39 protein-coding genes and 3 pseudogenes (1 of these 42 running past the window's edge) are annotated in these 57,671 nt (G+C 44.4%); 7 read left to right on the top strand and 35 right to left on the bottom strand.

The genetic code is table 11. From position 1 onward, the window contains the following. From PAENI_RS14670 to PAENI_RS14650, 5 genes are all read right to left on the bottom strand, one after another. A protein-coding gene (locus PAENI_RS14670) for an aminoglycoside phosphotransferase family protein (protein ID WP_149645812.1) crosses the window boundary here: on the bottom strand, window positions 1–974 show its 5' portion. It extends 25 nt beyond the left edge of the window; 974 of the gene's 999 nt are visible here — the first part of the coding sequence; it begins with the start codon at window positions 972–974; its stop codon lies off the left edge, out of view. Between the two features lie 32 nt (window positions 975–1,006). After that, window positions 1,007–2,011: an L-glyceraldehyde 3-phosphate reductase gene (mgrA, locus tag PAENI_RS14665; RefSeq protein WP_149645811.1), complete on the bottom strand. Its 1,005-nt coding sequence runs from the start codon at window positions 2,009–2,011 to the stop codon at window positions 1,007–1,009. Window positions 2,012–2,116: 105 nt separating this feature from the next. Further along, entirely contained in the window at window positions 2,117–2,857 is a 741-nt protein-coding gene (locus tag PAENI_RS14660) for an NAD-dependent protein deacylase (protein ID WP_149645810.1), read from the bottom strand. 34 nt (window positions 2,858–2,891) lie between these two features. Beyond that, window positions 2,892–3,656 (bottom strand): HAD family hydrolase, encoded by a 765-nt coding sequence (locus PAENI_RS14655; RefSeq protein WP_149645809.1) that lies wholly within the window; start codon window positions 3,654–3,656, stop codon window positions 2,892–2,894. Between the two features lie 32 nt (window positions 3,657–3,688). After that, window positions 3,689–4,432 (bottom strand): alpha/beta hydrolase, encoded by a 744-nt coding sequence (locus tag PAENI_RS14650; protein ID WP_076284247.1) that lies wholly within the window; start codon window positions 4,430–4,432, stop codon window positions 3,689–3,691. Window positions 4,433–4,618: 186 nt separating this feature from the next. Here PAENI_RS14650 and PAENI_RS14645 point away from each other — a divergent pair, with 186 nt between their 5' ends. Both PAENI_RS14645 and ilvD read left to right on the top strand, forming a co-directional pair. Then, entirely contained in the window at window positions 4,619–5,659 is a 1,041-nt protein-coding gene (locus PAENI_RS14645; RefSeq protein ID WP_149645808.1) for an acyltransferase family protein, read from the top strand. Between the two features lie 316 nt (window positions 5,660–5,975). Next, on the top strand, window positions 5,976–7,661 hold the full coding sequence (ilvD, locus tag PAENI_RS14640; protein WP_076284249.1) for a dihydroxy-acid dehydratase: 1,686 nt from the start codon (window positions 5,976–5,978) through the stop codon (window positions 7,659–7,661). A gap of 174 nt (window positions 7,662–7,835) precedes the next feature. Here the strand turns inward: ilvD and PAENI_RS14635 are convergent, their stop codons facing one another. Beyond that, the gene (locus PAENI_RS14635; RefSeq protein ID WP_149645807.1) at window positions 7,836–9,236 is read right to left on the bottom strand and encodes a polysaccharide deacetylase family protein; all 1,401 of its coding nucleotides are present in this window, start codon (window positions 9,234–9,236) and stop codon (window positions 7,836–7,838) included. Between the two features lie 209 nt (window positions 9,237–9,445). Here PAENI_RS14635 and PAENI_RS14630 point away from each other — a divergent pair, with 209 nt between their 5' ends. Continuing rightward, complete coding sequence (locus PAENI_RS14630; RefSeq protein ID WP_149645806.1) at window positions 9,446–10,636, top strand: AI-2E family transporter; 1,191 nt, start codon at window positions 9,446–9,448, stop codon at window positions 10,634–10,636. On the opposite strand, the gene PAENI_RS14625 is transcribed toward PAENI_RS14630, so the two are convergent. The 15 genes and pseudogenes from PAENI_RS14625 to PAENI_RS14565 all read right to left on the bottom strand — a co-directional run bounded on the left by PAENI_RS14625 (window position 10,597) and on the right by PAENI_RS14565 (window position 33,710). Then, on the bottom strand, window positions 10,597–12,405 hold the full coding sequence (locus PAENI_RS14625; protein ID WP_149645805.1) for a peptidoglycan D,D-transpeptidase FtsI family protein: 1,809 nt from the start codon (window positions 12,403–12,405) through the stop codon (window positions 10,597–10,599). The genes PAENI_RS14630 and PAENI_RS14625 overlap by 40 nt on opposite strands. A gap of 206 nt (window positions 12,406–12,611) precedes the next feature. Continuing rightward, window positions 12,612–13,904 carry an ABC transporter substrate-binding protein gene (locus tag PAENI_RS14620; protein WP_262495614.1) on the bottom strand — a complete coding sequence of 431 codons (1,293 nt, stop codon included), beginning with the start codon at window positions 13,902–13,904 and terminating at the stop codon, window positions 12,612–12,614. Between the two features lie 48 nt (window positions 13,905–13,952). After that, window positions 13,953–15,512, bottom strand: a complete 1,560-nt coding sequence (locus tag PAENI_RS14615) for a response regulator (protein ID WP_149645804.1) — start codon at window positions 15,510–15,512, stop codon at window positions 13,953–13,955. Continuing rightward, window positions 15,505–16,998 carry a sensor histidine kinase gene (locus PAENI_RS14610; RefSeq protein ID WP_149645803.1) on the bottom strand — a complete coding sequence of 498 codons (1,494 nt, stop codon included), beginning with the start codon at window positions 16,996–16,998 and terminating at the stop codon, window positions 15,505–15,507. Before PAENI_RS14610 ends, PAENI_RS14615 begins: the two co-directional genes overlap by 8 nt. Next, on the bottom strand, window positions 16,995–17,951 hold the full coding sequence (locus PAENI_RS14605; protein WP_149645802.1) for a sugar-binding protein: 957 nt from the start codon (window positions 17,949–17,951) through the stop codon (window positions 16,995–16,997). The genes PAENI_RS14610 and PAENI_RS14605 overlap by 4 nt, the downstream gene beginning before the upstream one ends. Window positions 17,952–18,151: 200 nt before the next feature. Continuing rightward, window positions 18,152–20,860 (bottom strand): annotated as a pseudogene (locus PAENI_RS32240) (glycoside hydrolase family 3 C-terminal domain-containing protein); the annotation flags it as partial. Between the two features lie 69 nt (window positions 20,861–20,929). Then, a pseudogene (locus PAENI_RS32230) lies at window positions 20,930–23,122 on the bottom strand (glycoside hydrolase family 3 protein); the annotation flags it as partial. A 639-nt stretch (window positions 23,123–23,761) separates the two neighbouring features. Further along, a pseudogene (locus PAENI_RS32630) lies at window positions 23,762–24,349 on the bottom strand (S-layer homology domain-containing protein); the annotation flags it as partial. 279 nt (window positions 24,350–24,628) lie between these two features. Beyond that, window positions 24,629–26,701, bottom strand: a complete 2,073-nt coding sequence (locus PAENI_RS14595) for a methyl-accepting chemotaxis protein (protein WP_149645800.1) — start codon at window positions 26,699–26,701, stop codon at window positions 24,629–24,631. A 48-nt stretch (window positions 26,702–26,749) separates the two neighbouring features. Beyond that, window positions 26,750–27,712: an acetylxylan esterase gene (locus tag PAENI_RS14590; protein ID WP_149645799.1), complete on the bottom strand. Its 963-nt coding sequence runs from the start codon at window positions 27,710–27,712 to the stop codon at window positions 26,750–26,752. 573 nt (window positions 27,713–28,285) lie between these two features. Next, entirely contained in the window at window positions 28,286–29,317 is a 1,032-nt protein-coding gene (locus PAENI_RS14585) for a glycoside hydrolase family 130 protein (protein WP_149645798.1), read from the bottom strand. A 76-nt stretch (window positions 29,318–29,393) separates the two neighbouring features. Then, entirely contained in the window at window positions 29,394–30,227 is an 834-nt protein-coding gene (locus PAENI_RS14580; RefSeq protein WP_042186110.1) for a carbohydrate ABC transporter permease, read from the bottom strand. A 3-nt stretch (window positions 30,228–30,230) separates the two neighbouring features. Beyond that, window positions 30,231–31,112, bottom strand: coding sequence for a carbohydrate ABC transporter permease (locus tag PAENI_RS14575; RefSeq protein WP_042186108.1), 882 nt, complete (start codon window positions 31,110–31,112; stop codon window positions 30,231–30,233). Between the two features lie 128 nt (window positions 31,113–31,240). Beyond that, window positions 31,241–32,611, bottom strand: a complete 1,371-nt coding sequence (locus PAENI_RS14570; RefSeq protein ID WP_042186107.1) for an ABC transporter substrate-binding protein — start codon at window positions 32,609–32,611, stop codon at window positions 31,241–31,243. 319 nt (window positions 32,612–32,930) lie between these two features. Continuing rightward, complete coding sequence (locus PAENI_RS14565; protein ID WP_042186104.1) at window positions 32,931–33,710, bottom strand: response regulator transcription factor; 780 nt, start codon at window positions 33,708–33,710, stop codon at window positions 32,931–32,933. Window positions 33,711–34,013: 303 nt separating this feature from the next. Between PAENI_RS14565 and PAENI_RS14560 the strand changes: the two genes are divergently transcribed. The 3 genes from PAENI_RS14560 to PAENI_RS14550 are packed head-to-tail and all read left to right on the top strand — an operon-like array spanning window position 34,014 to window position 37,373. Then, window positions 34,014–34,964, top strand: coding sequence for a glycoside hydrolase family 113 (locus PAENI_RS14560; RefSeq protein WP_149645797.1), 951 nt, complete (start codon window positions 34,014–34,016; stop codon window positions 34,962–34,964). Between the two features lie 22 nt (window positions 34,965–34,986). Next, complete coding sequence (locus tag PAENI_RS14555) at window positions 34,987–36,201, top strand: AGE family epimerase/isomerase (protein ID WP_149645796.1); 1,215 nt, start codon at window positions 34,987–34,989, stop codon at window positions 36,199–36,201. Beyond that, window positions 36,201–37,373, top strand: coding sequence for a glycoside hydrolase family 130 protein (locus PAENI_RS14550; RefSeq protein WP_149645795.1), 1,173 nt, complete (start codon window positions 36,201–36,203; stop codon window positions 37,371–37,373). The genes PAENI_RS14555 and PAENI_RS14550 overlap by 1 nt, the downstream gene beginning before the upstream one ends. Before the next feature lie 405 nt (window positions 37,374–37,778). Here PAENI_RS14550 and PAENI_RS14540 read toward each other — a convergent pair whose 3' ends face one another. The 13 genes from PAENI_RS14540 to alaS all read right to left on the bottom strand — a co-directional run bounded on the left by PAENI_RS14540 (window position 37,779) and on the right by alaS (window position 53,292). Further along, a complete protein-coding gene (locus PAENI_RS14540) occupies window positions 37,779–38,339 on the bottom strand; it encodes a GNAT family N-acetyltransferase (protein ID WP_149645794.1) in 561 nt (186 codons plus the stop codon). A 59-nt stretch (window positions 38,340–38,398) separates the two neighbouring features. Beyond that, the gene (locus tag PAENI_RS14535) at window positions 38,399–39,463 is read right to left on the bottom strand and encodes a LacI family DNA-binding transcriptional regulator (protein ID WP_149645793.1); all 1,065 of its coding nucleotides are present in this window, start codon (window positions 39,461–39,463) and stop codon (window positions 38,399–38,401) included. Window positions 39,464–39,508: 45 nt separating this feature from the next. Continuing rightward, window positions 39,509–40,810, bottom strand: coding sequence for an ABC transporter substrate-binding protein (locus PAENI_RS14530; protein ID WP_076300074.1), 1,302 nt, complete (start codon window positions 40,808–40,810; stop codon window positions 39,509–39,511). A gap of 28 nt (window positions 40,811–40,838) precedes the next feature. Next, window positions 40,839–42,719, bottom strand: a complete 1,881-nt coding sequence (locus PAENI_RS14525) for a cache domain-containing sensor histidine kinase (RefSeq protein ID WP_149645792.1) — start codon at window positions 42,717–42,719, stop codon at window positions 40,839–40,841. Between the two features lie 164 nt (window positions 42,720–42,883). Beyond that, window positions 42,884–45,061 carry a methyl-accepting chemotaxis protein gene (locus PAENI_RS14520; protein ID WP_149645791.1) on the bottom strand — a complete coding sequence of 726 codons (2,178 nt, stop codon included), beginning with the start codon at window positions 45,059–45,061 and terminating at the stop codon, window positions 42,884–42,886. A 316-nt stretch (window positions 45,062–45,377) separates the two neighbouring features. Further along, the gene (locus PAENI_RS14515; RefSeq protein ID WP_076284268.1) at window positions 45,378–46,715 is read right to left on the bottom strand and encodes a peptidase U32 family protein; all 1,338 of its coding nucleotides are present in this window, start codon (window positions 46,713–46,715) and stop codon (window positions 45,378–45,380) included. Between the two features lie 97 nt (window positions 46,716–46,812). Then, on the bottom strand, window positions 46,813–47,745 hold the full coding sequence (locus PAENI_RS14510) for a peptidase U32 family protein (protein ID WP_076300045.1): 933 nt from the start codon (window positions 47,743–47,745) through the stop codon (window positions 46,813–46,815). Window positions 47,746–47,801: 56 nt separating this feature from the next. Beyond that, window positions 47,802–48,851 (bottom strand): endolytic transglycosylase MltG, encoded by a 1,050-nt coding sequence (mltG, locus tag PAENI_RS14505; RefSeq protein ID WP_262495613.1) that lies wholly within the window; start codon window positions 48,849–48,851, stop codon window positions 47,802–47,804. 176 nt (window positions 48,852–49,027) lie between these two features. Further along, window positions 49,028–49,336 carry a DUF1292 domain-containing protein gene (locus PAENI_RS14500; RefSeq protein WP_076300046.1) on the bottom strand — a complete coding sequence of 103 codons (309 nt, stop codon included), beginning with the start codon at window positions 49,334–49,336 and terminating at the stop codon, window positions 49,028–49,030. Next, the gene (locus PAENI_RS14495) at window positions 49,329–49,637 is read right to left on the bottom strand and encodes a DUF1292 domain-containing protein (protein WP_038569507.1); all 309 of its coding nucleotides are present in this window, start codon (window positions 49,635–49,637) and stop codon (window positions 49,329–49,331) included. The genes PAENI_RS14500 and PAENI_RS14495 overlap by 8 nt, the downstream gene beginning before the upstream one ends. Before the next feature lie 13 nt (window positions 49,638–49,650). Further along, window positions 49,651–50,067, bottom strand: coding sequence for a Holliday junction resolvase RuvX (gene ruvX, locus PAENI_RS14490; protein ID WP_042193474.1), 417 nt, complete (start codon window positions 50,065–50,067; stop codon window positions 49,651–49,653). Then, window positions 50,067–50,342 (bottom strand): IreB family regulatory phosphoprotein, encoded by a 276-nt coding sequence (locus PAENI_RS14485; RefSeq protein ID WP_042125473.1) that lies wholly within the window; start codon window positions 50,340–50,342, stop codon window positions 50,067–50,069. Before PAENI_RS14485 ends, ruvX begins: the two co-directional genes overlap by 1 nt. Window positions 50,343–50,658: 316 nt before the next feature. After that, on the bottom strand, window positions 50,659–53,292 hold the full coding sequence (gene alaS, locus PAENI_RS14480; protein ID WP_149645790.1) for an alanine--tRNA ligase: 2,634 nt from the start codon (window positions 53,290–53,292) through the stop codon (window positions 50,659–50,661). Between the two features lie 567 nt (window positions 53,293–53,859). Here alaS and PAENI_RS14475 point away from each other — a divergent pair. After that, the gene (locus PAENI_RS14475) at window positions 53,860–54,723 is read left to right on the top strand and encodes a CPBP family intramembrane glutamic endopeptidase (RefSeq protein ID WP_149645789.1); all 864 of its coding nucleotides are present in this window, start codon (window positions 53,860–53,862) and stop codon (window positions 54,721–54,723) included. Between the two features lie 210 nt (window positions 54,724–54,933). On the opposite strand, the gene PAENI_RS14470 is transcribed toward PAENI_RS14475, so the two are convergent. Further along, window positions 54,934–56,319, bottom strand: a complete 1,386-nt coding sequence (locus tag PAENI_RS14470) for an MATE family efflux transporter (protein WP_149645788.1) — start codon at window positions 56,317–56,319, stop codon at window positions 54,934–54,936. Between the last annotated feature and the right edge of the window lie 1,352 nt (window positions 56,320–57,671).

Here is a 57,671-nt window from a genome sequence, read left to right as displayed (position 1 = left end):
TCAGGGTAAGCACGAAGATGTATCTCTTTTGCCCTTTTCTGAGCCATTTCCTTCAGTTCTGGCACTTGCTCCGCTTCAACATAGTCAGCAAGAACATCAATCACATCATCAAGTAGCTTCGCTCTAAAATAAAACTCAATCCGTTCCAATATTGCAAGGCCTGCTAAATCAATAACTAGATCCCTACAGTAAGTCCAATCTTTTGATTTATAGAGCGGCCAAAGTAGTACGGAATAATCCATTGCAGCGTCTCCAAAAACCGTAAGGTCATCCCAATCAATAATCCAAAATTCATTATTATCATTGACTAAGATATTCTGCCAATTCACATCATTGTGTACGATGTCGGACGCCTTTCTCTGAAAAGAAGGATGCTGACTAACCATAATTCTCAAAGCTTCCACTTCTGTATCGAACCAATCTAAAGTGTCCGCCGTTACGAAGTCCAGCAAATGCTTTTCCGCTCTAATAATTTGCAGATCTTCTTCAAATCGGTTGATGTATTCGTCAGTAAATGCGGCGGCATAATTGCAGTCCTCATCCTCACTTACAACTGCCATCCTAATTCCTTTATCCGCATGTAATTGATGCAGGGACCTCAGAACCTTTTCAACCACTGGCAGTGGATCGGAAATGGAGCTTAATGGTTTACCTTCGATAAAATCAAACACTAAACCATAAGAATAACCAGATGTTATTTCTTGTGTAATCTCCCTAATCAACCGTGGTGCCTTGTAATTATAAGTCAAATGTTCACTGATCTTAACCCACTGTTTAAGTCCTGCTGCTTTTTGTTCTTGCGAGAGTTTTAAATGACGAAAGGTTTGACCATCCGTTATGCGATAAGATTGGTTTACAAACCCTCCAGGATTCCAAATATACTTAGCCTCAATCTTCGACCTATTTAAGCCTATAGATTCCGAGTTGGCTTCGGCCCACTCTTTCACCTTGTTCTCATCTTGAAGCAACTCCATCGATGCAGCTCATCCCTTCACCTACGTCTTCATCAAGTTCCATTCTCCGTTTGAAGAATAGTCTCAATGCGATCCAATTCTGCCTGCGAGAACTCCAAATGCTGAAGTGCAGCTATATTCTCTTCAATCTGACTAATTCTGCTAGCCCCTATCAATGCAGAAGTAATCTTCCCATCACGTAGTGTCCAAGCTAGTGCAAGCTGCGCCAAACTCTGGCCTCTTGAAACAGCAAGCTGATTTAACGCGTGGATCTTGCGCTTCACATCCGGGGTAATTCGGCTTTCATTTAATGCAGCAGAGGGTTTGGCCGCTCTTGATCCTTCTGGGATTCCATTTAAATACTTATTGGTTAACAATCCTTGAGCCAGAGGTGTAAAAGCGATACTGCCAACTCCGCTCTGTTCCAACACACCCTGTAAACTACCCTCAATCCAGCGATCAAGCATAGAATAACTCGGCTGATGAATTAAGAGCGGCGTTCCTAAGCTGTTCAAGATTCTAACCGCTTCGAGCGTCTGCTCCACGGTATAGTTAGATAATCCTATATACAGAGCTTTGCCGGAACGCACAGCATGGTCGAGCGCCTGCATGGTTTCTTCAAGAGGTGTTTCCGGGTCCGGCCGATGCGAATAATAGATATCAACATAATCTATGCCCAGCCGCTTCAGACTCTGATCCAGACTAGCCAGCATATATTTACGCGAACCCCATTCGCCATAAGGACCGGGCCACATGTTGTACCCTGCTTTTGTAGAAATCACCACTTCATCTCGATATGGAGCCATATCACTTGCAAGCACTTTACCAAAGAGCTCTTCTGCTGAACCCGCTGGTGGTCCATAGTTGTTGGCTAGATCAAAATGAGTAATTCCAAGATCAAAAGCACGAGTGATCATTTCTCTGCCATTCTCGTAAGTATCAATTCCGCCAAAATTCTGCCATAGTCCTAATGAGATTGCCGGAAGCTTAAGACCTGAGTTCCCGCAACGGTTATAACGCATGTCTTCATATCGTGCTTCATTTGCTACATATACCATTGCTTATCCCTGCCTCTCATTACGCGCTGTTTCTGTACTACCTTATCTTTAAACTACTAAGCGCAATAATAATCTGGCAACCGACAAGCCATGAGATTATCCCTTCTAACCAAGAAGCTCCTTTACACTGCCGAGTACTTTCCCAATCCGATCTGTAATCAGAAGATCAGCTTGATCATCAAAAGGTGTCGGGTCGCCATTCAGCAGCACCGTACGTTTGCCCCGGAAATAAGTGACTAGACTAGCTGCAGGCTGGACCGTAAGAGAGGTTCCACCAATCATAAGCATATCTGCAGCTGCTATCGCTTCGACAGAACTCACCAGCACCGAGTGGTCCAATTCTTCTTCATATAGCACAACATCCGGCTTAATAATGCCACCACATTCGGGGCAGCGAGGGACGATCTCAGTGGTACTTAGGAGCTGCTCCAGCCCGTAATGACGTGAGCAGTCCATACAATAGTTACGATGAATAGAACCATGCAGCTCAAGTACCTTTTGGCTACCCGCCAGCTGATGTAGGCCATCAATATTTTGCGTAATCACTGCCTTAAGCTTGCCCTGTCGTTCTAACTCTGCAAGCAGCAGATGTGCGCCATTCGGACGAGCATCGGGATGAATCATTTTACTACGGTAAAAATCAAAAAAAATGTCCGGTGAGGACATAAAAAAAGTTCGGCTCAGCATCACTTCAGGCGGATAAGGTGAATTGTGCTGAGTCTGGTATAATCCTGCTGCCGAGCGGAAATCCGGGATCCCACTCTCTGTTGATGTACCTGCCCCTCCAAAAAAAACGATGTTGTCACAGTCTTTAATCCAAGAAGCAAGTGTCTGCAATTGATCCATATGTTGTAGCACATCCTTTCCATTAGTATGCTGATCAGTAGGTGATCCTTAGCTCATTATAGCTAGAAATAATCACATCTGCGTCAATCAAGTGATTTCCATCACCCATGTTGGAGATTCCAACGGCGAGGCGTAAGCCTGCACCTTTACCCAATTGCATATCTGCATTACTGTCACCAATAATAATCGTCACTTCAGGAGACAGCCCCAGCTCCCGGCAAGCTAATTCAGCCATTTCAGGTGCGGGTTTTCCGTTTAATACTCTGTCTCTTGTAACTACCGAATGAAAATAATGAGCAATACCAAGCCAATCCAGATGCTCCTGAGTGGTCTTTGCGCCATCTGAGGTAACCACCCCTAGCTTGAGTGATGCAGCCGCGCACTGTTCCAGAAAAGGAAGAAGCCCTTCTAGAGGTTGTGCCGTGCGGCGTTTGCGTAATTCATACATAGCGTCCTTAGCTATACTCTTTACACGGGTCAACGCTTCATTCCAAGGAACACCCGCACCATACAGCTGCCATGCAAGCACACCATAACTTTCTTCTTCTGTAGCCATGGTGAGCGGCCCTGCTGGATCATAACCAATCAACTTTCCTGAAGCATCATGCTGGGTACCTAGCACTTTACTCCGATCCACGATAAAATCAGTTCCCATAATCGCAAGCTGATTTTCCATTCCACATAGTACAAGCTCGGCCCAATTCCCCCAAGTGGCTAATAGATCCAATAACGTGCCATCTTTGTCGAATAATATTCCTGAACAGGGTATGCATTCATTGTTAATCTGTAATTCTGGCATAAGTATCCTCCCTTTGTTGGAAAGACTGAAGACTACCTGATATTCCCAAGCCAATCCAGCATGGCTCGCACAGTGTCGTTTTGCTGTTCCTCTTCGGAAATGGTTGCTTTCCCGTCTCCTTTTTGTGGTCCATAGCTTCCAAACTGAGCGTGATTTCCACCGACGATTGAACTATAAACCGTATTATCCGGCAAATAGGAACGTCCTTTGTTGTAGCTGTCTCTGTCAATAACCTGATCCTCTGTACCCACTACCGACAATACTGACAAAGTAGTCTCACGCAGACTACCTTTTTCATCTGGATAAGAAGCCAGGAAAAACACACCTTCCAGCTGGTCCGCATGCTCAATCGCATAACGTGACGCCATGACACCCCCAAGCGAATGCCCACCTAGAACAAAAGATTGCTTTGGATGCACACGAATAATCTCTTCTGCAGCATCGCCCTTTGTTACTGCTAAATTAAGCGGCATTTTAGCGATGTAGAACGGATGCCCCGCAGCAGCAATGCCCTTCGCCAGTGGGGAGTAAGCTTCTGGTTTCACCAGAGCTCCAGGGTAAAATATGATCGAGGCCCCCTTAGTAATGGAGGGTTCGAACGAAATCCAGTTTTCATTCTGTTCAACTGTAACTCCACCACTTGAAATCAGTGCAGTTTCGGCTTCTTCAGCTGGTGCATACGGAGTTAAATATTTCCACAACAGCAATCCGGCTACAACAAGAATGATTAGTACAATTAAACCAATACGACGCTTAGTTATTCTTTTCTTCAACATGCTCCACTCCCGGATGTTACTGCATATAAGAAAATTATAGTAGAAACCCACTGTTCTAACAACCTTCAACACATCGCCACATTTGGCACTCATGATAACGCTTTCAATAGTGAGTTAATTCACAATTCAATTGAAGAAAATCTTGTATTTTAAAATTAAAGCATCAAGCATCTTTGGGGGGAAGTCATGGTAGGGGAAAACTCGCTAGACACGCCTGGAAAGACCTTTTTTCTAAATTTACGTTTTGTTCTCATTGTTACTGTAATCGTTGGAAACGCCATAGAACCATTGATAGGCTCAATGAGCAGCTTGCATAGCTTATATATGTGGATCTTCAGCTTTCATATGCCGCTCTTCGTGCTCGTTACAGGTTTTTTTGCCAATAAACACCTTACGGGTACACAAGGCCGTCGCATTATCATGCAAATCGGATTGCAGTACATTATTTTTCAAAGCCTCTACTCTATGCTGGACGCCACCATATATCAGGTGCAGGGTATCCATCATTCCTTTTTCGCCCCCTATTTGCTCTTATGGTTCCTGGCAAGTCATGCCTTCTGGCGTATACTGATGATCGGGATGCGTAAATGGGCGCCTGCCACTCAATTCATTTTTGCTGTCGCCGCTGGAATTACCGTTGGGTACCTACAGCTTGATGGCGTATGGTTCAGCATTAGCCGCACTTTTGTATACCTGCCATTCTTCGTATTAGGTTATCATTTTTCGTTCCAGTCCTTTTCTCGCTTTTTTCAAAAATGGATTAAAATTACCGCTGCCGCAGTCTCCATCCTTCTATTCCTTCTGTTTGCATCTTGGGGATCAGACTTGCCGATAGGCTGGCTTTATGGAAGTATGACATACATGCAGCTTGGGTTTCAAGAATGGTACGCAGGAATTTATCGTCTGGGCGTTTACGGGCTACAAATCACTGCTGCACTAGCGTTTATGGGGTGGATTCCTTACTCGCTTAGCCGGCTGACTGACTGGGGCTCCCGTACGTTATATGTTTTTCTACTTCACGGATTTATCGTTCGTTTTGCCGCTGTTTCTGGCCTGTACTCTTATATCAACCATTCTATAGGTGCCATGTTATTGGTGCTTTCTGCAATCTTACTGACCATTCTCTTAGCCCAACCAAGTGTAAAAAGGCTGATGCATCCTATTGTTGAGCCCCCCGTTGGCTGGATGATCACCCTGCAGCGTGTTGCCTTAAGGCGCTCATTATAAGTGGCCTATCCCCTAGCGGATAGGTTTTTTTATACTATTTAAGGCCAGTCTCCTCATGAGAAACTTCACATTGTCCGGTAGAAAAAACGTGTTCTTTGTGATAGACTCACTAATAACAATGACTTCTCCGTTCATTATTGGCGGGAACCGTTTATACCAAAACAGCGGCATTTTTTATAGAATCGGCTTCGCCCTTCTTCTCTAGGAAGCTCGTCCCCGTTCATTCTATAAACCGTATATACGCAGGTCTTTGGAGTTCATTGCGTTAATGCGACACTATATTTCATTGCAATTTATTTAGGGGGGAAATGTCAATATGGCAGCTAAGAAAATGCGTTCAGACATGATTAAAAAAGGCTTTGACCGTGCTCCACACCGTAGTCTCCTGCGTGCAGCCGGAGTAAAAGAAGAAGATTTCGGAAAGCCGTTTATTGCGGTCTGCAATTCCTATATTGATATTGTTCCAGGTCATGTGCATCTTCAAGAGTTCGGTAAGATCGTTAAGGAAGCGATTCGTGAAGCTGGCGGCGTTCCTTTCGAATTTAATACGATCGGCGTTGATGACGGTATCGCAATGGGACATATCGGCATGCGTTATTCACTGCCAAGCCGTGAGATCATCGCTGACTCCTTGGAAACTGTAGTTTCGGCGCATTGGTTCGATGGCATGGTCTGCATCCCTAACTGCGATAAAATCACACCGGGTATGATGATGGGCGCACTGCGTGTTAATATCCCAACCATGTTCGTAAGCGGCGGTCCAATGAAAGCCGGCGTAGATAGTAAAGGTAAAAAGCTCTCCCTTACCTCGGTATTTGAGGGCGTAGGTGCTCACCAAGTAGGCAAAATCAACGATGCTGAATTGCTTGAATTAGAACAATTCGGTTGTCCTACCTGCGGATCTTGTTCGGGAATGTTCACGGCCAACTCCATGAACTGCCTGGCAGAGGCACTTGGACTGGCATTGCCAGGTAATGGTACCATCCTAGCTGTAGCTGATGAGCGCAGAGAATTTGTACGCAGATCTGCTACTCAACTGATGGAATTGATTAAGTTAGACCTTAAACCAAGAGATATCGTAACTAAAGAATCCCTCGATAACGCTTTTGCGCTGGATATGGCAATGGGCGGCTCCACTAACACGGTGCTGCACACCCTTGCACTGGCTCAAGAAGCTGGTATCGATTATCCACTTGAACGCATTAACGAAGTGGCTAACCGTGTTCCTTACCTGGCTAAGCTGGCTCCGGCTTCCGATATTTTCATTGAAGATGTGGACCGCGCGGGCGGCGTTAGTGCCGTATTAAATGAACTACTTAAGAAACCGGGGGCTCTGTTCGGAGACTGCATGACGGTTACCGGCAAAACATTAGCCGAGAACGTAACCGGACATGAGATCCAAGATACTTCCGTTATTCATAAGATCGATAACCCTTACTCCGAAAGAGGCGGTCTCGCCGTACTTTACGGCAACCTGGCTCCTGAAGGTTCCATCATTAAAGTAGGTGCAGTAGATGCTTCTGTTGGTGGATATCACAAAGGTCCTGCGATCTGCTTTGATTCCCAAGAATCCGCACTCGAAGGTATCGCTAACGGTAAGGTTAAAGAAGGCCATGTAGTCGTTATCCGTTATGAGGGTCCAAAAGGTGGACCGGGAATGCCGGAAATGCTAGCTCCTACATCGCAAATCGTGGGGATGGGTCTTGGTGCTAAGGTTGGTCTGATTACAGACGGACGTTTCTCGGGGGCTTCCCGCGGAATTAGCATCGGGCACATTTCTCCGGAGGCTGCTGAAGGCGGCCCGATCGCTTTTGTTGAAGATGGCGACATCATTGAACTCGACCTCAACAATCGCAAGATTGAACTCCTGGTTGACGAAGAAGTATTGGCGGTTCGCCGTACGGGCTGGAAAGAGTTTGAGCCTAAAGTTAAGACTGGTTACCTGGCTCGCTATTCCAAAATGGTTACCAACGCAAGTAACGGTGCAGTACTGAAGATTTAATTAGCAAACCCGAGTTCTATTTGTTTCTGGCATACAAGAGCAGTCTACCTTAGATAATCTATGGTCGGACTGCTCTTTTTTATTGGGCACAAGAAAAAACGCCCCACAATCCATTTCTGGTTTGTGAGGCATCTATATTACGGTTCATTATATAAGACTAAATAATATCATGAATCAATTCGTTACTGTTGCTCCTGGCAATTCCACTTCTGTGAGTGAATCATTAAGTGACAACGCTTCTTCTTGCTGCGCTTTACGTTTTCTTACTGACCTTTCATCATGAGGCAGTTGCTTATTCATCTTCTTGAGTAATTCTGAGACAGGCATCAGGATTAGCTTCGGTACAAGGACCTCACTACGCTCCTTGAGCCTAGCACCACCATCTGGATGAATCACACTTAACAGGATCTTTAAGTAAAACTTGGTGGAGCGTGCGAATATGCCATCGGGCAAATCATGTACACTAAAGCCGAATTTCTCTGGCCCACGGTTAATCATACTAACCCCATAAAGTGCTTTGGCTTGCGCGAGGTTTACATCTTCGGCAATAACTTCTGCCAGCATTGGCAACCCTTTCTCCATTCTGCGGATCATGCGAATCGCAAGTTGAGCAGAAGAACGAGAATGAATACCTAACTCGAATAATTGCCTGTTATCAATATGCAGCTCAATGACTTTATCACCTTTACTCAGCAAGGTTCCATCACCAAGTTCAACAGGCTCTCCCTGATATTTACGCATTCGATAATGCATGAATGGATCGGCTGGATTAATCGTCTTGAGCTGGAACATTACTTGGAATACCTGCTCCCAAGCCAACCAGAGTCCGACCAGTACTCGTTTACCAAAGGATAAACGCCGAATCGGTGATTTCTCCGCCATCTTGATCATGTCATCCACTCGAATACTGCGCAGTCCTCTTCTTTGGGCCTCCTGCAGCGTCAGTTCAAGGGCTACAAGCATATTCTCGGGTGCGTCCGGATCGGCACCTAACGTTGTGCCACTATCATGCAGCAACATCACTTCACCGGGATTTAATCGCGCCAGCATCTTCTCAGTGAGACGCTGCGCACCAAGCTTCTCACGCCAATCTCCAAACATTACCGACCATAGAACAATTTCAACTTGGCGACGTTTGGAAATATCGAACAAATTGACAATCCCCCAAGGTGGACGGTAATAAGTACTACGCTCGCCTATTATGTTGTAGATAATATCATTCGTGCGCTGAATCTGCCGACGAACGGTTGCGGGCCGCATGAGCCAGTTCGTCTTGTGAACATAATTATGAATTCCAATAAGATGTCCCTCTTCATGTATCCGTTGAATAAGATCCGGATAACGTTCAGCGTTAGATCCTACTACAAAAAAGGTTGCTTTTGCATCATACTTCTTCAATAAATCCAGAAGTAACGGTGTAAATCGAGGGTCAGGTCCATCATCAAAGGTCAACGCGAACTCATTTCGCCCAGTTCCTTTACGAAAGACACGGTAACCAAAAATGCGGCTAATCATACCCGGGATAAAAGCATAAAAAGATGAGATATAAAATAACCAGAGCAGCAAAGTCTGCATATGAATTCCTCGCTTTTCCAGAGTTGACTTTGGCTCGCCTTACATCTGCAAGCAGAACCTGTGATACGGCCAAGTGAAGTTAGATAAAAAATACGTTACCCCCTATTTTAACACATGTATCAAAGAAATAGACGGTTTTTAGGTAAAATCATGTACAATGTATTCAAGCTGACCTATCAACTTATTAAAAAAGGGAGTTGTTTATATCTATGCTGCCGTTATACAAAAAATATTGGCGCACGTTCTTCGACATTGGATTAATTGTCCTCACGGTCTATCTGGTTATGTTCGCCTTCAGTAAATTGTATCAGTTAGCTGCACCTGTATTCCTATCTTTTTTTGTATTTTTGCTTATTGAACCGCTTGCCCGTTTCTTGAACCGACGGGGGCTTGCTAAACCATTCGCTTCAGCGATCTCAGTGCTTCTGTTCTTAATCGTTCTTCTGGGTACGTTATTTGGCGCTGGGCTATTGGTCACCATCCAAGCGCTTCACTTTCAAGATAATCTTCCTAAGTATACATATGTGGTGCAACAACATTTCGTGGAATCCACAACCTACCTTCAGCAAAAAATCGAAAGCTTGCCGCCGGATATTACCGATAAAGTGAATGGCTACTTTAAAGATGCCACGAATGTTCTTACTGGATGGCTTGTTACTTTTCTAAAATATATGGTCGGTGTGCTCGGATCCTTCTCCTCCTTCATGGCCAATTTTGGGATCGCCATTATTTTAGCGTTTTTCCTTAGTATGGAGATTAAAGATTGGCGCAAGATTGCCCATGACAAAATGCCAAAAACATTTAAAACTGCTTACGCTTTTTTGCAGGGCAACGTCTTTAAAGCCATCGGCTCTTATTTAAAAGCCCAGCTTATTCTGATCAGCATTACCTTTGTTATCGTACTGGTTGGCTTATTCATACTAAGGACCGGTAACGAAATCACTATGGCGCTTATCTGTGCTGTATTTGATGTTTTGCCGCTCCTTGGTGTAACGACGATTTTAGTCCCTTGGATCATCTATCTGTTCATTGTTGGCAATACCTCATTAGCAATCGGTTTAATCGTACTCCTGGCGATTGTATTGATTGTAAGACAGCTGCTTGAACCGAAGATTACCGGGAATTCGATTGGCGTATCGTCTGCTTTTCTGATGCTGTCCTTCGTCATTCTGTCCACATCCGCTTTCGGTATGGCCGGTCTGATCCTGTCGCCGATTCTGCTTATTCTGATCAAAGAACTAATTCAACAAGGATATCTTCAGAGCTGGATCTATTTGCCTCAAGAAGAGTTTATCGTTTCGCCCTTTGCTGCAAATGGCCCTTCATCTAAGGGCAAGGCCACTGCTACTCCTCCGGAGCCTCAAGCTTCTGTAGAAGACGATAATAAATCAAATATCTGACCGAACAGCTTAATGGCGAGATGCGGACTATCCGGAGCGACATTCTCTACTGCAACTGATACAGCATATTTTGGGTGATCCACCGGACCGTAGCCGATAAACCATTGATTGTTGCGTGCTACGCCCTTAACCAGCGTCTGTGCCGTCCCAGATTTACCTGCAACAGGCCAGTGTGTGCTTTGTAGACGGGTTCCCGTTCCTTCCGTTACAACTTTGCGCATCATGGACAGTAACTGGCGGGCTGTAGACTCAGAAATTCTCCCTGCTGAGGAAGGGGACAGATGTCCCGGCAGCTCCTCCAGCTTCTGCCCGTTCGCAAATGTGATTCGCTGCAGAATCCTTGGTGCCCTTACTTCACCTCCATGCAGTAGCGTTACAATAAGATTAGCTGCTTGTAAGGGTGTGACTTGTACATCCCGCTGTCCAATTGCAGTTTGTACCCTGGCTCCCTTGTCATCCGGCAGTAAGGTAGTAAAGATGGTTCCCTTTTGCTCTCCGGAAAGTGGTTTTAGAAGTGGAAACCCAAGCGTCTTCTCGGATTGCCAGCTGATATCTCTACCGAGTCCTAGCGCCAGTGCAGTTGATTGAAGCTGGATACCGCTTAAGCGCTCTGCCAGAGCAGCAAATACAGTATTACAGGACACGGCGAATCCTTGCGCCAGCGTAAGGGGTCCGTGTCCTTTTCCTGTCAGACAAGACAATCCATATTTCTCAAATTGCCCGGAACAATAAAAAAGCTCATCAGCGGAGGTTACACCCGCTTCTAAGGCCGCGGCGGCTGTAACGATTTTGAAGATCGATCCAGGAACGGCAGCCTGGAGTGCCCGATTGTTCCACTCCCCGCCTTGTGGAGATATCTTCTCTGGATTATAGAAGGGTAAAGATACCATGGCTTCAATATCTCCCGTCCCGGTATCTAACACCACTATGGCTCCTTCCTTCATTCCGGATTTGAGCGCAAGCTCCTCAATTCCCTCCTGAAGCTTTTTATCAATCGTTGTATATAACGACAGAGGGAAATAAGGATTACCCGGAGCTTTAACTTGAATGGGACTGCCTGGAAGGCGATTCCCACGCGCATCCACTTGAACATAAGCTTCCGTGTGTCCTACCCCTTGAAGCAAAGGCTCTAATGTCTTCTCTAAACCGTCCGTTCCCGTCATAGGAACTCTAAGACCCGTAGGAGAAGCTTTAGCTCCAGCATGCATAGTAGCTTCCGATAAATAGCCTAGCCATTGCCGACCTGAAGAAATCCCATCATATCTGCGTGCGAAAGGGAGCACGCCTACTCCGTCGATCCCCAGTGCACTCACTTCTTCTGCCTGTGCCTGAGACAACGCGAGTGGTCCTTTTCCCACTGAAGATGGCCATAGCAAAGGTTCTTTAAGTGACGCCCGCTTATTCAACAGTTGTTCATAGCTGACACCCAGAATCTCCGCCAGTCGGTGCATGGGTTTAGCTTCTTCGTAAACAACCTTCGTCACAGATTTCTTAGCCATCTCCTCTTGTGGAAAAAAAGCCGCCGTCCAAATGGTTTCCCCCGCAAGAGGCTCATTCTTGCGGTCATACAGACGTCCCCGACCGCTGTCCAGTACAGTCTCCCGTTCACTTTGAATTTCCGCCATCTTCGCAAGTGTATATTTTGTTCCAGGAACCGTCTGTTCCTTCATAATTAGCTGAACCCATGCCAGCCTAAGAATCAACACGGCTACAGCCACAGATAAAATAAGAAGACCGCTGAATACACGCCGATGTTTGTTATTACGCAATGTCTTCCCTCCTGAGCAGACTCCACACCTATTATGTCCTACCTACATCCATTAGAATCGCCATAAAATGTTCATTGCAACATCACAATCCATAATTTATTTTCCAAACACAAACACTTACCATCCTTATAAGGACGGTAAGTGTTTGTGGGAGAAATATTCGGATTAAGTATGTGTGAAACGTTTCTCGGAAATATAAGGATTGTTTATGGATTAGACTGTAGTTCCTTTGCTTTCTTAAAAGCTTCAGCTTCTAAAGAAGCGGGCAGCCTACTATCAGACACTAGCTCCTTGTTCTTTGCACTGTTTCGGAATGCCTCCATGGCCTGTCGGCTATAGCTGTCATAATTCGAAATCGAAACGTCCTGCCTAGCTGGAATCGAACCTTTAAGCGGATTAAAGGCATTCTGACCTTCGGCAGATCCCAGTACCCTTAACCAATCACGAACTGACTCTCGATCCTCAGCACCGCGTGACAATCCAAAAGCATCCAATTGGAATCTAAATATCCCTTCTGTACCTGGTGAAGCGTTCCAGCCAAACTGCACACCGTCCTTCAGCTTCAGATCATGTGTGAAAAAACCATTCACCCAATCGCCCATAATGTTCATTGCCGCTTTCCCCTCAGCAACGAGCTTAGCCGCTTCCTGCCAGTTTCGTTCAGCATGATCAGCATTCACATAGGTCAACATCTTGGCGAACCGCTCCATCCCTTCTTTTACATGAGGATCGTCAGTATTGATTTCTCCTTTACTTAGCTTTTTATAATCCTCGGCCCCCAGTGTTCCGAGCATGACATTCGTGTAAAGAGCGCTAACCATCCACGGTTCCTTGTTTCCAAAAGCCAGCGGTGTGATGCCTTTTCTTTGTAATTGATCAGCCACCTTAAAAAACTCATCGAATGTCGATGGAACCTGAAGGTTGTTATCAGCGAAGATGGATTTATTGTACCAGAGCACATTTTGACGGTGAATGTTAAGTGGAACATAATAAATGTCATCCCCAAGACTAAGCATATCGATGATCTCTGGAGGAAATACTGTATACCAGCCTTCTTCTTCGTACAGATCATTTAACGGCTCTACCCGCCCTTCAGCTGCCCAGAGCATATTCCTCCCCTGAAAGGTATCCGGTGGTTCCCCCTCCTTCATTCGCCGTTCAAGTACTTCCTTGGCATTTCCCCCTGCACCGCCTTCAACGGCAGCATTAAAGACATAAATGCCGGGATACTTTTCTTTGAATACCTTGATCAAAGCTTTTAACCCTGCTTCTTCCCCGGCCCCTGTCCACCAGCTAAAGATTTCCAACTGCGGATGATCCGACTCCGCCTCGCTTCTCGTTATTGCCTCCTGAATGTTGTTAACCGGTTCACTAGATCGCATGGCCTCCTCATCTGGAAAAAATGCAGACAAATCTTTTTCTCTTAAGTTCATACATGAGGATAAAAGCAAGCTGACAATGAGCGTGTTGGATACCAGACTAATCAGCGACCTTTTCATTGAGATTCTTCCTTCCTATAGTTCCCGCTGTATTCGTTTATTTTCTGCTTACAGTCTGCCAATGGATTGCCGAAATTCCGTCGGTGACATTCCTGTTGTCTTTTTGAATACTCTGCTGAAATAGTTAGGATCACGGTATCCAATTCTTATACTGATCTCTTTCAACACTTGCGCAGGATCGGCTAGCAGCTCCTTGGCTTTATTGATTCGCAGGCCAGTTAAATAATCAATAAAGGTTATGCCGCAGCGATCACTAAATATTTTGCTAAAATAGTTTGGGTTCAGCCCTACATGTTCAGCCGTCTCCTCAAGCGATAGCTCCCGCCTGTAATGGTCGGAAATAAACGTCTGAGCCCGACGAATCGCGCTAGCCGAATTGTTATCGTACCAATGCTTCAACATTCGGGCCTGAAGGAAAAGTCTTGAATGGGCTTGCTCTACCAGCAGCTCTACCTGTTCCACCTCTCCGAAGCTAAGCTGCGGCAAAGGCTCAAGCCCGCTCTCCCTGAGCGTCTCATCAGCCAAAGTAAATAATCGGTGTAGTCCGCTCTTTATATCCTCGATCTCGTCACTACAGAAGAGACGAAGTTCCGCTACCCAAAACTCGAAATCTTCCTCCATCTCTCGGAACTGTCCACTACCTAAAGAACGAAGCAATCTTCGTTCCGCCTCTCTCATACCAGAATTTGAGAGCCATTCCTCTTGTGCTTGTGAGCTTTCCCCCTCATTAAGAGCTCTGGCTGATAACAGCGCTTCGTGATAAGAGCCTATCAACTGATCAGTAGAAGCTGCTAAACCTCCGATTCCAACAGACAGCTGCAATGAACGGAAACGCCGGGAAGCAAATTTAGCTAGATTAGACGTAAAATCTTTAGCATTATGAATATGCTGTATTGGCAAACGGGATTTCGCATCCGGAAACATGAAGACCGGGATACGAGCTCCTGTCATCGGACCTACGAGAGAGAAGCAACTAATCTTACACTGATGCCTAAGCCAAGAATATATCTCCCTTCGTTCCTGAACACTCCATGCCTTCTCCTTCGTTGACATCACAAATACGATAGCGAATCCTGAAGATTCTGGTACACCAAGGGTATGGCTCCAATCTCTAACCTGCACTTCCTGTATTCGATCCATCAAAATAGCACTAACCCATTCGGACTCTACTAGTGATAATGTCTCTTTAAATTTGGACTCCAGCTCATTAGTTCTTTGTTTATCCTCTTTTTCTCGTGCAATCTCATGGGACATCGTGCGGATGACCTCCACGATCTGATCCTTCCGATATGGCTTAAGCAAATACTCCCTCACACCATAACGCATGACTTTACGTGCATATTCAAACGTATCGAACGCAGACATCATAATAAAACGAATCGCTGGAAACCTATTATGAATCAAGGACACAGCTTCCGTTCCATCAATTCCCGGCATTTTGATATCCATAGTGATGACATCAGGCCGTAGTTGTTCCGCGAGCTCTACAGCTACCCTACCATTTTCGGCTTCACCAACTACTCGAATCTCTGGTAGAAACCGCTCGATGATCATCCGGAGAGCACTACGTTCAATACGTTCATCATCCACAATCAGGAGCTTAAGCATGCAGGATCTCCTCCTTGCTATTATTCACACGCGTTAGCCTCAGTTTGATGGTCGTTCCCTTTCCCTGCTCGGACATAATCTCGATTACATCGTTCCTTTGATAGAAAAGCTGCAGCCGTCGTTGTACATTTCGTATTGCAATTCCATTGGAGTTCGAATCAGCGCTCCCCACAGGCTCCCTTTCTTTCTCTGAATCTATGGGCGTATGTTCGGAAAAAGGAATATCTCCGCTCAAGCGAGCAATCGTTTCCGGGTCTATTCCAACACCATTATCCTGTACCTCTACGATGACATCATTACCACTCTCGTAAATGGCCAGATGTAGTTTCCCACCCTGTTCATAGGATTCCACACCATGGGTGAAAGCGTTCTCGATAAAGGGTTGCAAGGTCAGTGGTGGTAACATGCAATCCAAGGCTCGCTCCTCAATGTCATCCGTAAACGCAACTCTATCATCAAAACGCATCCTTTGAATAAACAAATACTCTTTAACAATATTCACCTCATCACGCAGCTGAACAATATAATTCATCTTCTTCAGATTGTAACGCAGCAAGGTCGAAACGGAATCCACCAACTCGCTTGTTCTTTCTGCGCTCTCGACATAAGCCATTTTAGAAACCATGTTCAGTGTATTAAATAGGAAATGTGGATTGATCTGATTTTGCAGACTTTTCAGCTCCATTTTCTTAACCAATTGATCGAGTTCCGATTTCTGTTTGATTTCAACCACGAGATCGCGGATGTTAGAGCGCATATTATTAAAGGTTGTTGCGAGAAAGCGCATTTCATCACGCGTATTCACCGTAACCTCCCCCTCGAAATTCCCGCGAGATATCCGATTCGCCGCAGCCGTCAGTTGCTGTATGGGCTTCGTAATTCCATTGGAGAACCAATACGCAAAAATCATACACAAAATGGCTACCGAACTAAAAACAAAAACACCTAAATATCTAAAGTTCTCATTCTTTCGACTAATCAGCTCAAACACATTCCGGTAATCCGTCAGTTCGCTATTAATAATCGTCAATGTGGTCTCTTGAATATATCTAGTAATCTCACCCGATTGTTTTAAGTGTGCGTAGTAAGCATCCTGGTTGCCTAGATCAAAAGCTATAAGGCTTTGCCGGCTCTCTGTCATATAGCTGTCTATCATATTGCTATAGTTATCAACGAGCAGTTGGTTATGATCATTTTGTAGAATATTTACTAGTAAATCCTGTTTGTTATTAAGCTTCATAATGGCAGTTTCATACTGCTTCAGGGTCTCATCGCCACTTCGATTCCGGAGCACATACCGGTTCATAGCATCATTAACATCAGTGGCATCCTGGTATAGCTCATTAAGCAGAAAAAATCGGTGCAGAACTTGATCGTATGTCCTTGCCATATTGATATTATCTATGTAAAGAAAGACGAAAACACTACTAAGTAGTACTATAAAAGCACTAAAAAAGATCATCAGCTTGCTTTTAATACGAATCATGGCCCGAAGTCCCCCTTTCCGCGGGAAATTTCCTCTTTGCGGACCACATTGGCATCCGTATTAAATATGGTAACAATCTTTTTCCCTGCTAGATAATCCACCATAAGTTCTACACTTTTTCGTCCCATCATGTACGGTTGCTGCACTATAGAGGCATCTATGATGCCTTCTTCAATGAATTCAAGCGTTTCCGGTAAGTCATCAAAAGCAATGATCCGCGCCTGCTGATCTTTACCTTTCAGCATTTGGGCAATCCCCAATCCATCCAAAGAACTTGTACCCAAAAAAGTGTCTATCTCCGGATGCTGATTCATGATTTTAAAAGCACTGACTTCTGACTGAATCCGATTAATGTTTGATTCTTCAATTTGTACGACACGGATACCAGACTCTCCATCAATTGCATCCATAAAACCTTTAACCCGCTGCTGTTGATTCGTAGAGGTAAAGCTCCCGGTCACAATCCCAACTTTACCTACGCCCTTCGATTGCTGAACAAGTGTCGTTCCGGCTAAATATCCAGCCGCGTAGTTATCAGTGCCAACATAGGCAATCCGCCCGCTAGATGGTGCATCCGAATCAATAGTAATGACAGGGATACCTTGTTTAACAGCTTCAGCAATGATGGGATTAAATTCCTTATCATTAAGTCCTTGTGTCAATATTCCGTCTACCTTCGATGCAATAGCTTTATCTATGATTCGAATTTGCTCTCTCTTATCTGCTTGGACGGGTCCGAGATATTCAAGCGCAATCCCTTCCTCTGCTGCTGCTCTCTGAGCACCTTTCTCAATTTCACGCCAATAGGGATTATCCAATTCTTCCGAAATTAAGACCAGATGTAGTAGTGGCTTTTGCGCGGGCTTTCGTTCGGCTAGTAAATGATCGTAATACAACACTTTTCCAGTAAACACGCCAGTAAAACATAGGGAAATGGACAGTAAGAGCAGCATGAAAATATAAAAAGGTCGGCGAAGTATATTTATGGTGTTCTTCCCCCTCTAGCATTGTTTATGCTAATAAGAATGCGCTTACATTAAAATAATAATAGATACTATAGTAAATATAGTCAATTCCCGATTCCAAAAAAAACTGCCCCAAGCTACTTATAGCTTGAGGCAGCTTTGTCATTCCTGCTTGCGAAGGGAAAAGACTATGGTGCAACAGTTAAAGCCTCTTGCACGTAATCGGCAATGACCGGATGAACCAAAAGATTTAGCGGTTTGACCGGAATCAGTACACTGTTGGTGGTCTTCACTGTCATTGGCGATTCCAACTGGAAGTACGTATTCAGTTTTTCTCCTGCGGAAGAGGAACCGATTCGAACCGCATAAGTGCCTGAATCTGCTACCCAAGCATGACTGCTCTCATCGAAGGAAGCCAGATCCATACTATTTAGTGTGAACGTAAGGGTCTGATGCTCTCCTGCATTCAATAACGCTGTCTTTTGGAAAGCCTTCAATTCCTGAACTGGTTTATTGGCACCCGGAGCGCTTAGATATAGCTGAACTACCTCTTTACCTGCAACTGTACCGTTGTTATATACATCCACGGTTACAGTCACACTTCCCGCTGCAGAATCAAAAGCATTTGAACTGATCTTAAGATCGCGGTAGCCAAAGGTTGTATAGGAGAGGCCATATCCGAATGGATAGGCAACCGCACTGCTTTTTCCAAACGTATCATAGTAACGGTAACCCACATAAATATCTTCCTCGTACTTCACTTCCGTACTATTTCCTGGAAAGTTATTAGCGGAAGGAACTACAGCATAACTTGTAGGAAAAGTCATTGGCAGCTTGCCCGATGGATTCACAGCTCCGGATAATACGTCGGCAATCGCATGGCCTGCTTCCTGTCCTGGCTGCCAAGCCAAGAGAATAGCATCCACTTTTTCTTTCCAGGAGATCATTTCAATCGGACCGCCGATATTCAGAATCACGGAGACCTTCTTACCTTGCTCATGGTAAGCAGTTGATACCTTATCAATCATATCCAGCTCTGTCGCTGTCAACAAAAAGTCACCCTCAGCATTTTTCCGGTCTGCACCTTCACCAGATATTCTGCTGATTACAATAATGCCCGTCTCGGAAGAAGCTTCTGCTGAATTAATCTCATCCGCTGATAATACCTTTTCCGGAAGTGGTGGATAGGCCAAGCCGCCAAAGCTGCTCACTGGACCGTATTCCGGCTTCTTTCTTAGCTCTGTAATATATTCTTGATAGCTGACATTTAAAGGTTCATATACGCTGTAGCCTGCGTCACTTAACCCTTCCACAATGGATACAGTATGCTCGACATTGACATCGCCGCTGCCAGTTCCACCTTTGACGGTTTCAATCTGAGCATTTCCGAAGAGGGCAATATTCGTACCTGCTGCGATAGGCAACGCCTCAGCTTTATTCTCCAGCAGCACCATACCTTCTGTTGCGGCTTGACGAGAGGTCACTGCATTTGCAGCAAGATCAGGCTTGTTGCTGTGTCCGCTCCCCTTAAAGGATGGAGATTTCACTACGACTTTCAAAATTCTTTTTACGTTAACATCCAGTTGTTCTACGCTCAGATCGCCATCGTTCACAGCTTTAGTAATCGCTGAAATGGCTGCCGCATTTCCTGGCATGATGAGGTCGTTGCCTGCAATCATATTTTGTGCCCGGTTCGAGCCCCCACCCCAGTCCGTCATTACAAAACCTTGGAAACCCCACTCATCGCGAAGAATTGTACTCAGAAGATCTTTATTTTCAGAAGCGAATATTCCATTGATTTTGTTATAAGAGCTCATAACAGACCACGGCTGCGATTCTTCCACTGCGATTTCGAAACCTTTCAAGTAAATTTCGCGCAGTGCTCTCTCTGAAACGACTGTGTCGATGGACATCCGGTTCGTTTCCTGATTATTCGCGGCAAAATGCTTAATTGTCGTTCCGACCCCATTCGCCTGAACCCCGTTCGTAATCGCAGCGGTCATTTTTCCTGAGATGAGCGGATCTTCGGAATAATACTCAAAGTTTCTGCCCCCCAATGGATTGCGGTGAATGTTCAGCGCGGGAGCCAGATATAAATCCACACCATACTCCAGCAGCTCGTTCCCCATCGCATTACCTACTTGGTTAGCCAAGGCTTCATTCCAAGTCGCTGCAATGGAAGTGGCGATAGGGAACCCTGTAGCGAATGTTGTATCTTCACCCTGTTTCGTGTTGATGCGGACTCCCGCTGGTCCATCTGCCATGATTAACTTAGGAATCCCAAGACGTGGCAACTCATAAGAACCACCAGCAGCTCCAGCTACCTTCGTGCCTGAACCAGCACCGACAACCAGCGAAGCTTTTTCCTTAAGCGTCATTTCACCAATAACGGCATCAATGGATGCTTCGTCTGTCAGTACAACCAGACTTGCGTCGATAGTGTATTTTAATTCAGCTATAGGACTTGATGGGATACCAGCTTTAACTGCCAAGGCTTTAATTGTAGCCGTCTCTTTATCGGCACCTACAATTGTAATTGGTCCTTGATATACGGTACTGTTTTCAGTTGGTGTACTGCCGTCAAGTGTGTAATAAATTGTAGCGCCGGATGTTGAGGTGAGCGTAACCTTAGGGCCACTCTTATATACACCAGGCTCTGGAAAAGCAGTAGGCAATGCCGCTCCAATTACATAATTGAATTCAGCAACTTTACTTGTCTTGCCGTCTTTAACCGTTAATGCCTTTACTATTGAGGAGGCCGTAATACTGATTCCAGACCGTGAATTATACTGCTTGGTCGTATTCATTACTGATGCTGCAGGTATAGATCCATCGGTAGTATAGAAGATGGTTGCGCCACTCGGAGCGGTCAACATTACCGTCTGAGCTCCATAATAAGTTCCTGACGGGATAGAAGCTGTTGGAGCAGCAACAAGTCCTTCTTCAGGGTCAGTTCCGGGATCAACAGCTTTTTTGTATTTCGCTGTCCGGGCATCTTTAATTACACCGCTCCAGTTCATCCCGAAGGCAAAGTCATAAGCATTCCCTTCGGAATCTACATAGACTTTCATATCATGGGATACATCCTCATACTGCTCTTCTACCGTCTTCATGTCTTTAGGCATTTGCATAGGGAGAAGGGCCGATGGTTCATATGCACCTACCAGAATATCGAAGATCGCTTGATTCTGAATGCCAAAGTTCGCAATAATCGCATCTGCACGATCTTCAAACTCAGCAACAATCGTCGGATTAGACATCGTTAGGGAAACGACTACCGGTTTATCTCCCATTACTTTTTTGGTATTAAGCACCAGATCAAGATCAGACTCATTGGATGCCGTAGTCTTCTTTCCCTTGTAAGAACGGTTCAATACATCTCGTGCATCACCAGCCAAACTCGTCTCACGTGCATACTCCGCTGTATATGGACGATACTGCAGGCTGATCGGGATATACCCATTACCTCCGGCATCTACGTCAGCTTTGCTGTAGCCTGCGCCAGTTTGCGGATTCTTGATAAAGACAATCGCGCTGTCCGCTTGAGCCGGATCATCCGTCACATTAAAGTATTTCTTTAACTGGTCAATGTTGACAGGGTACGAATACGTTTTGGTAGCTGCATCATAAGTTTTTGGAACATAAACTTTCTCATCTTTTTTAAGTGGAAGTACATGGTTATCTTTGTTTTTCAGCATAATGACTGACTTTAACTGGGCCATATAACCCTCTGTCATAAACTCCTTGTTACCCACAGTAGCTTTTGTTTCTTCTACATCAAGATATGGATTCTCAAATAGCCCTGCATTAAAAATATTAGTAAGTAGTCGTACTGCTGACTCTTCAAATCGTGTCCGTATCACCTTCTCGCCTTGTTTCTCAATTCCTATTTGATACGCTGCAATGATAGGTTTGGAATCGTTATTTCCACCGAATTGGTCGACGCCAGCCATGATGATTCGATAGTGACGTTCCGCAACTGTGTAATTTTCTTCTACACCCCATGGGCGGTTACCAAATAACTCAACAGGTCCTTCATCGCCTGTGATTCCCCAGTCTGTTGTGATTACACCGTCGTAATGATACGTATTCCGTAAAAGATCGGTGATTACATAAGGACTATACGAGTTCCCTACATTCTCTCCATTCGCCTTATCCTGATTAAATGAGATTGTATAATACGGCATAACTGCAGCGGCTTTTCCAGTCGGTCCTTCCAGGTCAAATGCTCCTTTTGTAAAAGGAATCAGATGCTCATCGAAGTTATTTCCCGGATAAACAGCATACTTTCCATACCCATAGTGTGCATCTCGGCCACTCTCGCCGGAACCCCCACCTGGCCAATGTTTGACCATAGCATTCACACTCTCATTGCCCCATCCATCGCTGCTGCCCGGTGTAGTCTGAAAACCATCCACATAGGCTCTTGCCATATCAGCAGACAGTTTAGAGTCCTCACCAAATGTTCCGCTGAAACGAGTCCAGCGCGGTTCCGAAGACATATCCACCTGAGGGGATAAAGCTGTTGCGATGCCAAGCGCCCTGTACTCTTTAGAAGCAATTTCGCCGAACTGCTTCGTCAGATTGGCATCGAAGGAAGCAGCAAGACCTAGTGCCTGCGGCCACATCGAGATCGCTCCACCTGATCCTTCGTTATACTCTGCGTTAGCCACAGTGCTATGACGAGGGTCCGAACTGTTATTAGCTGGAATACCAAGTCCAATCTTCTCCACTAAGGCTTGGGCATTGTTGTTCCAACGGGCAGCCACCTCAGGGCTCTCAACCGTAGTAATCAATACATGCCGCAAGTTATCTTCTGTCAGGAATACTTTCTGTTGGTCTGTTAGATCGGATGCCAATGCACCGCTTTCCGCCAGCGGTTTTCCACCATAAGTTCCCCCACGGAATCCCGAAGCTGAGGCTGCTGGTATGGATTGATGACCACTGTACAGCATAAGTCCGGCAATTTGCTCCACAGACATTTGCGAAGCAAGATCCTTAGCTCTTACTTCTGTGCTAAGACGCCAATCCTCATATTTGTCGAGCTTGCCGTTTTTATTCAAATCTTTAAATGCTAACCCATCTACGGTTAACAGAGCTACCCCTGATTGTGTTGAGTATCCTAAGGTCTCTCCACCAGGATTGGTCACTGTACCAATCGTACCAACAACGCTTTGGCTCCATTTCGTGCTACTGCCTCCATTATTTGAGTCTGACCCGGACCCTCCGCCGCCAGTAGCAGGACTGCTGGTTGGCTTAGCCGCAGTATCTTTACCATCATTAGTAATTGTTCCTTGGCCAACCCCTTTACCATCAATGATCACACCTGAAGTTTGTACCACGATACTGGTCACATTTTTCCCACCAGTTATGGTTGTTCCCTCTGCTCCTGGTCGGATAGTGATCGTTCCCACCTTCGCCCCATCATTGATTACAATAACGGTAGGAACTAAGATTTCCATAGATTGGATTGCAGTGGACCCTTCGGCTACAACTCGAACCTTTCCGCCTTGCTTATTAATGGTTACACCCGACAAAGTGCTACTCTTCAAGTGAATACTGTCTATTCCTCCGCCGCTTACAAACGTGGTTCCAGATACGGTTACTTGATCAAGTGTAGCCTCTCCGTTACCGATACCTGCGGTTAAATATAAATCTCCACTCACTTTGCTACCAGATAGGATTGCTCCTGAAGCAGTAATTAGCGCAGAACCCGCGATCGCCGTGGTATCATAAGTACCTGCAGCATTGTAATATCCTTTTGCCATACCATCAATAATCTTAACGACCTCAGCACGTGTTATGGACCCCGTTGGATTGAATGTACCATCCGTATACCCGTTGATAGCCCCTTTTTGAGTAAGGATGCCAACCGCTGAGGCAGCATAAGCACTTATAGAAGCAGCGTCCGAGAAGGATAGGGAAGCCGTCCCTGCCTGATTCAATTCGAACACACGAGCCAGCATGGTTGCAGCGTCCTGTCTCGTTAAGTAGTTATCTGGTTTCGCAAGATTACCTGCAAAACCTTCAAAGTAACCTGCTTGACGTGCGATCAGCACATCAGCTGCATACCATTTCCCGCTTGGTACATCGTTAAAGCTATTGCTTGTTAGCTGTGAAAAACCGAATAATCGGTTGAGCACTGCCACAAATTCTGCTCTAGTTACTTTTCCGTTTGGTAGGAAGCTTCCATCCGTATATCCATTTATAATTCCGCTTGACGCCCATTTTCCTATTGGTGATTGCGCCCAATGCCCGTTTACGTCCTTAAAACTCGCAACCGTTTGAACATTTGTAATTTCAGCGGCAAACGCCCCTGGATTCACAGATGAGAATAACAACGCAGCGACTGCTAAGCTACTGGCCAGCTTTCTAGCTATGTGCATTTTCTTAACTTTTAGGCTTGAACTGTTTTTATATTTTGTCAACATGCCATCCTCCTCAGTAAAATATGTAAACGCTAACAATACCATCTAACAAAAAGATCTCTTCAGTTCACCCCCTATTTGATAGACATATTATAGCTTGAGGTTTGGGATGGCTTATCTAGACTATCTTCAGATGCATCTGGATTATTTTATACTCGCTACATGCCGCTCAAAACAAAGAACCGCTTCTCCAAAAGAATAAGCGGTTCTTTAATTTAGTATTCTGTTACGGCTACCCTACACGCTGAACTTCGATAATTTCTCCTTTAACTGCAAGGATGCATCCTCCAGCTTCAAAGAAAGCTCTACTAAATGATCACTTACACTTTGTTGCTCACCACTAAGTGAAGCGACCTCTTGCGATGCAGCTGACGATTCCTCAGCTATAGAGCTTACGTTGCTCATCGAATCGGATAGAACCTTTTGCGATTGACTCAGGCTGTCCATCGACACAGTTACAGCATTCAGACGGGCGATAAAATGCTGCATCTGATCCTGCACAGATACGAAGATATCGCTAGTGCTCTGCACGGAAGTCATTTGCTGATTAAAGAGCGGTGCAACTTCTGAAAGGACCACAACCGTCTCGTTCATATCTCTCATAACGGTATCTGTTATTTCTGCCACAACAGCAATAGACTCTTTCGATTGATCTGCAAGCTGACGTATTTCATCGGCTACCACCATGAATCCTCGCCCGGCCTCACCTGCTCTTGCTGCTTCAATGGTGGCATTCAGAGACAAGATATTTGTCTGCTGAGTAATATTTTGCATCACATTAAGAACCTTCATAACGGAAGATGCCGTTTCTGTCAGCTCGTTAACCTTCATCACAAGCTGATTCGTCTTCAGGCCCGTCCTATTCGTCTCATTAAGTAATTCTTTCAACCTGTTGAAGCCTTCCTCACTGAGTTCACCGATGCTATGTGCGGTGTGATCCATCTCGTGAGTAGCTGAATTAACTAAATCCATCTGTACCGAAATTTGCCCCGTCAACTCATTGCCACGATCAGCTTCCAAGGCTAGACTGCCAGCACCACCCGCAATTTCTTCCGTGGCCGCGGCAATATCCATAGCTGCATCAGCTGTCTTGCGCGAAACACCGCTAAGCTCATCGGCGGTTTCCAGTACCTTCCGAGCGGTTTCATTCGTATGGATAACCAGCTCTGTTATTCGTTCCATCATCATGTTAAAAGAACTGGATAACTGACCGATCTCATCACGTGAGGTGATATTCGTACGCACCCCTAGATTCCCTTCGGCTCCCTCTGACATCAAATTCTTAAGTCTGGTCAGCGGTCGAGATACCATTCTGAACATCCAATACCCTATTAAAATGGCGATAACAGCAGCTACAGCAACAATAATATAAGTAGTCTTGAGAATACGCAGCGCGTCTTTCGTCAAGTTCTCAGCCGGTACAACACCAAGTAACCTCCATCCCGAGGTTTCTAGTGTTCCGTATACAGCTAATATAGATTTCCCCTTCTCATCCTTTGTTGGCAATGAGCCTGCTGTATTCTGCAGACCACCCAGAAGCGTCCCTCCCAGATTCAAATATGTATCCGTCCCCACTTGCTGGGAGGAGGCAATCAATTCATCCTTATTCGTTAGCAATTGCATGTAGGAGCTTGTTCCAAGATCCACTTTACGAAGCTGATTTTCTAATTCGCTAATTCTAATATCGTTAATGACTATGTATCCTGAGCTTTTAGAATCACCGGCAATCGATTTGGCCAAATGGAAAACACCTGACGTATTTCCTTCCTGGCCCTGTAATTCACGTGGAATCCATACACTCTGTGGCTTCTCCTCTAGCTGCTTAAACCATGAGGATTCTCTGAAACTCTCAATAAAAGCGCTATCTTTTGTACCCGCCGAAGAAATTGGAGAACCTTCATTCATCGGAATAAGGTATACGGCCTCCACACCGTTTGATGCCGTGAGCCAATCATTTAGCTGCGCACTAATCTGGTTAGATAGTACCTTACGTTCCTCATTACTTGTAGTGGGATTATTCCCTTGTTTGAGTGCATTTTGAATTTCATTGTCGTACAAGATTCTTCCTAGACCATCCTCATAACGTAACAATTCCACATCAAACTTCTCAGCAGTTTGAACGACTGTCTGTTGATTGGCTGACAGCGCATTCGTCTCGATCGTATGCTCAGCTACGGAATAGGAAGTGTAGCCGAGAGAGAGCACGAGCACCATCGTCGAAACAAAGAAGATGAGAAAAAGCCGCACCCCAATGGATTTGGATGGATGCAGCTGGAATCGTCTTTTTTCTTTTTTCACTTGTACTTTCATCTAATCATTCACCACCGTTGTCGTCTGTTATGCCTACTGGCTTATCGTTTACAAGGTCATGAACATTTGTAACACCCGATCGGAAAGATATGGCAAATACTCATGACCGTACTCATAATAAACCATAAGCTCTTTGGGCGCTAGTACTTTGTTGTACGCGGCAAACTGCGTTGAAGGTGGACAAATCACATCGGATAACCCTGTAACCCACAACATTTTGGCTTGAATTCGCTCCGCGAGATTCTGAATATCGATGTAACCCAGTCTATTAAAAATCTCGTCCTCACGTAAATGATGGGGATCAAAAAAGCGGAAATAATAGTTGATTTCTTCATAAGCTGACGTAGTGATATCAAGCTCCCAAGCCCGTCTATAATCTGAAAGAAACGGATACACAGGAACGGCCATACTCACACGCGGCTCTAATGCTGCACAAGCTACAGTAAGCGCTCCGCCTTGAGATAAACCAAAAGCACCTACTCGTGCTGGATCAACTTCCTCCATAGACATCAATATTCGAGCAGTCTGCGCTGTATCCAGAAATACATTACGATAGTAAAGGTTGTCCGGATTAGGATCGTCAATGCCGCGAATAATATGTCCACGAATGGTTGTGCCTTTTACTGTAAGATTATCCTCGGAAAGTCCGCCTTGTCCCCGGCAATCCATCGCAAGGACACTAATCCCATGGGCCGCATAAGTCACCTTCTCCATCCAATCCCCGCTGTCACAGGAATATCCATGAAACATCACGACACCAGAACCTTTTTCTGAACCCCTTTTCTTCGGTCTTACATATTTACAATGGATTCTTGCTCCGCCAACGCCGGTAAAATACAGATGAAAACATTCCGCCAGCTCGCTGACGAACTCCGCAGGCTCTAGCTCATAATCTAGTGACTGGGCGTCCAGATCATGCAAAGCCCGCTCCCAAAATGCGTCAAAGTCGACTGGTTTTGGGCTGCTTCCGTTATATTTTTTTAATTGTGACAATGTCATGTCGTTTCCCATATTAAGGTCCTCCTTAAAGTTTTTTCACTTAAAAAACAATGGAAACGGAAAACCCGCTTATGTGGGTTTTCCGTTAGTTTCTACTAATAACAAGAGCTCGCTAGTTGCACTAAACACCACCAAACAGGTTAGTTTAAGTGCACTTTGTGCAACTAGCGGCTTTAGCCTAGACATACTGGCGTCTCATGAATGAGCTCATAGTACTCACTCGTTGCTCTTTGGCTGCACTTTGTGCAATAGAATCTCTCCATATGAGCGTCAGTCTTTGTTCTATTGTACTTTGTGCAATCAGTTCGAGCGAAACCGAGCATAAAAGTGATTTTTGCGGGAATCCATTGTAGAGAGTGCAATAGATTCTATTTTTCAGACGAAATCGAGAGTTTCTATTGCAGAGAATGCAATGAAAAGCTCAAGCCACATAACACAGAACACAGAACACATAACACAAAGCGCGCAACGTGCAGAACCCAGCACACAAAATACAGCACACTACACGCCGCACACTTTTTTCGAACGCTGCTCAGCCACCAAATATCTACCCAACTTCACTCTACCTAAAGGTTGTTCACCCTATTAAATTTTCCCTAAACCCGCATCGTCGCCAACCTCTTCATGGGTGTCGATGACATAGTTGACGATTTCATCAACGGTTGTATATGCAACGCCTACATAAGTGTCAGCAGCGCCATAATAGATGGCGATACGGCCCGTTTCTGCATCATGCAGAGTGGCACATGGGAACAGAACGTTATTCACAAAACCTCTTTCCTCATACCATTCTTCAGGAGTTAGCACAAAATTTTTCGAGCGATATTTTACTTTCGAAGGCTCGTTAATATCCAAAATAACTGCACCCATGCTATATACAAGACCGTTGCAGGTACCAGTAACGCCATGGTAGAACATCAACCAGCCTTCTGTAGTTTCAATCGGTGCAGGTCCGCCGCCAATCTTGACACTTTGCCACCAGCCTTGGCCACCTTTACTCATGACATGGCGGTGTTTACCCCAAAATACAAAGTCAGGACTTTCACTAAGGAATACATCACCGAATGGTGTATGTCCGCTGTCACTTGGACGGGACAACATCACAAAGTTATTATTGATTTTTCTAGGGAACAATACACCGTTCCGGTTGAAGGGCAGGAATGGATTTTCCAAGCTGATAAATGTTTTGAAATCTTGCGTTTTAGCAACACCGATAGCTGCGCCGTAAAAATCTGTACACCAGATAATATAAAATGTATCTTCGACCTTAACCAGACGTGGATCGTAAGCATAACGCGGCTGATAAGAGTTACCTTCTTCATCTATAAATCGGATCGGCTCATCATCGATTTTCCAATCTAGACCGTCAACACTATGTCCCATGCGCAAATGCGGACGCGTTGTCTTATCTTCTACACGAAATACTCCGATAAAACTACCTTCAAACGCAGTAACCGCACTATTAAAAATACGGGCTACTCCTTTTGCAGGATTTCTTTTGATAACCGGGTTATCATTATGTCTCCAAATCGGGTTCTCGTAGCCAGCAGGCTTATCCTGCCAAGGCATGTTCGGGATGTTAATCGCACTTGCTCCAACCAATTTCACTTCACTCATTAGTATTCCCTCCAAATGTATGCAACTTTTCAGTATGCTACTTTATCTATTGCTGCTATGAAATCTACTACTAAGCTTACTTAACGGAACCTTGCGAAAATCCATTGTAGATATACTTTTGTAACGCGGTAAACACAACCAATGTCGGAATAATCGCGATCATAATCGCTGCACATATTACTTCCCACTGCGATCCGTATGGACCCTTAAACTTAAAAAGTGCTGTGGAGATCGTTTGGAGATCTGTTTTCGGCATATATAGGAAAGGAGTGTAAAAATCGTTATAAATATTTACGCCCTTCACAATAATTACTGTTACAATCGCCGGTTTCAGCAGTGGCAAAATAATTCTCCAATAAATCGTCCAATACGAAGCCCCGTCCAGCATCGCGGATTCATCCAGTGACTCGGAAATCGAATCCAGAAACTGCATGAAAATATATACAGCGATAATATCCGTACCGAGGTACATCACGATGGGTGCCCATCTGGTATTAAACAGGCCCAAGTGATTGATGATTTGAAAGGTTGCCACTTGCGTTGTAACACCCGGAATCAGGGTAGCAATCAGAAACATACTGATGAGAACTTTACTGCCTTTAAATTTAAACCGGGATAAAATATAAGCCATCATTGAGCCCGTCAGCGTTGCACCCAGGATAGAGATCACAACGATAATGACAGTGTTTTTAAATCCTAGAAGCATTTTGCCATCAACAAAAGCCTTAGTGTAGTTGGAGAAATTCAGCCAATTCTCTGGCAGCGTTAACGGTCCGGTTGAAGCGTATTCCGGCCCTGTTTTTAATGAGGCAAAAAATACAACTACGATAGGTATCAATGCTGCAAGTGCTCCCAAAATCAAGGTGAGATATTTGAATATACTAGCAGTGGTATATTTTACAGAATGCATAGTTTATTTCTCCTCCTTGATCAGAACGCGCTGCAAAATAGTAACTACTATAACGATACCCAGCAAAACTACGGCCATCGCTGACGCTAATCCAACTTTGCTATATTTGAACGCTACATCGACTGTCTGAATAACAAATGTGCTACTTCCGTTAGATCCGCCTGTCATGACGTATGGAATTTCAAACACACCAATGGCGCCACTGACCGCAAGAATCAGGTTCAATTGCAGAATACGTTTAATACTTGGCAAAATAATATGCATAAACTGATGCCATCTGTTTGCACCATCAATCTCAGCAGCTTCATAAATATCCGAACCGATCGAGGAAATAGCCCCAAGGAAGATCAGGAAGTTCATCCCCATGTATCTCCACAGTGACGCACCCGCAAGCGAGAAGTTAATCAAATTCGGATTGAGCAGCCACTTCTGCTGTAAACCGCTGAGTCCGAGCAGGTTAAGAATCGTATCTAGCGTTCCATCTGGTTTGAAAAAGAACAGAAAGATAAAGCCGATCGCTACACCGTTTAGCAAGGTTGGGAAGAACAAAATCCCTTTGAATAAATTTTTCATGCGAACACTAAAGCTCAGTATGGTTGCAAAATACAAAGCAAGTGCCATCTGAATAAAGGTAGTGAAGAAATAATACAAGCTGACCTTAAATACGGAAAAATACTCCGGTTTCGTAAAAATGGTTTTGTAGTTTTCTAACCCAACGTACTCCATATTTTTACTTAGGCCATTCCAGCTGGTGAAGCTGTACCGAAACATACTGATTACTGGATAATAAGCAAATGTGAGTAGTAATACGATCGGCACTAATGAGAACAAGCATATGATGGCAATCCGTTGATTTTTGTAACTCAAATTCGAAAACTTAAACACCCGATACACCTCCAGAAAAGCATCCTCATTTATTTATGACTCGTTTAAATGTGAAGGGGGAAATGCCCGTTCGCATATCCCCTCCCACATCCTCTACCGCCTATAGCATTTAAAAAAGCTTATAGTTGTTACTGTGCTGTGACTTTAGCGCGAGCGGCTTTCCACTTGTCGTTGAGGTCCTTCATGATGTCATCATAGGATTCTTTTCTGTTGCCAATTGCGGCTTCAATAATCCGTTTCTTGAAGTCTGGTTGCCAAGCACCGATTTCGGCTTGTTTGTCGATTTCATCAGACCAGCCTTCTTCACCGGCTTTAGCAGCTGCAAGTGTATCAAAGGTTACTTCAGTGCCTTCATATTGTTTCAGAATTTCTGGAAGCTCTGCACCGATAGCCGGGCTCATACCGCCACCTTCAGTCGTTGGGTAGCCAGATTCGTTAATGAACCAATCCACCCAAGCTCTAGCAGCTTCTTTGTTTTTACTATGAACGCTGACACCCAGATTGTAGTCACCAGCAAGTGGTACAAGGATTTTATCTGCATTCGTAGGGAATGGCATAAAGCCAACATCATCTGGATTCGTTGCTAAGCCTTTGATTTGACCGATTGCCCAAGATCCAAGAACCATCGTGCCGATTTTTCCGTTAGCCAGATCCGCTTTGGAAGATTCCCAGTCTGTAGTCGTCGGATCTTCTTCAATCAAACCTTTTTGTGCTGCATCGTACAGGATTTTGTACAGCTCATAGTGAGGTTGACCTGGAACATAGTTATCGTCGCTAGCCACTTGACCAATGTTCACATAATCACGGTTACCAGCTACTGTAGCCAGATCCGCTTCCCATTGGGTCAATGTCCAGCCAGCTGCGTAGTTTGTATACAGAGGCACAGCTTTCGTTTTGTCTTTAACAGATTGCAGAGCAGTTAAGAATTGTTCAGGAGTTCTTGGAACCTCTGTAATCCCGGCATCTTTAAAGACTTGTTTGTTGTAAATAATACCGTTAAAGTTGATGGTCATTGGAATTCCGTAAGCCATTCCGTCTACTGCTCGTTCTTCCACACCTGTATATTGTTTTTGCATATCTTCGAGTGTACCCAGTGGTTCGAAGAAATCGGGAATATCTTTAATAGCTATGCTTGTAGGTAACAACAGAACGTCGCCATAGTCACTAGTGCTCATGCGAATTTTAATTTGATCTTCGTAAGTAGCAAGCGCTTCAAAGTTTACCTTTACATCAGGATATTTCTCATTGAACTTAGCCGCATACTCTTTGAATACGGTATCAACAATATCCGTTCTTTGCGTAATAACCGTGATATCCCCTTTAATATCCTTGGCTGCTGCATCATCAGCCGGAGCTGCCGTCGCCTCTGTTGAGGATCCATTGCTTCCTGTGTTTTTAGCGCCTTCATTGTTGGTGTTGTTGTTTGAGGAACAACCGCTAAACAATCCTGCCATAAGTGTCAGTGCCATCAAGCCCATCATTGTTTTGCCTTTTTTCATGCTTTTACGACCCCTCTCTTCAATTCGACTCTAATTTGGTTTGATAACAAAAATAATAACTTTTATCATCACTATCAATTTAATAGAGTAATCACTATTATCAAACTCACTGAAATACTCTTAAAAAAAAGTGATGATATCGCTTACAAACTCATTATAGATCTATTTTTAACGCAAAACGATGGTTTGAATTGCTTTTTCTGGTCTTGTATTTGTTATTTTTGTTTTTGTTATGGTGTTTTTATTATCTAATTTATTGAAAATAACCACAAAAAAAGAGAGCTTATCGCTCTCCTAAATAATAGCTTCCTATATAGGACTAAAACTCACGTTCCATTTTCGGTAATTTACAGCCACTTTTGTAATCCTTAGGTGTCATACCACACATTTTCTTGAACAATTTATTAAAATAAACCGGATCACTATAGCCAACCTTATCGGCAATTTCATAATTTTTTAAGTCGGGATGCTCGATCAGCAATTCTTTCGCCTTAGTAATACGAATTCGAATTAGATAATCGGTGATGGTTTGCCCCGTCTTTATTTTGAACAACCGGCTGAGGTAGCTCGCATTCATACCGACGGTCTCCGCCAAACGCTCAAGTTCGAAGTTCTGATCATACTCCCTCTCCAGTATGCTTTTAGTCTGTTCAACTACGTAATGCTCACCACCATCTGCCGCTTGAGAGAACATCTCCTCCTGCTCTGTGACGTTCTTTTTCTTTGTATCCTCTACTCTCTTGAGCAATTCATATAGCTGAGTCTTATCAATAGGTTTTAGTAAATAATCCATCACCCCATGGCGGATTGCTCGGCGGGCATATTCAAATTCACTAAAACCGCTAAGAACGGCAATAGGTATATCCTCCATATGTCCTCTAACCTGTTCAATTAACATAAAGCCATCCATTCTAGGCATTTTGATATCTGTAATAAGCAGATCAATGTCATCTCGGGATAACTTTTCAAAATGCTCCCAGGCTTCCACCCCGTTACCGTAGGATCCAATTACATGTACATCTAGCTCCATCCTGGATGTGATTTTTTCGAGCCCCCTGCGAATGACCTCCTCGTCGTCCGCAATCATAACATTTATCATTTGAGCGCTTCCCTCCAGTTGTATCTGCCAGTTATTATGATTGCTCCATCATCACGAATAGAATTCTTCCTATGTATTACGTCAATGTACGATTACACTCTTTTATAGTCTTGTATTTACTATAACGAAAGTTATTCTAATTTCCCAGCTGCAACTATAAATTGTCCTTGAAATCATCTTCGAAAAAGTATATAACTAAATTAAGTTGTTATTATAAACTAACAAATTAATAATAACTATATAACAAAAATTAATTTACTAATTATTCTCTTTTCTATTTTCAATGTAAGGTGGGGATTCTCGATGATATTTAACAACGAATACATTGCAGGCATAACCTGGGGCTTCTCGGGTACACGCGGTTCATGGAAAACGGAAGAAGCGCAACGTTCGATGGAACTCATGTCTTCAGTCACTGGAGCGAACTGGACGACCATTGCCTTTAGTGCGCTTCAAGCTACCGCTCATTCTACGGAAATTCCCTACTGGGAGGCGCCAACCGTTACCGACGAAGAAGTGAAACAGTCCATCAGTAAAGCGAAGTCACTGCAGCTAAAGGTATGCCTGAAACCGATCGTTAATTGCGCGGATGGAACTTGGCGTGCTCACATTAACTTTTTCGATAAGGATGTTCCTTGCGAGCCTAAATGGTCTGAGTGGTTCAGCTCTTATACTAAATTTATTCTGCATTATGCTGCTATTGCTGAAGAAACAGGCTGTGAGATGTTCTGTATCGGCTGCGAGCTTGTACAAACGGATAGACGAGAAACCGAATGGCGTACGCTTATTGCCGAGGTTCGGAAGGTTTACTCAGGAATTCTTACTTATAATTGCGATAAGTATCAGGAGGATAACGTGACCTGGTGGGATGCGCTCGATGTGATTTCTTCAAGTGGATATTATCCAGCTAACGATTGGGAAGCTCAGCTCGACCGGATTGAGCATGTGGTGAGATCACAGAATAAGCCGTTCTTTTTCATGGAAGCGGGTTGCCCAAGCCGAAGCGGGAGCGCGGCAATTCCTAATGATTGGACCTTGAAGGGTGAACCAAGTCAAGCAGAACAAAGCAAATTCTATCAGGCAATGTTTCAAGGCTGTGAGCGCAGAGATTGGGTTCAGGGCTTTATGCTTTGGGATTGGCCTACTCATCTTTATCCAATTCATGAAGCAGAACACAATGATGATTATTGTATGTATGGCAAACAAGCCGCTGGGATCATTAACGAATACTTCACCTCGAAAATCAATAAGTAATGTGAGGAGTGACTACTTACCAATGATTAATTCACCAGAATTATGGTTGACCCAGCTTGAGGATGAGCTACAGGGTAATATTCTTAGTTTTTGGATGAAACAGACGAAGGACGAAATCAATGGCGGTTTTGTTGGTGAAATCGACAATCAGCTGAACATTGCACCTGACGCGGAGAAAAGCCTTGTGCTTAATGCCCGTATTCTTTGGTCCTTTGCCAGCGCTTACCGGATCTACGGCAAGACAGAATATCTGGCCATGGCAGAACGTGCCTATGCCTATTTGATGGATCATTTCATCGATAAGGAGTATGGCGGATTATACTGGATGGTGAATGCTGAAGGCAAACCTTCTCAGGAGAAAAAACAGATCTATGGCCAAGCTTTTGCTATCTACGCATTGGCTGAATTCTACCACGCGACTGGACGGCCTGAGGTGTTAGATGAGGCCATTCAAATATTCCGGCTTGTTGAGAAATATGGCTATGATTCAACTTATAAAGGTTATGTTGAAGCTTTATCTCGGGAATGGCAAATCACGGATAACCTCAGTCTTAGCAGCAAGGACTTGAATGAGAAAAAATCAATGAACACGCATCTACATGTGTTGGAAGCGTATACCGGACTTTATCGAGTATGGAAGTCAGAGGAGCTGGCGAGTACGCTGGCTGAGCTAATCGAAACGATGCTGGACCATATCATTGATAACGAAGGCAAGCATTTTCATCTTTTCTTAGATGAGGCTTGGAATGTGAAGTCAGATAGTATCTCCTACGGACATGATATCGAAGGCAGCTGGCTGCTAGTGGAAGCCGCAGAAATACTTGGTGAAGAAAAGCTGCTACAGCGTGTTCGAACCGTCGCTATCTCCATGGCAGAAGCTGTTCTTGCAGAAGGTATAGATACCGATGGCGGGATATGGAATGAAGCTGATCCGAGCGGATTGCTAAGCAAAGATAAAGATTGGTGGCCGCAAGCGGAGGCGGTTGTTGGATTCTATAATGCTTATCAGCTGACCGGTGACAGCAAATTTAACGAGGCTGCCCAAGCCTCCTGGACTTTTATCGATAAATATATGGTGGATCACAAACTAGGCGAATGGTACTGGGGCGTGGACGAGAACCATCTGCCTCTCCCTCACGCAACCAAGGTTAGTGCCTGGAAATGCCCTTATCATAACAGCAGAGCCTGCTTCGAAATGATCGCACGACTGAATTCAACCCTAAAGGAGACTGTATAATGTCATCGTTATTTCATGAACGCAAACAACAATTAACAGAACGTTATGAAGCGCTGATCACCCGTAAAAATGAAAAGCTTCCTTATGGAAACGGTATTTATGACCGTTATGCTTATCCACTGCTTACCGCTGAGCACGCTCCTCTAATCTGGCGTTACGACTTCAATCCTGACACTAATCCTTACTTCGCCGAAAGAATCGGCGTCAACGGCGTTTTCAACCCTGGTGCCATAGAACTTAACGGTAAGTTCTATCTTGTTGCCCGCGTAGAAGGTAATGACCGTAAATCTTTTTTTGCTGTAGCTGAAAGTGACAATGGTGTGGATGGCTTCCGCTTCTGGGATCATCCAGTCGTGTTGCCTGAGACAGAAGTTCCGGATATCAACGTCTACGACATGCGTCTCGTACCCCATGAAGATGGCTGGATCTATGGCCTCTTTTGTACAGAACGCAAAGATCCAGACGCCCCACACGGTGACCTTTCCAGTGCAATAGCACAATGTGGTATAGTTCGCACAAAGGATCTGAAGACCTGGGAACGTCTGGCCGATCTTAAGACAGGTTCTGCTCAACAGCGCAATGTCGTGCTCCACCCTGAATTTGTGGATGGAAAATACGCCTTCTACACTCGCCCTCAGGATGGCTTTATTGATGCAGGCTCCGGTGGCGGTATTGGCTGGGGACTCTCGGATACGATTGAGGATGCCGTGATTACAAGTGAGACAATCATGGATGAGCGCCACTACCATACCATCAAGGAAGTTAAGAATGGCCAAGGTCCAGCTCCAATCAAAACACCAAAAGGCTGGTTGCATATCGCACACGGTGTGCGAAACACTGCCGCTGGGCTTAGATACGTCCTTTATGCCTTTTTATCTGATCTTGAGGAGCCAAACAAAGTCACACATTCACCAGGCGGTCATTTCATCGCACCAGACGGTGAAGAACGTGTCGGTGATGTCTCCAACGTTGTATTCTGTAACGGTGTAATTGCACGCGATAACGGTGAGATCTATATCTACTACGCTTCCTCCGACACCCGCATCCATGTAGCAACAACTACGGTTGATCAAATGTTAGATTACGTACTGAACACACCAGAAGATCCACTCCGCTCTTATGCTTGTGTAGAGCAACGTATCGCCCTCATCGATCGTAATTTAGCGCTGTAAATAAGAGTTCAGAGTCCTTAAAAATCAACAGAGCAGCGATTCTCCTTAATGGAGGGTCGCTGCTCTGCGTTTTTGATCATTCTGTGTCCCCTAGCACGTTACTATGGGTATTTGATAGTGTTTACTAATGCTCTTTCGACTTGTAAATCTGTTCATGGATACTCCCTTATTGTTGATAAATATCCATACTTTTTAGCCGTTTAATGATTAATTCCTATAGATTAAGCTCAAAATAGCTCAGTAATCCCCTGCAGTCGAAGAGGAGTTCGCCCCAGGAATCTCCCCCGAAGACTTTAAAGAAATTGCCAAACGCCTCAAAATGGCTGGAAATATTACCGAATAATATTTAACGTGAATCTGGTGAGGAATTTACGCAGCGTCTTCCTCACCATTGGTTCACTTTTTTTAATTGTACAAAGCCCGATATTCATCCTCCAGCATAGACATCAGAATCATGTTATGAAACTCTCCGTCTACATAAAGAGCATCCCGCTCCACACCATCGTGCTTGAAACCAAGCTTCTCATAGACATGAATGGCTCTTGGATTAAAAGGATATACACCCAGATGGATACGATGCAGCTTCAAGGCTTCAAAGCCATATCGCAGCATTTGATTCATAGCCTCAGTACCGTAACCCTTCCCTCTATGTTCATGGCTACGAATCCCAATTCGAATATTTGCGCTACGGTTGTCCGGATCTATTTCGTTCAGAACCACTTCTCCAATAAGCTCATCCGTTTCCTTGACGATAATCATAAGATCCACACGATCCTCAGCTGGAACACTAATCTTTCGAATCCAAGCCGAAGTTTGCTCGCGAGAGATTTCCCCTTGCGACCCTGTTAGACGACCCATCTCATCATCAAGTAAAAATTTGTAATAGGCCTCCAGATCGGACTCTCCTACACCACGCAGATGAATAATTTCGCCTTCGATCTTTGGTATTCCAACTGCTTCTGACATAACTGAATTCCCCCTAACCAAAATTCCATGGCTTTCAATTATTTTTAATCGGCTAATTTCTAGTCTCTCGGCATATCCACAGAATCACGATGCACAATGTCTGCTGCAATCAGGATCTTCTCCAGTGGTGCAGAGGGATGCCCAATCCGACTTAGCAGTTTCTCCACTGCCGCCCGGCCCATCGCTTCTTTAGGGACATGTACAGTAGTAAGCGGCGGAACACCTCTTGAGGCATCCTCAATATTATCAAAGCCCGTGACCGAGATATCCCCTGGAATATTAAGACCTTCTGCCTTCAGGATATCACTGACCGTAAGTGCTGTTTTGTCATTGGCGCAGACCAAAGCGGTTGGGAGTGTCTTAGCTTTTTTCCGCTTCATGACCCAATTTTTAAAATCCTCTTGGAATACATCTTCCTCCACCCCTTCTAAAAAGAGATTCGCATCATCTTCCAAAGGCAGTCTTATCCCACTCTCCTCCAGCGCACTCCGGAAGCCAATCCACCGATCTCGAAAACTGCGTGAAAATCCAATATTCCCGATAAAATGCATTTGTGTATGGCCTGTCCCCATCAAATGATTAGTAAGTCGAGCCATGGAATCCACATTGTTCGCGAATACAGTATCACTTGGAATTAATGGATCTTCATGGTCAATCAACACCATCGGCAGACCGATGCGATGTACCTCAAGTAGTAAAGAAGTGGAGATTTCGCCCACACCTACCAAACCAAGAATCCCGCTTGGGTTCAAGATATTCACGAAATTATCCGCACGATTCTCAGAGATGATCACCATTCCAAGTCCTTCTTGATCCAGCGCAAGGGCAATACCGTCCACAATTTTCCCCCAATACAAGGAATCCTGAGTTTGCGAGCGGATATTCGGCATTAATACAAGCACAGATTGCTTATTCCGATCACTCCCCCCTACCGGAGGAGTCCGTTTGACACCTTGGACAAAAGCATTTTTTTGCGTAAAATAGCCTAACTGCGAAGCCGCTTGAATCACTCGTTCTCTAGTCGTCTCATTAACGCCAGCTTTACCAGAAAGTGACTTGGAGACAACAAATTTGGATACACCGAGATGATCAGCTATTTTTTGCATGGTGACCTTTTTAGCCATATTAAACCCTCCAGAGATTGTAATATAATTAATGTTAAACCAAAGTTAAGGCTGAGAAGTTACCTGTGTTGCTACCCGCGCTTCCGTCCATTTTGCATTTAATTCGTCAAAAGACTTTTGTAAATCAGGCGCAGCAAGTAACTCTTGAATATAATCTCCGGACCAAAAGGACAGCTTAGCTCCATTTGCCAGATCGATGAACGCATCACTTTGTACCGTGCCATAAACCAGCTTAGGTTCATAAGATAAAAATTCACGGTACTGCGGCATAAAAGGGTTCAGACTACCATCAGCAGGAAGGAATCCCCAATCATCTGAATACGAAGTCTCTTTTACAAAAAAATTCAACCAAGCCATTGCAAGCTCTTTATTCTTACTGTATTTGCTAACACCCACGAACCAGTCTGGATTGATCGGCGCATAGTGAGTACTGCTATTATCATAAGGAAATGGGAAGAATCCGATATCATCTGGTGAAGCCCCCACATCAAGCACTTGACCAACCGCCCAATTTCCAAGTAAATACATGCCAGCTTGACCTTTAGCGAGTCTAGTCTTAGAGATCTCCCAATTGTTCGAGAAGAGTTCATTCTCTACATAACCTTTAGCAATTAAGGTTCGAGCAATGGAAATGGATTTCCCCCACTCATTATCAAGCTGCCATGGACTATCCTCATTTACCATATTATTTAGATACTCAGGGTTGCCTGTCATATAATTGACCAGACTATTTCCCCATTCACGCAGTGGCCAGACGGCTCCATAATTCATATACAGCGGGATAATTCCAGCCTCTTTTAATTTAGCGCAAGCTTCGTAGAATTGATCCAGTGTCTGTGGAACCGCGGTAATTCCTGCTTTTTCGAAGGACCTTTTATTATAGACAATCCCTACCGTGGTAGTTCCCGTAGATAGCCCATATCGCTTACCATCATAAGTAGCAAAAGAAGTGAAGCGCTCACTAGCAGAAGTTTCTTCATCCAACGGTTCGAAAAAATAATCCAGTTCCTTTGATGGAAGATTCACAGGAAGCAAAAGTACATCTCCGGCGTCCTTGGTGGACAGTCTTACCAGAATGTCCGTTGCGTAATTGGATAAACCTTCAAATTCAACATTCGCTTCGGGGTACTTTTGCTTAAATTGGTCTGCGTACCCTTGAAAGGTTCCGTTCTCAATCAGATCTATTCGATTGGTCATCATGACTATGGTGCCGGATAAGTCAGACTTCACCTCGTTTCCAACTGGAGGCACTGTAGATTCCGTCTGCTTGGTGTTGTTCTCACAGCCACTAATCGATAACAAAATGAGAAGCAGCAGTATGGTACGCGTAGTCCAGTGTAATCTCATCCCTATCAACGGACAGCCTCCTCTTATTTCAGTCAGATAATCTAATCATTTCCGGTTCCAGCAACGGTAGCGACAAAATAACATCCGTCCCTTGTCCAAGCTCACTATATACCTCAATTCCAAAAGCCGCTCCATAATGAAGGCGCACTCGCTGCTGTATATTTTTCATACCAATGCCCCCATTGATACTTTTCTTAGGAGGACTTTCTTTCTGCAGCCCATCGTTCAATCTCTCCAAAGTGATCTTATCCATTCCACAGCCATCGTCCTTAATATGAAAGAACAGCATTTGCTCAGTCATCTCACAACGGATACTTAAATGCATTTGTGATTTATTATCATCCAAGCCATGATAAGCAGCATTCTCTATGATCGGCTGGAAGACCAGCTTGATAATAGAGTAATTATCTAGCTCCTTCGGTACGTCGATCTCGAGTACGAAACGATTAGGGTAGCGACAGTTCAGCAGCTCAACATAATTGCGTACATATCCAAGCTCTTGCTTCATTGTCGTTTTGCCGCTCAAATCACTTGTACTATACCGTAGCAGTTTACCTAAAATTGAGATCATGTCCGCAGCTTCAATATCATCATTGAGCTCAGCGGTCATTCGGATCGACTCCAGCGTATTATAGATAAAATGAGGATTAATCTGACTCTGCAGAGCGTGAAGCTCCGCTTCCTTCTTCTGTTCTTCAATTCGGTAGATGTCCTGAATCAACTGCCTGATCCGAGCCAGCATTCGATTAAACTGATGCCCGAGCAGACCAATCTCGTCACGCCGTCTAACCCTAAACATCACATCTAGATCGCCGCCCTGAACCTTTTTCATCAGTTGAATCATCTGCGATAATGACTTAGTGAGTGCAAAGGAAAGGATAATGGAGATAATTAACGCAAGTACAATGATACTTAATGTAGCAGCGAGCGTTGTATTACGGGTTACCTTCACATCCCGCATTAGCACATCTACAGGAATCGAAATAATAGCCTTCCAATTGGTCTTGCTAGAGCTTGAGTAAATATTTAGAAATTCTTTTCCGTTGACTGTATCATAGAAACTTCCGGATTTCCCATCGACTCTTTTGAATAGCTCTGAATCAGATACATCCGTGGCAAGAAGTTTTTTGTCACTGTCGTAGACGACCATCCCCATCTCATCAACGATCAGAGATTTGCCATGCGTTACTTTATCCAGCTCCGTAACCCGATTCTCCAAATTGCTAATATTCGCTTCAACCGCGATCAGCCCAATCGGATTTAACAAACCATCCACGATTTTGCGAACAACGGTAAAAGCATATCGAGTGCTCTGCAAATTACTCGTAAATGATTGGGTACCAAACAAAAGGGCCTCTCCGCTGGAATCCTTCGTCTGCTGACTCCAGTACTTATAGCTTTGATCGAGGTCGAGCCGTACTCCACCATCCTTGGCAGAATAATAACCATTCCCATGCGCGTCAAAAATATAAACCGTGTTCGCGCCTCGCTTAATATTGTTAATAAATGAAATGTTGCCTTCTATGCCCCGCTGAATGGACAACAGTAAATCAAAATCTCCAGGTAACAATGTAGCACTGCCTGATTCGCCACTCATGATCTCTTTCTGCTCATGGTAGTGGTTTGAACGAATTAAATTTTGTTTAATATCGTTCACATAGGCTGGCATAGATGAAATACGCTTCATATCTTCGATATAATCATCTACTCCATCCATCATTTGATCGATTAACTTCTCAGAATAAGCAATGGTGTTGCCCTGAATAGATTCTGAATAACTCTTATAAGTAAACACACTAATGAAGGTAAGCGGAAGGGTAATAATTATTAAAAAGACGAGGAGCAGCTTGCGTTCCATACTCATGTCCCCGATAACGGACCACCAGCCAAAGATGCGTTTACCTTTCATACGGTCCTTCTCCTTAACCCTTTTTTACCTAACTTGTTATTATTATTTACCTAACAAAATTATTATACGGGGAAGTCCTTCTTTACACAATAACAAAACCGCTTCCTCATAACGAAGAAGCGGTTTTGTTATGTAAATCATAAAAAAATTAGTTAGGGACCCACTTATTTTATCGTGAATAATGACAGTTTGTCCTTTAACTGTCCTGAAGCACTTTCCAGCTTACCTGACAATGAAACGAGTTGATCACTTACACTTTGCTGTTCATTACTGAGTGAAGCCACTTCTTCTGAAGTCGCTGATGATTGCTCAGCTACAGCACTTACGTTACCCATGGCTTCCGACAACACAACCTGTGAATGATTCAAGCTACTGATCGCTGTTGTCACCGATTCCAGACTAGTAATGAACTCATCCATCTGTCCTTTTACGGATACAAAGATATCGCTCGTGCTCTTCACTGAGCTTATTTGCTCTTTAAAGAGAGGTGCCACTTCAGCTAATACAGCTTCTGTTTCGTTCATTTCCGTTATGATCTTGTCGGTGATTCCGGCTACAAGAGCAATAGACTGCTTCGATTGGTCGGCAAGCTGTCTTACCTCACCTGCTACCACCATAAAGCCCTTGCCAGCTTCGCCTGCACGTGCGGCTTCTATCGTCGCATTCAATGATAAAATATTCGTCTGCTGTGTGATACTCTTCATCACATCCAGCACCTTAATCACTGAGAATACTGTTTCTTTCAAATTGTTAACACGTTCTACAAGCGCACCTGTCTTTTCTCCAGTACGGCTAGTTTGATCCAGTAAATCCGTTAATTGCTTGGCACCTTGAGCACTAGCTTCTCCAACCCCGCGTGCTGCCTCATCCATCTCACTATTGGCACTAATCACGGTCTGCATTTGCGTAGCTATCACATCTGTAAGCTCATTACCACGTTCAGCTTCAAGTGCCAGACTGCCTGCTCCTCCAGCAATTTCTTCCGTAGCGGCAGCTATTTCCTTCGCGGAAATAGCTGTCTTACGCGAAGCTTCTCCAAGCTCACCAGCGGTCTCTAGCACATCTCGTGCAGTTTCTCTAGTTTGCGATACAAGCTCAGTAATACGCTCCATCATCAAGTTAAAGGAGGCTGATAGTTGTCCAATCTCATCCTTAGACACATATTCTGTACGTACACTTAAATCTCCGCTTGCACCTTGAACCATAAGATCCTTCAATCGTGCCAGAGGGCGAGCAATCATACGAACCATCCAAATCCCAATAAATATCGCAAGCAATGCCGCACCGGCAGCCGTAATGAACGTCGTCAACAGAATCGGACGGGCTTCCTTCACTAGTTCTTCTGTAGGAACTACACCTGCGAGCTTCCAATCTGCCCGCATCATCGGATTAAAGACCGCCAGAATTTCTTTTCCGTTTGGATCTTTAGCTTCTAGGCTATTATTATTTTTCTTACTCTCTTTGATAAAAGAAAACTCCGATGACTTTCCATCGTCTAGCGGATTAGAAGAAGCCACTACTGTACCTTGCGGAGACACAAGTTGAATACGGGAGCCGTCTCCCAGCTTCACACTTGCGAAAGATTCTTCCAGCAGTGTATTCTTCAACACAAGCATAATCATGTATCCTTTATCTGCTCCCAGACTTTTAAGAGATCTTACCAAAGCAATATCTTTTTCTTCCGCTCCTTGAAGAGAGGTTGAAAACCAAATATTTTTAGAGTCGTTATTGTTAGCGTCTGAATAATAAGAATTATATTCTTTAGAATCGGCCACAATTTTCTTGAACCATTCTTGTTCTCGTAATCCATCAAAATAAATGCCACCACTGCCAGATGTAACAATTTCCTGTTCAAGTGACTCGGGAATCAATGCGACACTGAGAATATTAGAATCTGTTGTAGTCTGATTGGACAATTTCTTACTTATTGAGCTTGTTGCTTCAAATTTCTCGTAAGCAGTTTGTGCAGTAGCCATTGATCTAAGATCCGTTTGCAACTGCACATCAAAAAAGAGCTGCAATACCGTATTCTCATATTGCTTCAAGGTAATATCCAGCTTCTCAGCAGTCTGAACAATAGTCTGGCGGTAGGCTTCGGATACGTTATTCTTTATCGTTGTTTTTGCCTTCGAATAAGATATAAGTCCAAGTGACATAACTACGATTACAGTGGAACATAAGAATATTAGAAATAACTTCACACCGACGGATTGGATAGGATTAACTCTCTTGATTTGGCTTCCCCAACCCAACATCATTTTCTTAGCATCTAACTTTGAAGTCTTTCCTGTACCTACTTCATTGCTCTGTACATTTACGGATTTTTTATTGTTCTTCTTCATCTCTCTAACCTTCTCTCTTTATGCTTTTCACTAATACTATCTTAATCAGGATCCCCATCATGATCATCTACCCGCTAATATTAGAGGACATATGAAAGCGCTAACCATATTATATATCGGTTTATTAGGCCTTTTTTCTTAGCTTTACTATACTTTTTTTATAACTTTTAACCTATGTATTCTGAAACAAAAAAACTCCCTTCGTTCTACCCTCCTTTTGGATTTATTTGTTAGTTACTAATATATATATCTTATTGTTAGCTTTGTCAAAAGAAAAACAGGGATGCTCTTATAGAAAGAACATCCCTGTATCTTATTAAGATTTTCTCTTACGCATCATATCAAAGTATGCTACCGGCTGATCTACCTTCATGCGGACACGTTGCAGAGGATGACGAGCTGCGTCAAGCGGGTTGCCTGCTTCATCCCACAATTCCGCTACAGTCTGCTTAAAGAATGTATCATTGGGTCCGAAGAATTCAACTTCCTGCCCTGGCTTGAAGTGATTGCGTTGCTGAATGAGCGCCATTCCACTCTCAGCATCGTATTCTAGTACAAGTCCGGCAAAATCATAAGGAGCGGCTTTTTCTTCAGGCTCATAGATATGATCTTCATGATCCGGAGTATCATAGAAGAACCCTGTGTTAAGCGGACGATTCGCCGCTTTATTCAGCTCATCCAGCCACTCTTGCTTCAACTCGTACCCTTCCGGATCAGCCATGTAAGCATCAATAGCTTTACGATAAGCGTTAACTACAGTAGCTACATAGTGAATCGACTTCATTCGTCCCTCGATCTTGAAGCTGTCAATGCCTACTTCAATGAGTTCAGGGATACTTTCCAGCATGCACAAATCCTTAGATCCCATGGAGAATGGATTATCTCCTTGCTGATGCAGTGGAATCTGAGTTACACCCGGAAGCAAAGGTGCCGGAGATTGTACTTCTGCTTCAGCTTGATCTTCTTCTGACACCCAAGTGCCTTCAGGACGCGCATCCTCGAACAAATCATATTTCCAACGGCATGACTGACAGCAGCCTCCACGATTGGAGTCACGGTCTGTAAAGTGATTGGATAATACACATCGACCGGAGTATGAAGAGCACATCGCACCATGGATAAAGCTCTCGATTTCAATGTCAACATGCTTCTTAATCTCAGCGATCTCTTCCAGGCTCGTCTCACGTCCGAGTACTACACGTGGCAAACCCTCTTCTTTCCAGAAGGATACCGCTTGCCAGTTCAGTGTAGACTGCTGAGTACTCAAATGTACCTCTAATCCAGGAACTAAGCGGCGTGCTGTATCAACAATGACCGGATCAGCAACGATAATAGCAGCAATGCCAACTTCATATAAGTTACGCAGATATTCTTCAATCCCTGCGACATCTTCATTGTGAGCATAAATGTTCGTTGCAACAAATACCTTAGCGCCGTATTTCTTGGCGAATTCAACACCTTCACGCATTTCCTCAAAGCTGAAATTGTCTGCTCCTGAACGCAAACCGTATTTCTGCCCTCCGATATAAACAGCATCCGCACCATAGTGTACTGCGAATTTTAATTTCTCCAAATTACCGGCCGGAGCTAGGAGCTCCGGTTTGTCCAGACGGTAACGTTTGCCCTTGTATTGCGGCTTTGTCATGGTTCCCATTCCTGTTCTCCCCTCCATCGCCCCACAAAGTGATGTCTATGCATGATTACTGCACCTAGTCTTTGCGGGGAACTAAAAAACTCTCATTAAATTAAACTTAATATACTTGCTCTTTATAGAAAAATCCGAAGCTTAGCTCCCGTTCTGGATCCTGCAGCGTTCTGATAGCTTCCATCCAATCCTCTTGGAAAGAATATCCTTCTGGATCAGCTACATAGAGATCAATAGCTTTGCGATAAGTCTTAACAACCGCCACATTATACGCTGTTGATTTCAACAATCCTTCAATCTTAAAACTCTGTACGCCTGCAGCCATAAGGATATGAAGATCCTCCAAAATACAAATATCTTCCGAACTCATAATATGTGTACCGTTCTCGTCTTCATAGATTGGGAACTTTTGGTCATCTCGTTCTGCCTCGATCAAAAATAGACCACGTTCCTTACCAAGACTGCCGCCCTCGCTTGGACGTCCTTGATGTGACATATAGCTTTCTACAAGCTTACGCTTGGAATGGTATATATTGGTCATGCCGTGAACCTGAACCTGTGCCTCTACCTCTAAAAGCGGAACCATTTCCGTCATTTCATCCATATTCAGCTCACGGGCAAGAACGACGCGAGAAGCACCTTTACGCCCCCAATAATTCGCGGTTGCGTAATTGGTAGAGGTCATTTCCGCATTCCAATGCAGATTCATGCCCGGTGCTTCCTTCTTCACTGTGGTTAACACAGCAGGATCACCGAACTCAACACCGTCAACACCAAGTTCACCTATAGCCTTCACATAGGCAGGGAGCTCTTCGAGAAGAAGGTTGGACATGAGTCCACCTAGTCCAGCATATACTTTGCAGCCACGCGCATGTGCCATTTCTACAACAGCAGCTGTATCCTCCAGAGAAAAATGTCCGGCAAGACGCATGCCAAAACGGTCATCCCCGATGAGCAATGCATCTGCTCCGGCATCCAGCAAAGCAGCAGCTTCCTCTAAGGATGCTGCTGTCGCCAGCAATTCCGGTTTGTTAATCATGTTGTACCTCCTACTTGTACAGTTATTTCAACCGCACCACTCTTCATTTTAATATTTTATTTCGATTCTTGCTTACTTTTTTCGATATTGGCTAAATGTTCCTTGTAGGTCTTAGCAAACAAATGGCCCTGTGTACCATCTTTCTTAGTCACATAGAAGTAGTATTCAGATGCCTCAGGTTCAAGTGCCGCCTGAATGGAGGCCAGCCCCGGATTACTAATAGGTCCCGGAGGAAGCCCAATATTTCTATACGTATTATAAGGACTGTCAACTTCCAAATCTTTATATAACAGTCTTTCCTTCTGTTTGTCGAGCAAATATTGAACCGTAGCATCAATCTCCAGCTTCTGCTCTTTCTTTAAGCGGTTATAAATCACGCCAGCAACTAGTGGTCGTTCACTATCTACCACAACCTCACGCTCGACTAACGAGGCCACTGTCAACAGCTCATGAAGTGTCATTCCACGTGCTTCTAGCTTTTGCTTCCAATTCGGAATCGTGTCCAGTTTCTTCTGGAACTGATCCAATAATGCCTCTACAACTTCCTGTGGCGTACTATCCTTGGCTAGTTCATACGTTTCAGGGAACAAATACCCTTCAAGCCGATGACGAAGGTTCTTATTCTGCGGGATACCTAGAACATCAATTCCCTTCAAGCCCGCACCGGTATCCATTATTTCGAGAAAAATAGCAGCATCCTGATTCCAAGCCTCAGCATGCTTCTTGGCAATCTGCTCAGCAGTATATCCTTCCGGAATCGTAAAAGTTACGGTCTCTTCCTTTACAACATCACCCGCATTTAACCTCTCGATGAGCTCGTCATAGGTGTCTCCTGGACTTGCAACATAAGTACCAGCTTTGAAGCTGGAACCTTCTTTGGTCCATTTCAAATATCCCTTAAAAAAAAGACTGTTCCGAATAATGCCATTTTGTTCGAGCAGATCAGCAATTTCAGCGCTGCCCATGCCCTTCTCTATCGTAAATGTTACGGCAGGTCCTGCAGGTTCTACCGGCTGCATCCCGTTCCAAATGTACCAAGCGCCTCCGCCTCCTGCTGCTACCAGCAAAAGAATAACAATAAGCACAGTACGGATTGCGGATTTCAAGTCAGGTTCCTCACTTTCCGACTATAAAGTATAAAAGTGTACTACTTAAAATTCAATACATATTTCATGATCATGATTGTTGTTTTAATTATATTGATCGTATTCCAAGCAAAAAGAGCGCGGAATTCTCCGCCCTCTTCCGTACTCATCATAAATGTAACGTACATGTTTAAAGTTTATTCTGCATCGTCCACTGGAAAAGTCATCTCATCATATAGCTCAGAGATGTCTTCCCACTCTTCATCGTCCACGATGTTCTCTAGCTCCGGAAGTCCGTTAGGAGAGACAACGATACGCAGAATTTCATATTCCACGTCTTTACCGGTGCCTTTCAGCACCGCATAGCCAATACCACCGACTTCAAACTCGGCGATAATATCGTAAATGGAAGACTTGCCCTGCTCATCTTCCAGTTCTACTGTTTCTCCATAGGCTTCCTTAAGCCGCGAAGTCCATACCGCTTGATCAGCGGATACATCAGTCATTCTCAGATCCTCCGTCCAACTCGTCAACCAGTGTGTTGAAAGTCTCTTCGACAATCGCCCACTCCTCGTCATTATCGATCATGAACAATTGAAGATCGTCGCCTTCTTCCACATAACGGAACGCATAAACCTCATCGGTTTCCTCGTCCTCGGAATCAAGCGGAACTACCATCATGTACTTAGCGTCCGAGCCATCAACCTCAAACTTCATAATGACCTCGAATTCCTCTTCATTACCTTCCTCATCAGGAATATAGATAATTTCCGGTTCTTCCTCTTGGCCAATCTGTTCGTTTGTCATATCCTCGCACCCCTCACCTTTTACTGTTAGCATCCAAAAAATTTTGCAAAATCAGGGCTGCAGCCATTTTGTCCACAATCCCTTTGCGTTTCTTCCGGCTGACGTCCCCTTCAATCAGCACCCGCTCTGCGGATACCGTCGTCAGACGCTCATCCCAAAGGTGTACGGGCATTGCAAATTGCTCCCGTAGCTTGTCAGCGAACTCTATGCAGATTTCGCCCCGGGGTCCTACTGAGCCGTTCATATTCTTCGGTAGACCAACTACAATCTCTCCAATTTCGTGCTCCGTAACAAGTTCACGAATACGTTCGAACTCATTACCAGTACCGCGGCGCTCAATCGTTTCAAGAGCTTGTGCCGTCCATCCAAAAACATCGCTTGTGGCTACACCGATTCTACGGTCGCCGTAATCCAATCCTAACTTCTTCATCATCTGGGATTATCCACCTTGTGATTGACGAGGTAGAATCTAACCAGCTCTTCAATCAGCTCATCACGTTCTTTTCTCCGGACCAAACTTCTCGCATTGTTATGACGCGGAATGTAAGCTGGGTCTCCGGAAAGTAGATACCCTACGATCTGATTGATCGGATGATACTCTTTCTCCACCAGTGCATCGTATACAGCGAGCAATATTTCCTGGGGAGAAGCTTCCTTTTCGTCGCCCTTCACATTGAATTTGACCGTTTTGTCCATGGAGTCCATTTGTGACACCTTCCTTCTGCAAAATCACCCTAAAAGGGCGGCTTCGCAAAGTTGCTACTGTGCAGCTCACTTGCTTCCTTTATCATAACATATTCATAGCCCAACGAGGAAATCCTGCGCGTGGAATAACGCTTTTTTTGGCATTTCCTCTACAAAAATAATGATATTTTTGGCTTTTAAGCTATTGTCAAGCACAACTATTCATGAAAATCTAACCACCTGTTAATAAAGAGTAGCGGTACTGATGTCAAACTCTCAGTACCGCTATGTTTTTTCGTAATACGTTTAAATTAAGAAATAGTTTCGTAATTTTTATTTATGCTAGGGAAGCCACAAATTCTTCTGCTTTAGCCAGTGCCTCGCCAAGCTTGGAGGCATCTTTACCACCAGCTTGTGCCATATCTGGACGTCCGCCACCGCCGCCACCGCATACTGCTGCGACTTCTTTAACGATCTTACCAGCGTGGAAGCCCTTTTTCACCAAATCCTGTGGTACAGCTACAACAAAGTTCACCTTATCGTCCATGGCAGCACCCAGAACAAGTACAGCATCCGGGAGCTTGGATTTCAATTCATCTGCAGTAGAACGCAGAGCGTCCATATTTCCTGCTTGAACAGCAACAGCAAGAAGCTGTGTACCTGCACCAACCGTCTTCACACTGCTTGTTAGTTCAGCGGCAAATGTTGCGCTAAGCTTAGATTGCAAGGATTCATTCTCACGCGAAAGCTCACGCACTTGGTTATGCAATGCTTCAATCCGTTTTGGAACGTCGTTCAGAGAAGACTTCAGTAGACCCGCAGATTGCTTGAGCAGATCCAGTTGGCTCTCAGTGAACTGATAAGCGTAACGTCCAGTCACTGCTTCGATACGGCGCACTCCGGAACCAATACCACTTTCGCTAAGCAGCTTGAAAATTCCAATTTGAGACGTGTTGGATACATGGCATCCACCACAAAGCTCAAGGCTGTAATCGCCGACTTGAACGACACGGACAATATTGCCATATTTTTCACCAAATAATGCCATGGCGCCCATAGCCTTAGCTTCATCAATTGGCTTATTCTCAATGACCACATCAAGGCCACGCCAAATTTGTGCATTCACACGATGCTCGATGTCGCTTAGTTCTTCCGGTGTAATCGCTCCGAAGTGGGAGAAGTCAAACCGTAAACGTGCACCTTCTACTAAAGATCCTGCTTGGTTGACATGACCGCCAAGAACCTCTTTGAGCGCTTTATGCAGTAGATGAGTAGCTGTATGGTTCTTCACGATATCTTCACGCTGTGCACGATCCACTTCAGCGCGAACCGATTCGCCTACTTTCAATTCTCCAGCTTCCACAGTTACCAAATGTACATGTTGACCATGTGGAGCCTTGAACAATCCTTTAACCTTAGCTGTAACTGAACCGCCAGTAAGCAGACCTGTGTCACTCACTTGTCCACCACTTTCAGCATAGAACGGTGTTGCCTCAAGAATTACTTGGCACTGGGCGCCTTCGCCAGCGGTATCGACCAATTCATCACCCACAACAATAGCCATGATTTTCGACTCTGTTACCGAGTCATTATATCCAACAAATTCACTTTTAACCGTCAGATCCGCTAATGCGCCACCTTGGATCTTCATGCTGCCACCGTCATGACGTGCAGCTCTTGCACGATCACGCTGTTCTTGCATAGCGGCATCGAAGCCTTCACGGTCTACAGTTAATCCTTGCTCTGCTGCGAAATCTTCAGTCAGGTCAAATGGGAATCCGTAAGTGTCATATAGCTTAAATGCATCAGCTCCAGCAATCGTGCTGTGCCCATCTACTTTTGCTTTAGCGCTGATCTCACCCAAGATAGCCAATCCATCAGACAATGTCTCATGGAAACGTTCTTCTTCTGTACGGATAATCTTGGCGATATATTCCCGATTCTCGACAACGGATGGATAATACACACCCATAATCTCACCAACGGTTTCCGTCAACTCATGCAGGAACGGACGATCCAGACCCAGGGTCTTTCCGTAACGAACAGCACGGCGTAGCAAACGTCGGATAATATAACCACGACCTTCATTAGAAGGAAGCACTCCATCCCCTACGGCAAAAGTAACGGTACGCACATGGTCAGCGATAACTTTAAGCGCGATATCCTGCTCAACATTATCTTTATAAGTTACACCAGCAAGCTCAGCGGTTTTTTGAATAATCGGTTGGAACAAATCGGTATCGAAGTTGGAATCTACATCTTGAAGAATGGATGCAAAACGCTCCAGTCCAGCACCGGTATCAATGTTCTTGTTCGGAAGCGGCGTATAGCTGCCATCCTTGTTATGGTTGAATTGTGAGAACACAAGGTTCCATACTTCGAGCCAACGTTCGTTTTCTCCACCTGGATACATTTCTGGATCGCTCATGTCGCTGCCATAAGCTTCGCCGCGGTCATAAAAGATTTCCGAACAAGGACCACAAGGGCCTTCGCCGATATCCCAGAAGTTCTCATCACCCAGCTTAATGATGCGTTCTGCTGGCAAGCCCACTTTTTCATTCCACAGCTTGAATGCCTCTTCATCCTCAGCATACACAGTTACGGAGATACGTTCTGGATCGAAGCCGATCCACTCCTTGCCAGTCAAGAATTCCCAAGCCCATGTGATAGCTTCTTCTTTGAAATAATCGCCGATAGAGAAGTTACCTAACATTTCGAAGAATGTATGGTGACGGCGTGTCTTCCCTACATTCTCGATATCATTGGTACGAATACATTTCTGCGAGTTCGTCAGGCGCGGATTCTCAGGAATCTCACGGCCATCGAAGTATGCTTTCAGCGGTGCCATACCTGCGTTGATCCACAACAGCGAAGGATCGTTATGCGGTACGAGAGATGCACTAGGTTCAATCTTGTGACCTTTACTTTCAAAAAACTTAAGCCATTTGGAACGAATTTCACTTGCTTTCATTGTTTACAGCTCCCGTCTCATCTTTTTAATTCGGCTCATGCGCCAGATTGTACAAATTTTCTAAAAAATAAAAACAAAAAAACGCCCCTGAATAATTCAGGGACGATTAATATCGCGGTACCACCCTGGTTATCGCCTTGACCCAATTTACGGGAAAGTTAAAGGGCGATCGCCTTGTCGCGGCTGATAACGGGTGCCCCCGGTGAGTTTGTGATCTCACACTCCGAAATTAGCTTTCCACCGGCCTGTCTTCAAGGTTCTCACAGCCATTACGAAATGCTTTCGTAAAGGAACCTGTTCTCTGATCAAGCCATCCTCCGGCGTACTTCATTTTCATCAACGTTTTATCCGATTTACATTTTAACATTTCAAGTATAGCCAGTGCCCCTTCATCTGTCAATCTGAGACGGAGTTAAGGATAACGTGAGAATATATGATTTTTGTAATGGTGAAGCCGGGCACTTAAAGAATATAGTAAATCTCAGATATCATTTGGAAAATTATGTATTATAAATAACGCTCTAGAATACGCAATGCTCGGGTAAAACCAAAGGAGGATTACAAATCATGCTGCGCAATAAAGTAACTGAGGAGCTATCGATTGTTAAAGTTAAGCCTACATCAATACGCTTTATCGTCAGTCTCATTTTTATTCATATTCTCTTCACTCTAACGGTTAACCTTGTCCTTTTTGCAAATGGAACTTTAAGCGTTATTGCCAAAAGCACAAACGGATGGATCAACGAAACGTTAGCTGCAAATCTGTTCGGTCTTGTGTTAGAAGTGGTTATTTTCTTATGTATAATAGCTAAATTATCACCTAAGGATTTGGGGTTAACAAAAAATAAGTTATTAGCAGGACTTATCGGCACTTTTCTATTTTGGCTCGCAATTAACATTGTTGATTTAGGTATGATATCACTGACTCACTCAAGTTTAACATTCAATAATGATATCTTTACGAATTCGAACGTCGTCTTTGGTGAATTCCTGGGTCAGATTTTCGGAAATGCTTTACTGGAAGAAGTCTTGTTTCGGGGCTTTCTGCTAGTTCAAATCTATCTCTTATTAAAAAAAGTCAGTAACAATACTTCACGCATTGGTTATGCAATGCTTATCTCACAATCGATCTTTGCCGCTATACATATCCCAAATCGGATCTATTCAGGATTAGTCGGAATGGATTTTGTTTATGATTTTATCGTACTAGTAATTCTAGGGGTCATATTCTCATTACTCTATGTCTTAACCAAGAATCTATTTTTCGTGATTGGCGTCCATTCCTTAATGAATGTTCAGATTATGTTTTGGAATAGTAGTTTTACTCATACAGCAACGTTAATCTGTGTGTTGTTACTGACTTGTCTTTTAATTTGTTTCAAAAGGAAGGAATTCCGAGCGCAGAAATCAGAGGGGGCAGTGCCAAGCTGAATAGATGGAATCGGAGAATTTTCTAGAATCGCGACTGACCCAATTGTAAACATAATCAGCTAAAGCAAGCATTCGATAACCAAAACGGAGGGCAGCAATTCTCAAGTAAATATGAGAAACGCTGCCCTGTGCTGTATATTTACGTTTTTAATATAAAAGAGCAACGTTTCCGTCAGCTGGCTTAGGTAGTACGTATCCTTAACAACAATTCTAAATCAGCTTGTGTGCAAACCACTTTTCGCCCCTGAAGCGCCACAGAAAAATGCCCCCGCGAACGGCCCACTCGCAGTTCATCGCCAGCCAGACACCCATGACGCCGTAGCCCAGTACGATCCCAAGGATGTATCCAAAAATTACCCGAAATAGCCACATCGTCAGCATTGAGGTAATTGAGGTGAAGCGGGAATCTCCCGCTGCCCGCAGTGCGGACGGCAAAATAAAGCTGGCGGCCCACAGCGGAACTTGGGCAATGGAATTCACCAGCAGCACCACAAACAGATCATCAATGATCTCGGAAGGTGGGGAAAAGATCGATACCAGCGGGTGGAATAGCGGCATCAGAATCAAGGCGATCAACGCCAAAGACCCTGACCCGATCCAGAGAAAGGACTTGATGAACTTTCTGGCTTCAGAGACATTCCCTCGCCCGATACATTGGCCGACCACCGTTACAATAGTTAGTGACAGCGCGCTGGCTGGAATTTGAAACACCAGAGCCAGCGAGCCGGCAATGGCATTGGTCGCAATGGCATAAGTGCCTAGGCTGACAATAAACACCTGAGTAAGCAGTTTACCTCCGTTGAAGAACATCTGCTCCGCCGCGAACGGCACGCCGATGAACATGATTCTCCGCAGCATGGTCAGAGGGATTCGGAATAGGTCACGAAAACGCACCCGCAGGGCCGTATCCACCTTGAACAGATACACCAGGGCACAAACCATACCTGCATACCGCGCGATATTAATCGCAAGCGTCATCCCCAGCACACCCATGTGCAACAGGTTAATGAAGACCACGTTCAGAATAACATACAGCAGGTTCATGATGAGCGACAGCATCAAAGAAGCCCGTGTCTTGCCCACACCTCGCAGAGCTCCGCATACCGCCTGAACCACCGCGATGCCCAGATATGAAATACTGCTGCCGATCAGGTAGATGCGGGCATTGTCCAGCACTTCGGGTGAGGCGGTTCCGAACAAAAGGTTCAATATAGGAGTATGGAAGCCCATCAGGAGCAGACCGATTCCCAAAGCGATCAGCGACACCGAAGCGACCGAAGCCGCCGTAGCCTGGGACACCATCCGGTCGTTTCCGCTCCCTTTATACTGCGCGACTACCACTGTCCCCCCGGTTGCAACCGCCACGAACACATTGATCAGAAAAATATTCAGCGAATCCACCATATTCACTGCACTGACCGCCGCCATCCCGGACGAGCTGATCATTGCGGTATTTACCAGATTAAGTCCAATAATGAAGGCCTGATCAATCAGAATTGGAATAAATAAAGCTATAATTTGCCGATAATCCATCCCCTCCCCAGAAAGATATTTCTCCAGCAATCTTTTCTTCTGAAGACTAGCCCGAAGCTGCATAACATATCACATTCTTTTCTGTAAAATGGAAAAAACTCTTCATCCGAAGAGCTTTTCAACAAATTATACCCATTATACCGTGGGCACTTTACATTCAGTTTACTATAGATACACTTTTAAGTCTTTAATCAGGAGTCAAAAAACAGCAACTGCCCTTCACATATTTGGAGAACATAAACTTCATCAGAATTATGCAGCTTCAGACCATAGAATCAATCGTTCATCAAAAGTATTGGCAAAAGTCTTTAAGCGGATTGCGTTATGCTTGATGATTATGATCGATCTTTGCATCTACGCAAGAAAAACGCCTGACGGCTTCCTTGGAGGTAGAGTAGAGTTACAAGCTGAGTACATCCGTAATTCCATAATCGTATCTATATACACCTTCGTAGTGAGGTTCCGAGAGACGGACCATATTGCACTTATTCCCTAATAATAAACCTATTCCCGGGTGACTTGGGGCGGATAACGGCGCTGGCTCGCTTACGTTACCATCAGCACATTGTATTTGGTTTTTCGCATACATTCGGCTCGCTTACGTTACCATCGGCACATTGTATTTGGTTTTTCGCATACATTCGGCTCGTTTACGTTACCATCGGCACATTGTATTCGATTTTTCGCATACATTTGGCTCGTTTACGTTACTGGCGGCACATTGTATTCGGTTTTCCGCATACATTTGGCTCGCTTACGTTACCGTCGGCACATTGTATTCGGTTTTCCGCATACATTTAGCTCGCTTACGTTACCGTCGGCACATTGTATTTGGTTTTTCACATACATTTGGCTCATTTACGTTACTGGCGGCACATTGTATTCGGTTTTTCGCATACATTTGGCTCGCTTACGTTACCGTCGGCACATTGTATTCGGTTTTTCGCATACATTTGGCTCGTTTACGTTACCATCAGCACATTGTATTTGGTTTTTCGCATACATTCGGCTCGTTTACGTTACTGGCGGCACATTGTATTCGGTTTTCCGCATACATTTGGCTCGCATACGTTACCGTCGGCACATTGTATTCGGTTTTTCACATACATTTGGCTCATTTACGTTACTGGCGACACATTGTATTCGGTTTTTCGCATACATTTGACTCGCTTACATTAGCGTCGGTACATTGTATTCGGTTTTCCGCATACATTCGGCTCGTTTACGTTACTGGCGGCACATTGTATTCGGTTTTCCGCATACATTTGACTCGCTTACGTTACCGTCGGCACATTGTGTTTGGTTTTTCGCATACATTTGGCTCGTTTACGTTACCATCAGCACATTGTGTTCAGTTTTTCGCATACATTTGTCCGTAAGCTCGACTAAAACATGCATTTCGAAGGATATAAGGT

This window comes from Paenibacillus sp. B2(2019), from assembly GCF_008370385.1.
Taxonomy (GTDB): domain Bacteria; phylum Bacillota; class Bacilli; order Paenibacillales; family Paenibacillaceae; genus Paenibacillus_AQ.
This window is presented reverse-complemented; position numbering and strand designations above follow the sequence as displayed.

What these genes read in the sequence shown, in the direction of transcription:
- PAENI_RS14660 (WP_149645810.1), bottom strand. Translation starts at nt 2,857, where the DNA reads ATGGATCAATTGCAGACACTTGCTTCTTGGATTAAAGACTGTGACAAC.
- PAENI_RS14470 (WP_149645788.1), bottom strand. Translation starts at nt 56,319, where the DNA reads ATGCAGCTTCGGGCTAGTCTTCAGAAGAAAAGATTGCTGGAGAAATAT.
- mgrA (WP_149645811.1), bottom strand. Translation starts at nt 2,011, where the DNA reads ATGGTATATGTAGCAAATGAAGCACGATATGAAGACATGCGTTATAAC.
- ilvD (WP_076284249.1), top strand. Translation starts at nt 5,976, where the DNA reads ATGGCAGCTAAGAAAATGCGTTCAGACATGATTAAAAAAGGCTTTGAC.
- PAENI_RS14555 (WP_149645796.1), top strand. Translation starts at nt 34,987, where the DNA reads ATGATTAATTCACCAGAATTATGGTTGACCCAGCTTGAGGATGAGCTA.
- PAENI_RS14650 (WP_076284247.1), bottom strand. Translation starts at nt 4,432, where the DNA reads ATGTTGAAGAAAAGAATAACTAAGCGTCGTATTGGTTTAATTGTACTA.
- PAENI_RS14655 (WP_149645809.1), bottom strand. Translation starts at nt 3,656, where the DNA reads ATGCCAGAATTACAGATTAACAATGAATGCATACCCTGTTCAGGAATA.
- PAENI_RS14475 (WP_149645789.1), top strand. Translation starts at nt 53,860, where the DNA reads ATGCTGCGCAATAAAGTAACTGAGGAGCTATCGATTGTTAAAGTTAAG.
- PAENI_RS14485 (WP_042125473.1), bottom strand. Translation starts at nt 50,342, where the DNA reads ATGGACTCCATGGACAAAACGGTCAAATTCAATGTGAAGGGCGACGAA.
- alaS (WP_149645790.1), bottom strand. Translation starts at nt 53,292, where the DNA reads ATGAAAGCAAGTGAAATTCGTTCCAAATGGCTTAAGTTTTTTGAAAGT.
- PAENI_RS14605 (WP_149645802.1), bottom strand. Translation starts at nt 17,951, where the DNA reads ATGCTGCTCTTACTGTCCATTTCCCTATGTTTTACTGGCGTGTTTACT.
- PAENI_RS14570 (WP_042186107.1), bottom strand. Translation starts at nt 32,611, where the DNA reads ATGAAAAAAGGCAAAACAATGATGGGCTTGATGGCACTGACACTTATG.
- PAENI_RS14560 (WP_149645797.1), top strand. Translation starts at nt 34,014, where the DNA reads ATGATATTTAACAACGAATACATTGCAGGCATAACCTGGGGCTTCTCG.
- PAENI_RS14550 (WP_149645795.1), top strand. Translation starts at nt 36,201, where the DNA reads ATGTCATCGTTATTTCATGAACGCAAACAACAATTAACAGAACGTTAT.
- PAENI_RS14530 (WP_076300074.1), bottom strand. Translation starts at nt 40,810, where the DNA reads ATGAGATTACACTGGACTACGCGTACCATACTGCTGCTTCTCATTTTG.
- PAENI_RS14620 (WP_262495614.1), bottom strand. Translation starts at nt 13,904, where the DNA reads ATGAAAAGGTCGCTGATTAGTCTGGTATCCAACACGCTCATTGTCAGC.
- ruvX (WP_042193474.1), bottom strand. Translation starts at nt 50,067, where the DNA reads ATGAAGAAGTTAGGATTGGATTACGGCGACCGTAGAATCGGTGTAGCC.
- PAENI_RS14515 (WP_076284268.1), bottom strand. Translation starts at nt 46,715, where the DNA reads ATGGGAACCATGACAAAGCCGCAATACAAGGGCAAACGTTACCGTCTG.
- PAENI_RS14615 (WP_149645804.1), bottom strand. Translation starts at nt 15,512, where the DNA reads ATGCTTAAGCTCCTGATTGTGGATGATGAACGTATTGAACGTAGTGCT.
- PAENI_RS14525 (WP_149645792.1), bottom strand. Translation starts at nt 42,719, where the DNA reads ATGAAAGGTAAACGCATCTTTGGCTGGTGGTCCGTTATCGGGGACATG.
- PAENI_RS14645 (WP_149645808.1), top strand. Translation starts at nt 4,619, where the DNA reads ATGGTAGGGGAAAACTCGCTAGACACGCCTGGAAAGACCTTTTTTCTA.
- PAENI_RS14610 (WP_149645803.1), bottom strand. Translation starts at nt 16,998, where the DNA reads ATGATTCGTATTAAAAGCAAGCTGATGATCTTTTTTAGTGCTTTTATA.
- PAENI_RS14595 (WP_149645800.1), bottom strand. Translation starts at nt 26,701, where the DNA reads ATGAAAGTACAAGTGAAAAAAGAAAAAAGACGATTCCAGCTGCATCCA.
- PAENI_RS14500 (WP_076300046.1), bottom strand. Translation starts at nt 49,336, where the DNA reads ATGACTGATGTATCCGCTGATCAAGCGGTATGGACTTCGCGGCTTAAG.
- PAENI_RS14630 (WP_149645806.1), top strand. Translation starts at nt 9,446, where the DNA reads ATGCTGCCGTTATACAAAAAATATTGGCGCACGTTCTTCGACATTGGA.
- PAENI_RS14585 (WP_149645798.1), bottom strand. Translation starts at nt 29,317, where the DNA reads ATGAGTGAAGTGAAATTGGTTGGAGCAAGTGCGATTAACATCCCGAAC.
- PAENI_RS14565 (WP_042186104.1), bottom strand. Translation starts at nt 33,710, where the DNA reads ATGATAAATGTTATGATTGCGGACGACGAGGAGGTCATTCGCAGGGGG.
- PAENI_RS14495 (WP_038569507.1), bottom strand. Translation starts at nt 49,637, where the DNA reads ATGACAAACGAACAGATTGGCCAAGAGGAAGAACCGGAAATTATCTAT.
- PAENI_RS14540 (WP_149645794.1), bottom strand. Translation starts at nt 38,339, where the DNA reads ATGTCAGAAGCAGTTGGAATACCAAAGATCGAAGGCGAAATTATTCAT.
- PAENI_RS14635 (WP_149645807.1), bottom strand. Translation starts at nt 9,236, where the DNA reads ATGCAGACTTTGCTGCTCTGGTTATTTTATATCTCATCTTTTTATGCT.
- PAENI_RS14520 (WP_149645791.1), bottom strand. Translation starts at nt 45,061, where the DNA reads ATGAAGAAGAACAATAAAAAATCCGTAAATGTACAGAGCAATGAAGTA.
- PAENI_RS14580 (WP_042186110.1), bottom strand. Translation starts at nt 30,227, where the DNA reads ATGCATTCTGTAAAATATACCACTGCTAGTATATTCAAATATCTCACC.
- PAENI_RS14590 (WP_149645799.1), bottom strand. Translation starts at nt 27,712, where the DNA reads ATGGGAAACGACATGACATTGTCACAATTAAAAAAATATAACGGAAGC.
- PAENI_RS14535 (WP_149645793.1), bottom strand. Translation starts at nt 39,463, where the DNA reads ATGGCTAAAAAGGTCACCATGCAAAAAATAGCTGATCATCTCGGTGTA.
- PAENI_RS14510 (WP_076300045.1), bottom strand. Translation starts at nt 47,745, where the DNA reads ATGATTAACAAACCGGAATTGCTGGCGACAGCAGCATCCTTAGAGGAA.